Annotated in this window: 44 protein-coding genes and 1 pseudogene (1 of these 45 running past the window's edge); 29 read left to right on the top strand and 16 right to left on the bottom strand. The window is 71.3% G+C overall.

The window, feature by feature from the left end:
* Positions 1-114 precede the first annotated feature (114 nt).
* The 4 genes from ACWD0Y_RS04715 to ACWD0Y_RS04700 form a co-directional block, all read right to left on the bottom strand.
* A complete protein-coding gene (locus ACWD0Y_RS04715; protein ID WP_450259014.1) occupies positions 115-2,544 on the bottom strand; it encodes a transglutaminase TgpA family protein in 2,430 nt (809 codons plus the stop codon).
* A complete protein-coding gene (locus ACWD0Y_RS04710) occupies positions 2,541-4,016 on the bottom strand; it encodes a DUF58 domain-containing protein (protein ID WP_450259013.1) in 1,476 nt (491 codons plus the stop codon). The genes ACWD0Y_RS04715 and ACWD0Y_RS04710 overlap by 4 nt, the downstream gene beginning before the upstream one ends.
* Positions 4,016-5,080, bottom strand: coding sequence for an AAA family ATPase (locus ACWD0Y_RS04705; protein WP_450259012.1), 1,065 nt, complete (start codon positions 5,078-5,080; stop codon positions 4,016-4,018). The genes ACWD0Y_RS04710 and ACWD0Y_RS04705 overlap by 1 nt, the downstream gene beginning before the upstream one ends.
* A gap of 232 nt (positions 5,081-5,312) precedes the next feature.
* Entirely contained in the window at positions 5,313-5,876 is a 564-nt protein-coding gene (locus ACWD0Y_RS04700; protein WP_450259011.1) for a beta-class carbonic anhydrase, read from the bottom strand.
* A gap of 409 nt (positions 5,877-6,285) precedes the next feature.
* Here ACWD0Y_RS04700 and rsmH point away from each other — a divergent pair, with 409 nt between their 5' ends.
* The 16 genes and pseudogenes from rsmH (at position 6,286) to ACWD0Y_RS04620 (ending at position 24,170) form a co-directional block, all read left to right on the top strand.
* Positions 6,286-7,242 carry a 16S rRNA (cytosine(1402)-N(4))-methyltransferase RsmH gene (gene rsmH / locus ACWD0Y_RS04695; protein ID WP_450259022.1) on the top strand — a complete coding sequence of 319 codons (957 nt, stop codon included), beginning with the start codon at positions 6,286-6,288 and terminating at the stop codon, positions 7,240-7,242.
* Positions 7,239-7,763 (top strand): annotated as a pseudogene (locus ACWD0Y_RS04690) (FtsB family cell division protein); the annotation flags it as partial. The gene rsmH and the pseudogene ACWD0Y_RS04690, both read left to right, overlap by 4 nt.
* A 45-nt stretch (positions 7,764-7,808) precedes the next feature.
* Positions 7,809-9,782, top strand: coding sequence for a peptidoglycan D,D-transpeptidase FtsI family protein (locus ACWD0Y_RS04685; protein ID WP_450259010.1), 1,974 nt, complete (start codon positions 7,809-7,811; stop codon positions 9,780-9,782).
* 13 nt (positions 9,783-9,795) lie between these two features.
* Complete coding sequence (locus tag ACWD0Y_RS04680; RefSeq protein WP_450259009.1) at positions 9,796-11,496, top strand: UDP-N-acetylmuramoyl-L-alanyl-D-glutamate--2,6-diaminopimelate ligase; 1,701 nt, start codon at positions 9,796-9,798, stop codon at positions 11,494-11,496.
* A complete protein-coding gene (locus ACWD0Y_RS04675) occupies positions 11,493-12,908 on the top strand; it encodes a UDP-N-acetylmuramoyl-tripeptide--D-alanyl-D-alanine ligase (protein ID WP_450259008.1) in 1,416 nt (471 codons plus the stop codon). Before ACWD0Y_RS04680 ends, ACWD0Y_RS04675 begins: the two co-directional genes overlap by 4 nt.
* Positions 12,905-13,975: a phospho-N-acetylmuramoyl-pentapeptide-transferase gene (mraY, locus tag ACWD0Y_RS04670; RefSeq protein WP_093801273.1), complete on the top strand. Its 1,071-nt coding sequence runs from the start codon at positions 12,905-12,907 to the stop codon at positions 13,973-13,975. Before ACWD0Y_RS04675 ends, mraY begins: the two co-directional genes overlap by 4 nt.
* Positions 13,972-15,390 carry a UDP-N-acetylmuramoyl-L-alanine--D-glutamate ligase gene (murD, locus tag ACWD0Y_RS04665; protein ID WP_450259007.1) on the top strand — a complete coding sequence of 473 codons (1,419 nt, stop codon included), beginning with the start codon at positions 13,972-13,974 and terminating at the stop codon, positions 15,388-15,390. Before mraY ends, murD begins: the two co-directional genes overlap by 4 nt.
* Positions 15,391-15,450: 60 nt before the next feature.
* Positions 15,451-16,860 (top strand): putative lipid II flippase FtsW, encoded by a 1,410-nt coding sequence (gene ftsW, locus ACWD0Y_RS04660; protein ID WP_450259006.1) that lies wholly within the window; start codon positions 15,451-15,453, stop codon positions 16,858-16,860.
* 6 nt (positions 16,861-16,866) lie between these two features.
* Complete coding sequence (gene murG, locus ACWD0Y_RS04655; protein WP_450259005.1) at positions 16,867-17,961, top strand: undecaprenyldiphospho-muramoylpentapeptide beta-N-acetylglucosaminyltransferase; 1,095 nt, start codon at positions 16,867-16,869, stop codon at positions 17,959-17,961.
* A 38-nt stretch (positions 17,962-17,999) separates the two neighbouring features.
* Positions 18,000-18,803 carry a cell division protein FtsQ/DivIB gene (locus ACWD0Y_RS04650; protein WP_450259004.1) on the top strand — a complete coding sequence of 268 codons (804 nt, stop codon included), beginning with the start codon at positions 18,000-18,002 and terminating at the stop codon, positions 18,801-18,803.
* A 272-nt stretch (positions 18,804-19,075) separates the two neighbouring features.
* Positions 19,076-20,308 (top strand): cell division protein FtsZ, encoded by a 1,233-nt coding sequence (gene ftsZ, locus ACWD0Y_RS04645; protein ID WP_450259003.1) that lies wholly within the window; start codon positions 19,076-19,078, stop codon positions 20,306-20,308.
* Between the two features lie 2 nt (positions 20,309-20,310).
* Complete coding sequence (gene pgeF, locus ACWD0Y_RS04640) at positions 20,311-21,066, top strand: peptidoglycan editing factor PgeF (RefSeq protein WP_450259021.1); 756 nt, start codon at positions 20,311-20,313, stop codon at positions 21,064-21,066.
* Positions 21,063-21,782 carry a YggS family pyridoxal phosphate-dependent enzyme gene (locus ACWD0Y_RS04635; RefSeq protein WP_450259002.1) on the top strand — a complete coding sequence of 240 codons (720 nt, stop codon included), beginning with the start codon at positions 21,063-21,065 and terminating at the stop codon, positions 21,780-21,782. The genes pgeF and ACWD0Y_RS04635 overlap by 4 nt, the downstream gene beginning before the upstream one ends.
* A gap of 124 nt (positions 21,783-21,906) precedes the next feature.
* Positions 21,907-22,524, top strand: a complete 618-nt coding sequence (locus ACWD0Y_RS04630; protein WP_450259001.1) for a cell division protein SepF — start codon at positions 21,907-21,909, stop codon at positions 22,522-22,524.
* A 70-nt stretch (positions 22,525-22,594) separates the two neighbouring features.
* Positions 22,595-22,891: a YggT family protein gene (locus ACWD0Y_RS04625; RefSeq protein WP_093801281.1), complete on the top strand. Its 297-nt coding sequence runs from the start codon at positions 22,595-22,597 to the stop codon at positions 22,889-22,891.
* Positions 22,892-22,940: 49 nt separating this feature from the next.
* Positions 22,941-24,170: a DivIVA domain-containing protein gene (locus ACWD0Y_RS04620; RefSeq protein WP_450259000.1), complete on the top strand. Its 1,230-nt coding sequence runs from the start codon at positions 22,941-22,943 to the stop codon at positions 24,168-24,170.
* Between the two features lie 295 nt (positions 24,171-24,465).
* Here ACWD0Y_RS04620 and ileS read toward each other — a convergent pair whose 3' ends face one another.
* Complete coding sequence (ileS, locus tag ACWD0Y_RS04615; RefSeq protein WP_450258999.1) at positions 24,466-27,603, bottom strand: isoleucine--tRNA ligase; 3,138 nt, start codon at positions 27,601-27,603, stop codon at positions 24,466-24,468.
* 564 nt (positions 27,604-28,167) lie between these two features.
* Here ileS and ACWD0Y_RS04610 point away from each other — a divergent pair.
* The 5 genes from ACWD0Y_RS04610 to ACWD0Y_RS04590 all read left to right on the top strand — a co-directional run bounded on the left by ACWD0Y_RS04610 (position 28,168) and on the right by ACWD0Y_RS04590 (position 32,836).
* The gene (locus ACWD0Y_RS04610) at positions 28,168-28,929 is read left to right on the top strand and encodes a TraR/DksA family transcriptional regulator (protein WP_450258998.1); all 762 of its coding nucleotides are present in this window, start codon (positions 28,168-28,170) and stop codon (positions 28,927-28,929) included.
* A 117-nt stretch (positions 28,930-29,046) separates the two neighbouring features.
* Complete coding sequence (gene lspA, locus ACWD0Y_RS04605) at positions 29,047-29,643, top strand: signal peptidase II (RefSeq protein WP_450258997.1); 597 nt, start codon at positions 29,047-29,049, stop codon at positions 29,641-29,643.
* A 17-nt stretch (positions 29,644-29,660) separates the two neighbouring features.
* Complete coding sequence (locus ACWD0Y_RS04600; protein ID WP_093801286.1) at positions 29,661-30,602, top strand: RluA family pseudouridine synthase; 942 nt, start codon at positions 29,661-29,663, stop codon at positions 30,600-30,602.
* An 11-nt stretch (positions 30,603-30,613) separates the two neighbouring features.
* On the top strand, positions 30,614-31,084 hold the full coding sequence (locus ACWD0Y_RS04595) for a GNAT family N-acetyltransferase (RefSeq protein WP_450258996.1): 471 nt from the start codon (positions 30,614-30,616) through the stop codon (positions 31,082-31,084).
* A 165-nt stretch (positions 31,085-31,249) separates the two neighbouring features.
* Entirely contained in the window at positions 31,250-32,836 is a 1,587-nt protein-coding gene (locus tag ACWD0Y_RS04590; RefSeq protein ID WP_450258995.1) for a Na+/H+ antiporter, read from the top strand.
* A gap of 54 nt (positions 32,837-32,890) precedes the next feature.
* Here the strand turns inward: ACWD0Y_RS04590 and ACWD0Y_RS04585 are convergent, their stop codons facing one another.
* Entirely contained in the window at positions 32,891-33,982 is a 1,092-nt protein-coding gene (locus tag ACWD0Y_RS04585) for a mechanosensitive ion channel family protein (RefSeq protein ID WP_450258994.1), read from the bottom strand.
* Between the two features lie 30 nt (positions 33,983-34,012).
* Here ACWD0Y_RS04585 and ACWD0Y_RS04580 point away from each other — a divergent pair, with 30 nt between their 5' ends.
* Positions 34,013-34,582: a dienelactone hydrolase family protein gene (locus tag ACWD0Y_RS04580; RefSeq protein WP_450258993.1), complete on the top strand. Its 570-nt coding sequence runs from the start codon at positions 34,013-34,015 to the stop codon at positions 34,580-34,582.
* Between the two features lie 198 nt (positions 34,583-34,780).
* Here ACWD0Y_RS04580 and ACWD0Y_RS04575 read toward each other — a convergent pair whose 3' ends face one another.
* The 5 genes from ACWD0Y_RS04575 to ACWD0Y_RS04555 all read right to left on the bottom strand — a co-directional run bounded on the left by ACWD0Y_RS04575 (position 34,781) and on the right by ACWD0Y_RS04555 (position 40,755).
* Positions 34,781-35,785: a zinc metalloprotease gene (locus ACWD0Y_RS04575; protein ID WP_450258992.1), complete on the bottom strand. Its 1,005-nt coding sequence runs from the start codon at positions 35,783-35,785 to the stop codon at positions 34,781-34,783.
* Between the two features lie 284 nt (positions 35,786-36,069).
* Positions 36,070-37,725, bottom strand: a complete 1,656-nt coding sequence (locus ACWD0Y_RS04570) for an alkaline phosphatase D family protein (RefSeq protein ID WP_450258991.1) — start codon at positions 37,723-37,725, stop codon at positions 36,070-36,072.
* Between the two features lie 85 nt (positions 37,726-37,810).
* A complete protein-coding gene (locus ACWD0Y_RS04565; protein ID WP_450258990.1) occupies positions 37,811-38,626 on the bottom strand; it encodes a DsbA family protein in 816 nt (271 codons plus the stop codon).
* A 44-nt stretch (positions 38,627-38,670) separates the two neighbouring features.
* Entirely contained in the window at positions 38,671-39,369 is a 699-nt protein-coding gene (locus tag ACWD0Y_RS04560; RefSeq protein WP_450258989.1) for a hypothetical protein, read from the bottom strand.
* Positions 39,370-39,429: 60 nt separating this feature from the next.
* Positions 39,430-40,755: a DUF2252 domain-containing protein gene (locus tag ACWD0Y_RS04555; RefSeq protein WP_450258988.1), complete on the bottom strand. Its 1,326-nt coding sequence runs from the start codon at positions 40,753-40,755 to the stop codon at positions 39,430-39,432.
* 168 nt (positions 40,756-40,923) lie between these two features.
* Here ACWD0Y_RS04555 and dnaE point away from each other — a divergent pair, with 168 nt between their 5' ends.
* On the top strand, positions 40,924-44,463 hold the full coding sequence (gene dnaE / locus ACWD0Y_RS04550; protein WP_450258987.1) for a DNA polymerase III subunit alpha: 3,540 nt from the start codon (positions 40,924-40,926) through the stop codon (positions 44,461-44,463).
* A 135-nt stretch (positions 44,464-44,598) separates the two neighbouring features.
* Here dnaE and ACWD0Y_RS04545 read toward each other — a convergent pair whose 3' ends face one another.
* A complete protein-coding gene (locus ACWD0Y_RS04545) occupies positions 44,599-44,778 on the bottom strand; it encodes a hypothetical protein (protein ID WP_450258986.1) in 180 nt (59 codons plus the stop codon).
* A 236-nt stretch (positions 44,779-45,014) separates the two neighbouring features.
* On the opposite strand from ACWD0Y_RS04545, the gene ACWD0Y_RS04540 reads away from it, so the two are divergent.
* From ACWD0Y_RS04540 to ACWD0Y_RS04525, 4 genes are all read left to right on the top strand, one after another.
* Positions 45,015-46,388 (top strand): NYN domain-containing protein, encoded by a 1,374-nt coding sequence (locus ACWD0Y_RS04540; RefSeq protein WP_450258985.1) that lies wholly within the window; start codon positions 45,015-45,017, stop codon positions 46,386-46,388.
* A 149-nt stretch (positions 46,389-46,537) separates the two neighbouring features.
* Positions 46,538-47,509 carry an ABC transporter ATP-binding protein gene (locus tag ACWD0Y_RS04535; protein WP_450259020.1) on the top strand — a complete coding sequence of 324 codons (972 nt, stop codon included), beginning with the start codon at positions 46,538-46,540 and terminating at the stop codon, positions 47,507-47,509.
* Positions 47,506-48,366 carry an ABC transporter permease gene (locus tag ACWD0Y_RS04530; RefSeq protein ID WP_450258984.1) on the top strand — a complete coding sequence of 287 codons (861 nt, stop codon included), beginning with the start codon at positions 47,506-47,508 and terminating at the stop codon, positions 48,364-48,366. Before ACWD0Y_RS04535 ends, ACWD0Y_RS04530 begins: the two co-directional genes overlap by 4 nt.
* 56 nt (positions 48,367-48,422) lie before the next feature.
* Positions 48,423-49,202, top strand: a complete 780-nt coding sequence (locus ACWD0Y_RS04525) for an ABC transporter permease (protein WP_450258983.1) — start codon at positions 48,423-48,425, stop codon at positions 49,200-49,202.
* A gap of 61 nt (positions 49,203-49,263) precedes the next feature.
* Here ACWD0Y_RS04525 and ybaK read toward each other — a convergent pair whose 3' ends face one another.
* The 4 genes from ybaK to ACWD0Y_RS04505 form a co-directional block, all read right to left on the bottom strand.
* Positions 49,264-49,758, bottom strand: a complete 495-nt coding sequence (gene ybaK / locus ACWD0Y_RS04520) for a Cys-tRNA(Pro) deacylase (protein WP_450258982.1) — start codon at positions 49,756-49,758, stop codon at positions 49,264-49,266.
* Positions 49,759-49,776: 18 nt separating this feature from the next.
* Complete coding sequence (locus ACWD0Y_RS04515) at positions 49,777-50,577, bottom strand: LON peptidase substrate-binding domain-containing protein (RefSeq protein ID WP_450258981.1); 801 nt, start codon at positions 50,575-50,577, stop codon at positions 49,777-49,779.
* A 5-nt stretch (positions 50,578-50,582) separates the two neighbouring features.
* The gene (locus ACWD0Y_RS04510) at positions 50,583-51,635 is read right to left on the bottom strand and encodes a hypothetical protein (RefSeq protein WP_450258980.1); all 1,053 of its coding nucleotides are present in this window, start codon (positions 51,633-51,635) and stop codon (positions 50,583-50,585) included.
* A gap of 179 nt (positions 51,636-51,814) precedes the next feature.
* Positions 51,815-53,422 (bottom strand): oxidoreductase, encoded by a 1,608-nt coding sequence (locus ACWD0Y_RS04505; protein WP_450259019.1) that lies wholly within the window; start codon positions 53,420-53,422, stop codon positions 51,815-51,817.
* A 145-nt stretch (positions 53,423-53,567) separates the two neighbouring features.
* Here ACWD0Y_RS04505 and hisD point away from each other — a divergent pair, with 145 nt between their 5' ends.
* The gene (hisD, locus tag ACWD0Y_RS04500) at positions 53,568-54,890 is read left to right on the top strand and encodes a histidinol dehydrogenase (protein ID WP_450258979.1); all 1,323 of its coding nucleotides are present in this window, start codon (positions 53,568-53,570) and stop codon (positions 54,888-54,890) included.
* Positions 54,887-55,255, top strand: the beginning of a protein-coding gene (locus tag ACWD0Y_RS04495; protein WP_450258978.1) for a histidinol-phosphate transaminase. Its footprint extends 756 nt past the window's final position; 369 of the gene's 1,125 nt are visible here — the first part of the coding sequence; the start codon lies at positions 54,887-54,889; its stop codon lies beyond the right edge, outside the window. The genes hisD and ACWD0Y_RS04495 overlap by 4 nt, the downstream gene beginning before the upstream one ends.

Raw genomic sequence — 55,255 nt, 5'->3', positions numbered from 1 at the left:
GCCCTGGTAGGTGGTGCCGCAGGTGTGGCGGTCGCCTTCCATGGGTTCGACGGTGATGGTGAGCCTCCGGGCGGTCACCCCTCACTCGTATCCGGGCCTGTACGGCCCGTCCCGTCAGCCGCGCTGCCGGGACGGGCGGCGCCGCAGGGCGCCCGCCCACCGCTCCACGGTCCAGCGGCTCGCGCCCCACCGGCTCCTCACGGCGGCCCAGCGCGCCGACACCGCCCAGGCCACCCGGACAGCCGAGCGCGGTGCGAGAACAGCCCGCAGGCGTGCCCCGCGTCCCGCCGCGGCCCGCAGACCCGCCCGCACCTGCCGGGCCTCCTCGGTGAGGTTGCCCGAGACAGCAGGCCGCGGAGCGTAGAGCACCTGCTCCACCGCGCCCGCCGCCCGGTGCACCGCATCGGCCGGCGCACCGTCGAGCCCGCCGAGGCGCACGATCCGCGCGGCGGCCTTGCGCGGCGTCTGCGACTCGTCGGGCGCGACGCCGTAGTCCCACGCCGAATCGGTGATCTCGCGCCAGCCGGACAGCGTACGGGCGGCCACGTCCGCGGGCGCGCGTCCCACGGACCCCAGCCGCCGCGTACGCACCTGGCTCCGCCACAGCAACGGCAGCAGAGGCAGCAGCACCACGAGCACCACGGCCAGCGCCAGCAGGGCCAGCCGGCCGACGGGAATCCCCGTGTCGGTGGGACCGGCCCCGCCCTGCTGCGCGGCCCCGCCGCACTCGCCCAGCTTCCGCATCTGCGGAGGGCAGCTGTCGGTGACGCTGGGTGCCGCCGAAGGCGCGGCCGAGGCGCTCGGCCGTGCCTGCGCGGGGTCGGACGCGGAGCCGGACGGGGTGTCCTGGCGGGTGTACTCCGGCACCGAGCCCCGGGACGGCGTCGGTTCGAACCGCGTCCACCCCACGCCCTCGAAGTACAGTTCCGGCCAGGCGTGCGCGTCACGCAGACCGACCGACATGCTGCCGTCGGACTGCGAGGTGCCGGGCGTGAAGCCCACCGCCACCCGCGCCGGGATGCCGAGCGTCCTGGCCATGGCGGCCATCGAGAACGAGAAGTGGACGCAGAAGCCCTCCTTGTCCCTGAGGAAACGGACGATCGCCGCCGTACCGCTGCCCGACTGCACCTGCGTGTCGTACCTGAAGCCGCCGTCGGAGGCGAACCAGTCCTGGAGCCTGACCGCCCGCTCGTAGTCGTTCGAGGCGCCCTTCGTCACGTCGAGCGCGGTCGACCTCACCACCTGGGGCAGCGCCTCGGGAATCTTGGTGTACTCGCGCAGCAGACCGGCCGGCGGCGTGGTGGCCGCGGCCAGCTGCTCGCGGGTCGGCCGCACTGTCAGGCTGCTGACCGTGTAGCGCACGCCGCGGGTGGTCTGGCCACCGTCGCCCACGAGCGTGCGCCCGGACGGCTCGTAACGCCAGCGGCCGTCGATGCCCACCTGCGTCGCCGGGTAGGGGAGCGGCAGGTAGCTCTGGGAGTACCAGCCGGCCGCCGAGACGGTGGAGTTGATCTCGGTCGTACGGACGTCGGTGCTGAGCCCCTGCGGGCGGGGCAGCCGGTCCGGTACGTCGTCGATCCTGCGTTCCGCCGACTTCCAGGCGGATCCGTCGAACTGGTCCAGCGCGACGATCCGCAGATAGAAGTCCTCGGTGTCCTGCGTGTTCGTGCGGTACCGCAGCACCTCGCGGTCCTCGGGCTGGTTCAGGCTGTTCTGGAGCGAGACCAGCGGGTTGACCGCAGAAATGGTCCCGCCGCCGGAACCGCCACCGCTCCCGCCGCCCGCGCCGCCCAGCAGCCCGCCGTCCAGAGCGGGCAGGGACGCGGGGACGGCCAGGGCGATGCCCAGCGCCACCGCGCCGATGCGCCGGCCCGTACGGACCGGCGCCGGCGCGGAGCCGCCCGCCGTCTCGAATCCGGCGGCTGCCGTGCGTCCCCCGGTGCGCGGCGCACCGCCGAAGACGCGGCCCCACTGGGAGAGCCGGTCCCGTCCCTCGGCCAGCAGGAGCAGCAGGTAGCCGGAGGCCGCCAGCACGAACCACAGCCAGCTCGCGCCACCCGGCGAGAGCCCGGCGGCCACCGAGTAGAGCGCCAGCAACGGCAGCCCGGCCGGGGCCGCGCTGCGGAACGTCACCGCCAGCGCGTCCACGGCCAGAGCGATCAGCAGGACGCCGCCGATCAGCATCAGCCTGATGCCCTCGGTCGCGGGCGCCGGGATGGCGTACCGCCCGACGTCCTCGGCGCCCGTCGTCAGCAGCCGTGCGAACTCCTGGAACGCCTCGGGTCCCGGCAGCACCCCGCCGATCGCCGAGTCCATGGCGAACACCACGGTGAGCATCACCAGCGCCACGAACGCCTGGACGGTCACGGTCAGCGGCCGGGCCAGCGGCACCCGCCGGGCGAGCGCGCCCACCCCCGCCTGGATCACCACCGCGACGACCGCCGTCAGGAACCAGGACGTTTTGTTGATCAACGGCAGCAGCGCGCCCGCCGTCATCAGGGTGGCCGCCGTGGCGCACAGCGCCAGCCGTCCGCGACCGCTCATGACCAGCCCCCACTCGTACCTGCCGCGCCGTCGGCGGGAGAGCCCCCCGTACCGGCGCGCTGTCGTTCCGCCATCCGCCACAGGTCGGCGAGGAGCATGCCGGGCGGCACGGTCAGCACCGTCCACCCCGCCTCGCGCAACGGCCTGACCCGCTCCTCGGCGGCGGCCGGCACGCGTGCCATGAGGCCCGCGGCGGCCGCCGACCGGCCCTGGACCGGATCCTTCCCCGGCGCCCAGGCCCCGCTGTCCAGTACGAAGGCGACGGCGGCCCCGCTGCGCGGGCGCATGCGCGCCGCCACGGCCGCCTGGCCCTCGTCCAGGTCACCGAAGAAGGCGACCAGGAGACCTTCTTTCCCACCGCGCAGCGCGTCGTACGCCGCGGAGAGTCCCGCGCCGTCCGAGTGCTCGACGACGGCGAGCGTGTCCATCATCAGCCCGGCGGAGTCGGCCGTCTCCTGGGTGGCCCCGGCGAAACCGCCGGCACCCTCACCGGGCACCGAATTCCCGGTGTCGGTCAACAGCCTCACCGAATAGCCCCGTTCGAGCATGTGCACCAGGGCGGAAGCCGCCCCCGACACCGCCCACTCGAAGGCCGAGTCCGGCCCGGCCCCCTGGTACGCGGCCCGCCGGGTGTCCAGGAGCACCGTGCACCCGGCGCGCTGCGGCTGCTCCTCGCGGCGCACCATCAACTCGCCGTAGCGCGCGGTGGAGCGCCAGTGCACGCGGCGCAGGTCGTCACCGTGCCGGTAGCCGCGCGGGATGACGTCGTCCTCGCCGGCCAGCGCGAGCGAACGGTTGCGCCCGTCGCCGTATCCCGGCGCCTCGCCGGTCAGCCGCACGGCGGGCAGCGCCTCGACGCGCGGGATCACGGTCAGGGTGTCGTACGCGCTGAACGAGCGGGTCAGCTCGCACATGCCGAAGGGGTCCGTCAGCCGCAGCTGGAGCGGGCCCAGCGGGTAGCGCCCGCGCAGGTCCGAGCGGACCCGGTAGGACACCTCGCGCCGGCCGCCCGCCTCCACCCGGTCGAGGATGAACCGGGGCCGCGGCCCCAGGACGTACGGCACCCGGTCCTGGAGCATCAGCAGACCGGTGGGCAGCCGGGAGACGTTGTCCAGTCGCAGGTGCACGCGCGCCTCCGAGCCCGTCGCCGCACGCGACGGCGTCAGCCGTCTGCTGCCCGCGACCCGGTAGCGCGTGCGGTACAGCACGGCCACGCAGACCAGCGGCAGCACGGCGAGCAGCAGCCCGACCCGCAGCAGGTCCGCCTGGCCCAGGACGTACGCGCACACCGCGGCGGCCACGCCCGCCGCCAGGAACGACCGGCCGCGCGTGGTCAGTCCCGAGAGCGCGGCCCGCAGGCCGCCCTTCCCGCCCTCGTCGCCGCTGCCGCCGACCCCGTCCGCCCCGCCGACCCCGTCCGCCCCGGCGGGCACGGTGGCCGCGGCGGGCGCGGCGGGCCCCCCGGCCGCCATCACAGTCGCCGTACGCCGGGCTGCTGGTGACCGTACAGCGGAGCACCGGAAGGCGGCGTCGCCGTCGCCCGCCCCGTGGCGTAGCCACCGTCGGGCGCCGCGGCCGTCGGTACGGCGGTGCGCTGGAGGATCTCCAGTACGACCTGCTCGGAGGTACGCCGGTTCAGCTGGGCCTGGGCCGTCGGCAGCAGCCGGTGCGAGAGCACCGCCACCGCGAGTGCCTGTACGTCGTCGGGCAGCGCGTAGTCGCGCCCGCTCAGCGCGGCGGACGCCTTGGCGGCGCGCAGCAGGTGCAGTGTGGCGCGGGGCGAGGCGCCGAGCCGCAGGTCGGGGTGGCTGCGGGTGGCCGCGACCAGCTCCACGGCGTACCGCCGCACCGCGTCGGCCACGTGGACCGTGCGGACCGCGTCGATCAGCTTCAGGATCTCGTGGGCGTGCGCCACCGGCTGGAGGTCGTCGAGCGGTGAGGCGGCGCCGTGCACGTCCAGCATCTGGAGCTCGGCCTCCGCGCTCGGGTAGCCGATGGAGACCCGCGCCATGAAGCGGTCGCGCTGGGCCTCGGGCAGCGGGTAGGTGCCCTCCATCTCCACCGGGTTCTGCGTGGCGACCACCATGAAGGGCGTGGGCAGTTCGTACGTCTGCCCGTCGATGGTGACCTGGCGCTCCTCCATCGACTCCAGCAGCGCGGACTGGGTCTTCGGCGAGGCGCGGTTGATCTCGTCACCGATCACGACCTGGGCGAAGATCGCGCCCGGTTTGAATTCGAAGTCGCGCCGCTGCTGGTCGTAGATGCTCACACCGGTGATGTCCGAAGGCAGCAGGTCCGGCGTGAACTGGATCCGCCGTACCGAGCAGTCGACGGATCTGGCGAGCGCCTTGGCGAGCATCGTCTTGCCCACGCCCGGCACGTCTTCGATGAGCAGATGCCCCTCGGCGAGGAGCACGGTCAGAGAAAGCCGTACGACCTCCGGCTTGCCCTCGATCACACCCTCCACCGACCTGCGGATGCGCTCCGCTGTGGTGGTCAGATCTGTGAGGCTCGCTCGATCGTCATAGGTCGTCACCCGGCCCTCCTCGGCCCCTTCCCCGAGCTCTTGACGAGCAGGGGATACACCATTAAGGGCCGGCGCCACGACGACGGAACGGCCCACCCCGGAACACGGACATCACGCGCGGACGGATCCGGCGCGATGTCACACCCGCATTGTTGTTGCCGTTACCGCTTCGTGTCACTCGCCTGTGGATAACTGAGGGTGGTATGTCGAGGGTTGCCGGGTTTTCGTCCGCTCGGCCGCGCTACTTCACCGGGTCGACCTCCCGCAGCAGACCGGTGGACACATCGAAGACGAAGCCGCGCACGTCGTCGGTGTGCGGCAGGAACGGCGAGGTCCGCACGCGCTGCATCGACTGGCGTACGTCCTGGTCGACGTCCCGGAAGGACTCCACGGCCCACGGCGGGCGCTGCCCGACCTCGGCCTCCAGCTCGTGCCTGAAGTCCTCGGTGAGGGTCTCCAGGCCGCAGCTGGTGTGGTGGACGAGTATGACGCTGCGGGTGCCGAGCGCGCGCTGGCTGATGGTCAGGGACCTGATGACGTCGTCGGTGACCACGCCGCCCGCGTTGCGGATGGTGTGGCAGTCGCCCAGTTCGAGGCCGAGCGCGCTGTGCAGGTCCAGGCGTGCGTCCATGCAGGCGACCACGGCGACGTGCAGCACGGGCCGCGCGTCCATCCCCGGGTCGCGGAAGTCCGCTGCGTACTGCCGGTTCGCTTCGACGAGGCGGTCGGTGACCGTGTCTGAGGTACGTGCCGCGGAGGGCGTCGCGACGGCGGGATCGGCGGGAAGGTGCGCAGAAGTCGACATGCCGTAGACGTTAATAGGAACGCGCGGCTCGGGCTCGCTGTGAGAAGGGACAAAGAACGTCAACAAGGATTGTTGTGAGGTAACCCACAAGGATGGCCCGTGGGCGTCGGTGTGCGTCCTCCGTACGGGTGAAAACCAGGCCGTGCGGCGCGCTGGCCCGTTGATTGACCGGGAGAACGAGTGGACTAAAGTGACGCGAAGTGGGTGGCGTGATGTGCCCTTACTGCCTTACCGACACATACCGCACATTCCGAATTTCTCCCGCGTGCGCGGCGTACGTACGGCCCGGCCTCCTCCCGCTCGCCGGTCGGCCGACGCCCCTTCCCCGGCGGCGGCAGGCCGTTTCCCCTTCTGAGCGGGTGGGGACCAGGCCGTACGTACACGACCGCGCCGGTACCTGAGAGGGCGCATGAGCCAGACCCGACACGTCCCGGTGATGCTCCAGCGATGCCTGGACCTGTTGGCCCCGGCCCTCGGCGAGCCGGGAGCGGTGGTCGTCGACTGCACCCTCGGCCTCGGCGGACACAGCGAGGCCCTGCTCACCGCCTTCCCCTCGGCGCGGCTCGTCGCGCTCGACCGGGACAAGGAGGCGCTGCGGCTCTCCGCCGAGCGGCTCGCCCCGTTCGGCGACCGGGCCACCCTGGTGCATGCCGTCTACGACGAGCTGCCCGAGGTCCTGGAACGCCTCTCCGTCCCGCGCGTCCAGGGCGTCCTCTTCGACCTCGGCGTCTCGTCGATGCAGCTCGACGAGCGGGAGCGCGGTTTCGCGTACGCCCACGACGCCCCGCTCGACATGCGCATGGACCAGACGACGGGCGTCAGCGCGGCCGAGGTCCTCAACACCTACCCGCCGGGCGAGCTGGTGCGGATCCTGCGCCAGTACGGCGAGGAGAAGCAGGCCAAGCGGATCGTCTCGGCGATCGTGCGCGAGCGCGAGAAGGAGCCGTTCAGCAACAGCGGCCGGCTCGTCGAACTGATCCGCGACGCCCTGCCGCAGGCGGCCAAGCGCACCGGCGGCAATCCCGCCAAGCGCACCTTCCAGGCGCTGCGCATCGAGGTCAACGGTGAGCTCAGCGTGCTGGAGCGGGCCATCCCGGCGGCGGTGAAGTCGCTCGCCGTGGACGGCCGGATCGCGGTCCTCTCGTACCACTCGCTGGAAGACCGCCTGGTCAAGCAGGTCTTCGCGGCCGGGGCCGCCAACACCGCGCCCCCCGGTCTGCCCGTCGTGCCGGAGCGGTACCAGCCGCGGCTGAAGCTGCTGACGCGCGGCGCGGAACTGCCGACGGACGAAGAGGTCGCGGAGAACCGCCGCGCCGCCCCGGCCCGGCTGCGCGGGGCGCAGCGCATCCGGGAGGACGTGCTGTGACCGAACCGGCCAAGCAGCTGAAGGGGCGGGCCGCGCGGTTGTCGCGGCTGATGCCCTCGGGTCCGGCCCAGGCGGCCAGGACCCCCTTCGTGCTGCTGGTCGTGCTGCTGCTCGGCGGCGGCCTCATCACCCTCCTGCTGCTGAATTCCTCGCTCAACCAGGGTTCGTTCGAGCTGAGTGAACTCAAGAAGCGGACCACCGAGCTGACCGACGAGGAGCAGGCGCTCCAGCAGGACGTGGACGACCGGTCCGCGCCCGGCGCGCTGGAGCGCAGGGCGCGCGAACTCGGCATGGTGCCCGGCGGCAGCCCCGCCTTCCTCGGCCCCGACGGTACGGTCCGGGGCGTACCGTCCAGAGCGACTGCCGAAACCGCCGCCGGTCCCGTGCCGCTGAGCCTGCCCGGTTCCGTGCCGCTGAGCCCGCCCGATCCCGGCCCGCCCCTGGCGGTCTTCTCCCCGCAGGCGCCGGCGCCGCCCGCGCCCTCTGCGGCCGCCGTTCCTCCCGCGGCCGTTCCCGTCCCGTGAGCCCGTCCGCGAAGCCGATCACGACCCCCGGCAGGTGACGCAGTGCCCCCTCAGGAACCACCGCGCCGTCGCGTGCCCGGCCCCGGGCGACCGCACAGCGGCGGGCGCCCGAGGCCCGCAGCGCGGCCCGGGACGCGCCCCCCGGCGGGGCGGCCGCGTCCCGCGCCCAGGGCCGCCCGCTCGTTGCAGCTCGGCAGCCCCAGGCCCCGGCTGCGGCTGGTCGGCGTCGGACTGACCCTGGTCATGCTGGCCTTCGTCGTACGGCTGCTCCAGGTCCAGGCCGTGGACGCGAGCGCGTACGCCGCCAAGGCCGAGAAGAACCGGTACTTCACCTCGACCCTGGCCGCCGAGCGCGGCAAGATCACCGACCGCAGCGGCATCGCCCTGGCCACCAGCGTCGACGCGCACGACATCACGGCCGACCCGTCGATGTTCACCGCCAAGTTCACCAGGGCCCCGGACACGCCCGAGCGGGCCGCGGAGATCCTCGCGCCCATCCTGCGCAAGGACGCGGCCGAACTGGTGCAGAAGCTCAGGACGCCCAAGAGCAGGTACGCCGTCCTGGCCCGCCGCCAGACCCCGCAGATCTGGAAGCAGATCAAGGACCTCAAGAGCGTCTTTGCCAAGAAGGCCAGTGCGGACAAGGCCAGGGGCGGCAAGGGCGTCGACGTGCTCGCCGGTGTCTTCCAGGAGGCCAGCAGCAAGCGCGTCTACCCCAATGGCGACCTCGCCGCCGGGATACTCGGTTACGTCAACGCCGAGGGCAAGGGCGCGGGCGGCCTGGAGACCCAGCTGGACGAGGAGCTCGCGGGCAAGGACGGCGAGATCAAGTACGCCCAGTCCGGCGGCCGCAGGGTTCCCACGGTCGGCGCCCGCGAGGTCCCCGCCGTCCCCGGCTCCGACATCGAGCTGACCATCGACCGCGACATCCAGTGGGCCGCCCAGGACGCCATCGCCGAGCAGGTGGAGAAGTCCGGGGCGGACCGCGGCTACGTGATAGTCCAGGACACCCGCACCGGCGAGGTCCTCGCCATGGCCAACGCCCCCGGCTTCGACCCCAACGACCTCTCGCAGGCCGACGCGGCCGCCATGGGCAACGCCGCCCTCCAGGACGCGTACGAACCGGGCTCCACCGCCAAGGTCATGTCCATGGCCGCGGTGCTGGAGGAGAACGCGGCGGTGCCCGGCACCCATGTCGTCGTACCCAACCGGCTGCACCGCGGCGACCGCCTGTTCAAGGACGACATCGACCACCCCACCTGGTACCTGACGCTCAACGGCGTGCTCGCCAAGTCCAGCAACATCGGCACGATCCTGGCGACCGAACAGCTCGGCAAGACCCGGGCGCAGGCCAACCAGGTCCTCTACTCCTACCTGCGCAAGTTCGGCCTCGGCCGTCCCAGCGGGCTCCACTACCCCGGCGAGACCGCGGGCATCCTCGCGGCCCCCGGCGACTGGAGCACCTCGCAGCAGTACACGATCCCGTTCGGCCAGGGACTCTCGCTCAACGCCATGCAGGCGGCCTCCGTCTACTCGACGATCGCCAACGGCGGCGTACGGATCCAGCCAACCCTGGTCCGCGGCACCAAGGGACCCGACGGCCGCTTCACGCCCGCCCCCGAGCCCGGGAAGAGCCGGGTGGTGAGCGAGAAGACCGCCAGGACCCTGGCCACCATGCTGGAGTCGGTCGTCGACGACGAGGAGGGTACGGGAACCAAGGCCCGCATCCCCGGCTACCGCGTCGGCGGCAAGACCGGAACCTCCAACCGGGTGGATCCGGCCACTGGACGCTACAAGGGCTACACCGCGTCCTTCGCCGGTTTCGCCCCCGCGGACAAGCCGCGGGTCACCGTGTACTGCGCCATCCAGAACCCCACCAGAGGCAGCTACTTCGGCGGCCAGATCTGCGGCCCCGTCTACAAGCAGGTCATGGAGTTCGCACTCAAGACCCTCCAGGTCGCACCGACCGGCAGCGAGCCCGCCCGGCTGCCGGTGTCCTTCACGCCCGGCGAGTGACTCAGGACCACCAGTGACAACGATCACCCCGTACCCCGGGAACCAAGAAGACCCCGCTCCGCGTCGGCACCCCTCGTTTCGCGAGGGGCCGGGTACGCCCGGTACGCTCACCGCCGTGCCACACGCTGATCAGTCCCAAACCACCCAGAAGGACGCCCCGGTGACGTACCCCGGAGCGCCCCGGCCGGTCCAGGTCCGCCCGACACCCCTCGGGGAGCTGGCCGAGCGGCTGGGTATCGAGGCCCGAGCCGCCGAGAGCGCCGTCGAGGTCACCGGTATCACGCACGACTCCCGTGCGGTGAGGCCCGGCGACCTGTACGCCGCCCTCCCGGGGGCGCGCCTGCACGGCGCCGACTTCGCCACGCAGGCGGCGGGTCTCGGCGCGGCCGCGATCCTCACCGACCCGGCGGGCGCCGCACGCGCGGCCGAGGCCGGCCTGCCGGCCCTGGTCGTCGACGACCCGCGCGGCCGGATGGGCGAGCTCGCCACCGAGATCTACGGCCACCCCGGCGACGCCCTGCTCCAGCTCGGCATCACCGGCACGTCCGGCAAGACCACCACGGCGTACCTCGTCGAGGGAGGTCTGCGGGCGGCCGGGAGGCTGACCGGCCTCATCGGCACGGTCGAGATGCGCATCGGCGACGAGCGCATCAAGTCCGAGCGGACCACCCCCGAGGCCACCGACCTCCAGGCCCTGTTCGCCGTCATGCGCGAACGCGGCGTCGAGGCGGTCGCCATGGAGGTCTCCAGCCACGCGCTGGTGCTCGGCCGGGTCGACGGCTGCGTCTTCGACGTCGCGGTCTTCAACAACCTGAGCCCCGAGCACATGGAATTCCACTCCGACATGGAGGACTACTTCCAGGCGAAGGCGCGTCTCTTCACCCCGGAGCGCAGCAGGGTGGGCGTCGTCAACTTCGACGACGAGTACGGGCGCAGGCTCATCACCGAGTCCGGCGTCCCGGTCACCTCCTTCTCCGCCGAGGGCCACCCGGACGCCGACTGGCGCGCCGAGGGCGTCGAAGTCGGCCCGTTCACCAGTACGTTCACGGCGGTCGGTCCCCAGGGCGAGCGCATCGCCGCGAAAGCCCCGCTGGCGGGCCCCTTCAACGTCGCCAACACGCTCGCCGCGATCGTCACGCTCGCCGTGGCCGGCGTGGACCCGCAGACCGCCGCCGACGGCATCGCCGCCGTCCCCGGCGTCCCGGGCCGCCTGGAGCGCGTGGACGAGGGCCAGCCGTACCTCGCCGTCGTCGACTACGCCCACAAGACGGACGCCGTCGAATCGGTCCTGCGCGCGCTGCGCAAGGTCACCGAGGGCGAACTGCACATCGTGCTCGGCTGCGGCGGCGACCGCGACAAGCAGAAGCGGCCCTCGATGGGCGCCGCCGCCGCCCGCCTCGCCGACACCGCCGTACTGACCTCCGACAACCCGCGCTCCGAGGACCCCCTCGCGATCCTCGCCGCGATGCTCGCGGGCGCGGCCGAGGTGCCCGCGCACGAGCGCGGCGACGTCCTGGTCGACGCCGACCGTGCCTCGGCCATCGCCGCGGCGGTCGCCCGCGCCAAGCCCGGCGACACCGTGCTCGTCGCCGGCAAGGGCCACGAGCAGGGCCAGGACATCGCCGGAGTGGTGCGCCCCTTCGACGACCGCCAGGTGCTCCGCACCGCGATCCTGAGCGCCGCACCGGCCCACGACGGCGAGGTGGCCCGGTGATCGCCCTCTCCCTCGCCGAGATCGCCGGGATCGTCGGCGGGCAGTCGCACGACATACCGGACAGCGCCCTGCGGGTGACCGGCCCCGTCGTCATCGACTCCCGCGAGGTCCGGCCCGGCAGCCTCTTCGCCGCCTTCGCGGGCGAGCGCGTCGACGGCCACGACTTCGCCGCGCGCGCCGTCGACGCGGGGGCGGCAGCCGTACTGGCGACCCGCCCCGTCGGCGTACCCGCCATCGTCGTGGACGACGTCACCGAGGCGCTGGGCGCCCTGGCGCGCGCCGTCGTCGAACGGCTCGGCACCAAGGTCGTCGCGCTCACCGGCTCGGCCGGCAAGACCTCCACCAAGGACCTGATCGCCCAGCTGCTGGAGCACAAGGCCCCCACGGTCTGGACGCCCGGATCCCTCAACAACGAGATCGGTCTGCCGCTCACCGCGCTGCGCGCCACCGAGGAGACCGAACACCTGGTCCTCGAAATGGGTGCGCGCGGCATCGGCCACATCCGGTACCTCACCGGCCTGACCCCGCCGCGCATCGGCCTCGTGCTGAACGTCGGGACCGCCCACATCGGCGAGTTCGGCGGACGCGAGCAGATCGCCGAGGCCAAGGGCGAGATGGTCGAGGCGCTGCCGCCGGCCGAGGAGGGCGGCGTGGCCGTCCTCAACGCCGACGACCAGCTCGTACGGGCCATGACGTCCCGTACGAAGGCCCGGGTGGTGCTCTTCGGCGAGGCCGCCGACGCGGACGTACGTGCCGAGAATGTCCGGCTCATGGAGAATGGCCGGCCCTCCTTCATCCTTCGCACACCCACCGGGTGCAGTGACGTGACCATGCGGCTGTACGGTGAGCACCACGTGTCGAACGCGCTCGCCGCGGCCGCCGTCGCCCATGAGCTGGGCATGTCCGTCGACGAGATCGCCACCGCGCTCTCCGAGGCGGGCACGCTGTCCCGCTGGCGCATGGAGGTCACCGAGCGTCCTGACGGCGTGACAGTCGTCAACGACGCCTACAACGCGAACCCCGAATCCATGCGAGCCGCCCTGCGCGCGCTCGCGGCCATGGGCCAGGGGCGTCGTACGTGGGCGGTGCTCGGCCAGATGGCCGAGCTGGGTGACGATTCGCTCGCCGAGCACGACGCGGTCGGACGGCTCGCCGTCCGGCTCAACGTCAGCAAGCTCGTGGCAGTCGGGGGCAGGGAAGCGTCCTGGCTGCAGCTGGGCGCTTACAACGAGGGTTCGTGGGGTGAGGAGTCGGTGCACGTGTCCGACGCGCAAGCGGCGGTCGACCTGTTGCGCAGTGAACTGCGTCCGGGAGACGTCGTGCTGGTGAAGGCTTCCAGGTCGGTCGGTCTCGAGCGGGTCGCCCAGGCGCTCCTCGACCACCGCGCCGAGGGCGAGGTCACCGGCCGATGAGGCAGATCCTCTTCGCGGGAGTCATCGGGCTCTTCCTGACCCTGATCGGCACCCCGCTGCTCATCAAACTGCTGGCCCGCAAGGGGTACGGGCAGTTCATCCGGGACGACGGTCCGCGCGGCCACCACGGCAAGCGCGGCACCCCCACCATGGGCGGCATCGCCTTCATCCTGGCCACGCTCATCGCGTACGCCCTGGCGAAGGTGATCACCGGCGAGAGGCCGAGCGCCTCCGGTCTGCTGGTGCTGTTCCTCATGGCGGGCATGGGCCTGGTCGGCTTCCTCGACGACTACATCAAGATCGTCAAGCAGCGCTCACTGGGTCTGCGGGCCAAGGCCAAAATGGCCGGCCAGCTGATCGTCGGCATCGCCTTCGCCGTCCTGGCCCTGCAGTTCAAGGACGTGCGCGGCAACGCCCCGGCCTCCACCAAGCTCTCCTTCGTCCAGGACTTCGGCTGGTCGATCGGCCCGGTGCTGTTCGTGGTCTGGGCGCTGTTCATGATCCTGGCGATGTCGAACGGTGTGAACCTCACCGACGGCCTCGACGGACTCGCCACCGGCGCCTCCGTGATGGTCTTCGGTGCGTACACCTTCATCGGCCTGTGGCAGTTCCAGGAGTCCTGCGCGGACGCGCCGAGCCTGACCAACCCGGAAGCCTGCTTCGAAGTACGAGATCCACTCGACCTCGCGGTCGTCGCGGCGGCCCTCATGGGCGCCTGCTTCGGCTTCCTGTGGTGGAACACCTCGCCCGCCAAGATCTTCATGGGTGACACCGGTTCGCTCGCCCTCGGCGGCGCGCTCGCGGGTCTGGCGATCTGCTCGCGCACCGAGTTCCTGATGGCGCTCCTCGGCGGCCTGTTCGTCCTGATCACGATGTCCGTCGTGATCCAGGTCGGCTCCTTCAAGATGACCGGCAAGCGCGTCTTCAAGATGGCGCCGCTCCAGCATCACTTCGAACTCAAGGGCTGGTCCGAAGTCCTCGTGGTGGTCCGCTTCTGGATCATCCAGGGCATGTGCGTGATCATCGGCCTCGGACTCTTCTACGCGGGCTGGGCGGCCGACAAGTGACAGACACGACCTGGACCGGCAAGCGGGTGACCGTCGCGGGTCTCGGCGTCTCCGGGATCCCCGCAGCACGCGTGCTGCGGGGCCTCGGGGCCCACGTCACCGTCGTCAACGACGGCGACGACGACCGCTCCCGCGCCCAGGCCGCCGAACTCGAAGCGCTCGGCGTCACCGTCCGCCTCGGCGACGGCGCGACCCTCCCCGAGGGCACCGAGCTGATCGTCACCGCGCCTGGCTGGCAGCCCGGCAAGCCGCTCTTCGCGGCCGCCGCCGAGGCGGGCGTGGAGATCTGGGGCGACGTCGAACTGGCCTGGCGCCTGCGGGGCCCGGACGCCGCTCCCTGGCTCGCGGTCACCGGCACCAACGGCAAGACCACGACCGTACGCATGCTGGCCTCCATCCTGGAGGCCGCCGGCCTGCGGACCGCCGCCGTCGGCAACATCGGCGTCTCGCTGCTCGACACCGTCCTCGGCGACGAGAAGTACGACGTGCTGGCCGTCGAGCTCTCCAGCTACCAGCTGCACTGGGCGCCCTCGCTGCGCGCCCACTCCGCGGCCGTGCTGAACCTCGCCCCCGACCACCTCGACTGGCACGGCTCCATGGAGGCGTACGCCGCCGACAAGGGCCGGATCTACGAGGGCAACCAGGTCGCCTGCGTCTACAACGCCCAGGACCCCGCGACCGAGGCCCTGGTCCGCGAGGCCGACGTCGAGGAGGGCTGCCGCGCGATCGGCTTCACCCTCGGCCCGCCCGCGCCCTCCCAGCTCGGTGTCGTCGACGGCATCCTGGTCGACCGTGCCTTCGTCGCGAACCGCCAGAAGAACGCCCAGGAGCTCGCGGACGTCTCCGACGTCGACCCGCCCGCCCCGCACAACATCGCCAACGCCCTCGCGGCCGCGGCCCTGGCCCGCGCCTACGGCGTCGAACCCGCCGCCGTACGCGACGGACTGCGCGCCTTCCGCCCCGACGCCCACCGCATCGAGCACGTCGCGGACGTCGCCGGTGTCGCGTACGTCGACGACTCCAAGGCCACCAACACCCACGCCGCCGAGGCATCCCTCGCGGCGTACGACCCCATCGTGTGGATCGCGGGCGGCCTCGCCAAGGGCGCCACCTTCGACGAACTCGTCCAGAGGTCGGCGAAGCGGCTGCGTGGCGCCGTCCTCATCGGCGCCGACCGCGCGCTGATCCGCGAAGCCCTCGCGCGACACGCGCCCGAGGTGCCGGTGGTCGACCTCGACCGGACCGACACTGGGGCGATGTCGGCGGCGGTCCGCGAAGCGGCGCGGCTCGCGCGGCCCGGGGACACGGTCCTGATGGCCCCGGCCTGCGCCTCCATGGACATGTTCACCAACTACAACAAGCGTGGCGAGGCATTCGCCGACGCCGTACGCGAGTTGGCTCCGGAGCGCGACTAGCGGGCCGGTCCCCGCGCCACGGACCGGCCGGCGCAGCTCACGAGTGGAGGGGACACCGAGATGTTGGCCGACGACAGCGCCCCGCGCGGCCGCACCGCCTTGCGCGGGCACACGGGCACCGCGGCGGCGCGGACGCCGGGCAAGGCGGGGAAACGGACGGCCCGCCGTCCGGCCGCCGTACGCCGCCGCGTCACCCTCCGGTCCGGGCCGCCCCGCGGGAGCGGCCTGCGGCGCCTGTACGAGCGGGCACGCCGCACCTGGGACCGGCCGCTCACGGCGTACTACCTCATCCTGGGCAGCGCCCTGCTGATCACCGTGCTCGGCCTCGTGATGGTCTACTCCGCGTCGATGATCAAGGCGCTGGAACTGTCGCTGCCCGCCTCGTACTTCTTCCGCAAGCAGTTCCTCGCCGCGGTCATCGGCACGGCGCTCCTGCTCGTCGCGTCCCGGATGCCCGCCAAACTGCACCGCGCGCTCTCCTACCCCCTGCTGGCCCTGACCGTCTTCCTGATGGTGCTGGTCCAGATCCCCGGGATAGGAGTCTCGATCGGCGGCAACCAGAACTGGATCTCGCTCGGCGGCCCGTTCATGCTCCAGCCCAGCGAGTTCGGGAAACTGGCCCTCGTCCTGTGGGGGGCCGACCTGCTCGCCCGCAAGCAGGAGAAGCGGCTGCTGAACCAGTGGAAGCACATGCTGGTGCCGCTCGTGCCCGTCGCCTTCCTGCTGCTCGGCCTGATCATGCTCGGCGGCGACATGGGCACGGCGATCCTCCTCACCGCGATCCTCTTCGGCCTGCTCTGGCTCGCGGGAGCGCCCACCAGGCTCTTCGCCGGCGTGCTCGCCTTCGCCGCCTGCGTCGGGGCCATCCTCATCAGCAACAACGCCAACCGGATGTCGCGGCTCGCCTGCACCGGTGCGACCGACCTCGGTCCCAAGGGTGAATGCTGGCAGGCGGTGCACGGAATCTATGCTCTCGCCTCGGGCGGATGGTTCGGTTCCGGACTGGGTGCGAGTGTGGAGAAATGGGGGCAACTCCCGGAGCCGCACACCGACTTCATCTTCGCCATCACCGGTGAGGAACTGGGTCTGGCGGGGACGCTGTCGGTACTCGCCCTCTTCGCGGCTCTAGGCTATGCGGGTATCCGCGTGGCCGGACGCACGGAGGACCCCTTCGTGAGGTACGCCGCGGGAGGTGTGACCACGTGGATCACGGCCCAGGCCGTGGTCAACATCGGTGCGGTGCTCGGCCTGCTGCCGATCGCCGGTGTCCCGCTCCCGCTGTTCTCCTACGGGGGCTCTTCTCTGCTGCCGACCATGTTCGCCGTAGGGTTGCTGATCGCCTTCGCGCGAGAGGATCCCGCTGCGAAGGCCGCCCTCGCCATGCGAAGGACCGTCCTTGGCAAAGGGGCCGGGGTGAGATGGAAGACGATGAGACGGCGCGTCAAGAAGCGTCCGTCCGGAGAGCGGTGAATTTCGGTGCATGTCGTACTCGCCGGTGGGGGGACCGCCGGCCACATCGAGCCCGCGCTTGCCCTCGCGGACGCACTGCGGAGGCAGGACCCGGCCGTGGGCATCACAGCCCTCGGCACGGAGCGCGGACTTGAGACCAGGCTCGTACCCGAGCGGGGTTACGAACTCGGGCTCATCCCCGCGGTGCCACTGCCCCGCAAACCCACCCCGGAGCTGATCACCGTCCCCGGGCGGCTGCGCGGCACCATCAAGGCCGCCGAGCAGATCCTGGAGCGTACGAAGGCGGACTGCGTCGTCGGGTTCGGCGGTTACGTCGCCCTGCCCGGCTACCTCGCGGCCAAGCGCCTGGGTGTGCCGATCATCGTCCACGAGGCCAACGCCAGGCCGGGACTGGCCAACAAGATCGGCTCCCGCTACGCGCACGCCGTGGCCGTCTCCACCCCCGACAGCAAGCTGCGCGGCGCCCGCTACATCGGCATCCCGCTGCGCCGCACCATCGCCACCCTCGACCGGGCCCGGGTCCGCCCGGAGGCGCGCGCCGCCTTCGGTCTCGACCCCAACCTGCCGACGCTGCTGGTCTCCGGCGGCTCGCAGGGCGCCCGCCGCCTCAACGAGGTCATCCAGCAGGTCGCGCCGGTGCTCCAGCGTTCCGGCATCCAGATCCTGCACGCGGTCGGTCCCAAGAACGAACTGCCGCGTGTGGACAACATGCCCGGTATGCCGCCCTATATCCCGGTACCGTACGTGGACCGGATGGACCTCGCGTACGCCGCGGCCGACATGATGCTCTGCCGCGCGGGCGCGATGACCGTCGCCGAACTCTCCGCCGTCGGGCTCCCGGCCGCCTACGTCCCGCTGCCCATCGGCAACGGCGAGCAGCGCCTCAACGCCCAGCCGGTGGTCAACGCCGGGGGCGGTCTACTGGTCGACGACGCGCAGCTGACGCCGGAGTGGGTGCAGGCCCAGGTGCTCCCGGTCCTCGCGGACCCGCACCGGCTCTTCGAGATGTCCCGCGCCGCCGCCGAGTTCGGCCGCCGGGACGCCGACGAACTGCTCGTCGGCATGGTGTACGAGGCGATCGCCGCACGCAGGGCCGGCTGAACGGCCCACCGACGCAGGAGTCCAGGAGGCGACAGGGAGTGGCCGGACCGACGACCGCCCAGCGCGGTGCACGACAGGCGCAGGGGTCGTCGGCGGCCCGCCCGCCGCACGGTGGCCCGTCGGGCGGCCGGTTCCGGCTGCCCGGCCGGGGTGTTCTGATCCTGTCGCTGGTCCTGGCGGTGGTGCTCACCGCGGGTGGGATCTGGGTGCTTTACGGCTCTTCCTGGCTGCGCGTGGAGCGGGTGGAGCCGTCGGGCACACAGGTTCTGACGCCTGATGAGGTGCTCGCGGCGGCGGCCGTCCCGGTCGGAGCGCCACTGATTTCGGTCGACACGGACGCCATTGAGGACCGGCTGCGCCGGAAATTGCCCCGTATTGACTCGGTAGAAGTCATTCGTTCCTGGCCGCACGGAATCGGTCTGAAAGTGACCGAGAGAAAGCCGGTGCTGCTCATCGAAAAGGGCGCGAAGTTCGTCGAAGTGGACGATGAGAGTGTGCGGTTCGCCACGGTCGCCAAGGCGCCCGAAGGCGTGCCGCTGCTGGAACTGGCGTCCGGTCGGTCCCCGAGCCTGCGCCGCTTCGGCGCGGACCGGCTGCTGAGCGAGGCGGTCCGGGTCATGGGGGACCTGCCGGAGTCCGTCGCCCGTGACACGCTGGCCGTCCAGGCCGGCTCGTACGACTCCATCACCCTGAAGCTGACCGGGGACCGTACTGTCGTCTGGGGCAGCGCCGAACAGGGCGCGGCGAAGGCGCGCACGCTGAAGGCCCTCATGAAAGCAGCGCCGGAGGCCGGGCGCTTCAATGTGAGTGCGCCCACGGCCCCGGCCGCGTCGGGCAGTTGACGGTCATACGCCCTGGCCAGCACCCTGGTTGGCCAGCGATATGGGTGATCACATAGGGTGAAAAGAAAAACGGGAGGTTCGGCGTGTTCGTTGAACGTGCGCCACTTGTCGACTTAGTGTCCTGTTCGGAGAGTCCAAGGAACAGACACACTGGTAACCCTAAACTTCAAGGTTAGGGTTCGGGTCGGCGTTCGGACCGTCCCAATCGGCATCAGTCGTCGCGGCGCTGCAACTCCGCGGCGGCACGTAACTCGAGGCGAGAGGCCTTCGACGTGGCAGCACCGCAGAACTACCTCGCAGTCATCAAGGTCATCGGTGTCGGCGGCGGTGGTGTCAATGCCATCAACCGAATGATCGAGGTCGGTCTCAAGGGCGTCGAGTTCATCGCGATCAACACTGACGCGCAAGCCCTGTTGATGAGCGACGCCGACGTCAAGCTCGACGTCGGACGCGAACTGACCCGCGGCCTCGGCGCCGGAGCCAACCCGGCAGTCGGCCGTAAGGCGGCAGAGGACCACCGTGAGGAGATCGAGGAGGTCCTCAAGGGGGCCGACATGGTCTTCGTCACCGCAGGCGAAGGCGGTGGCACCGGAACCGGTGGCGCCCCTGTCGTCGCCAACATCGCGCGCTCGCTCGGCGCCCTCACGATCGGTGTGGTCACCCGCCCGTTCACCTTCGAGGGCCGGCGTCGCGCGAACCAGGCGGAGGACGGCATCGCCGAGCTCCGCGAAGAGGTCGACACCCTCATCGTCATTCCCAACGACCGGCTGCTGTCCATCTCGGACCGCCAGGTCAGCGTGCTGGACGCGTTCAAGTCCGCCGACCAGGTACTGCTCTCCGGCGTCCAGGGCATCACCGACCTCATCACCACACCCGGTCTGATCAACCTCGACTTCGCCGACGTCAAGTCGGTCATGTCCGAGGCCGGTTCGGCGCTCATGGGCATCGGTTCGGCGCGCGGCGACGACCGTGCGGTGGCCGCCGCGGAGATGGCGATCTCCTCGCCGCTCCTGGAGGCGTCCATCGACGGTGCCCGCGGCGTGCTGCTCTCCATCTCCGGCGGCAGCGACCTCGGTCTCTTCGAGATCAACGAGGCCGCGCAGCTGGTGAGCGAGGCCGCCCACCCCGAGGCCAACATCATCTTCGGCGCGGTCATCGACGACGCGCTGGGCGACGAGGTACGGGTCACCGTCATCGCCGCGGGCTTCGACGGCGGACAGCCGCCGGCCCGCCGCGAGAACGTGCTCGGCGTCGGCACCGGCTCGGGCGCCAAGCGCGAGGAGTCCGCGCCGTCCCGGCCCGCCGAGCCCTCGCGGCCCGTCGGCGGCATCGGCACCGTTCCTCCGCGCGAGCGCGACGAGCCGGCTCCGGCCCAGTCCCAGGCCGAGGCCGCCCCGGCGGCCGAGCTCCCGAGCACGCCGGCCTCGCCGGCGCACGTACCGCCGGCCCGTCCCTACCAGGACAGCCAGGCGGAAGAGCTGGATGTTCCGGACTTCTTGAAGTGACAGTGCAGCCCGACGCGATACACGAGAACGGCGCGCACTTCGCCTTCACCGACAGGTGGGGCGGCGTGAGCGCCGTTCCGTACGACCAGCTCAATCTCGGCGGTGCGGTCGGCGACGACCCCGCCGCCGTGCGCGGCAACCGGGAGCTCGTCGCCACGTCGCTCGGCCTCGACCCGGACCTGGTCGTCTGGATGAACCAGGTGCACGGACGCGATGTGGCCGTGGTCGAGGGACCGTGGGGCGCCGCGAGCGCCGGGAAGGACCGGGCCGTTCCGGCGGTCGACGCGATCGTGACCGCCCGTCGCGGCCTCGCCCTCGCCGTACTCACCGCGGACTGCACGCCCGTCCTGCTGGCCGACCCCGTCGCCGGTGTCGCGGCCGCCGCTCACGCCGGACGCCCCGGCATGGTCGCGGGGGTCGTCCCGGCCGCGGTCGAGGCGATGATCGCACTGGGCGCCGATCCTTCCCGTATCACCGCGCGTACGGGGCCCGCCGTCTGCGGGCGCTGCTACGAAGTCCCGGAGGAGATGCGGGCCGAGGTGGCGCAGGCCGTGCCCGAGGCATGGTCGCAGACCAGCTGGGGAACACCGGCCGTCGACGTGAGCGCCGGAGTGCACGCCCAGCTCGAAGCGCTCGGCGTACGCGACCGGTGGCGGTCGCCGGTCTGCACGCTGGAGTCGGGCGACCACTTCTCCTACCGCCGCGACCGCACCACGGGGCGGCTCGCCGGATATGTCTGGCTGGACGGATGGGCATGACGGACCGCAAGGAACAACTCGCCGCGAACCTGGCGCAGGTGGAGGAGCGGATCGCCGCCGCCTGCGCGACCGCGGGGCGGGAGCGCGAAGAGGTGACCCTGATCGTGGTCACCAAGACGTACCCGGCCGGCGATGTGCGCCTGCTCGCCGAACTCGGCGTGCGCCATGTCGCGGAGAACAAGGACCAGGACGCGGCGCCCAAGGCGGCCGCGTGCGCAGACCTGTCGCTCAACTGGCACTTTGTTGGGCAACTTCAGACAAACAAGGCCCGTTCTGTGGCCAGTTATGCCGATGTGGTGCAGTCCGTCGACCGGGCGAAGCTCGTCACGGCGCTCTCGGCCGGAGCGGTACGGGCCGGGCGCGAGCTGGACTGCCTCATTCAGGTCGCCCTCGACGCGGAGTCGGGCGAACGGGGGGAGCGCGGCGGCGTCGCGCCCGACGGCATCGAGGAGTTGGCCGCGAAGGTGGCCGGCGCGCCGGGTCTCAGACTCAAGGGGCTGATGACCGTCGCGCCGCTCGCCGGACCGTACGCGGGGCGCCAACGGGCGGCGTTCGAGCAGCTGATGGAATTCTCATCCAGCCTGCGCGTGGCCCATCCTGCTGCGAACATGGTCTCGGCAGGGATGAGTGCGGACCTTGAGCACGCGGTGGCCGCCGGAGCGACACATGTACGCGTCGGTACTGCGGTGCTCGGAGTCCGACCCGGGCTCGGGTAACGTCGCGAAGCAGGTCGGACCACAGCAGAAAATATGGTCATTCCCACTGTGAGGTGGGCAGACCGAGTGGATCGCGGGCACTTGGTAACGATGCCGATCCACCACAGAGCGGAGGACTCAGAGAATGGCCGGCGCGATGCGCAAGATGGCGGTCTACCTCGGCCTCGTGGAGGACGATGGGTACGACGGCCGGGGTTTCGATCCCGATGACGATTTCGAGCCCGAGCCGGAGCCGGAGCGGGAGCACCGTCGGCACCAGCCCCCGCATCAGGAGCGGCACGAAGAGCCCGTGCGTGCGGTGCAGCCGCCCGCCCAGCGTGAGCCGGTGCCCCACGTCACTCCGCTTCCCGCAGAAATCGGGCGACCGGCACGTATCGCCCCCGTGGCATCCATCACACCTGAACGTCCGAACCTGGAGAAGAACGCACCGGTGATCATGCCCAAGGTCGTGTCCGAGCGGGAGCCCTACCGCATCACCACGCTGCACCCGCGGACCTACAACGAGGCCCGTACCATCGGGGAACACTTCCGTGAGGGCACTCCGGTGATCATGAACCTGACCGAGATGGACGACACGGACGCGAAGCGACTTGTCGACTTTGCGGCGGGACTCGTCTTCGGCCTGCATGGCAGCATTGAACGAGTGACGCAGAAGGTGTTCCTGTTGTCGCCTGCTAACGTCGATGTCACGGCGGAGGACAAGGCCCGTATCGCAGAGGGCGGTTTCTTCAACCAGAGCTGAGACAAGGCACCGGGAACGACCCCGGCCGGCAGGCCGGAGCCACGAGAGCACGGGGAGAGGGAAGCGCGAGATGGGTATCGCACTGGACGTGATCTACATCGCGCTGATGTGTTTCCTCATCGTGCTGATCTTCCGGTTGGTCATGGATTACGTCTTCCAGTTCGCACGCTCATGGGAACCCGGCAAGGCGATGGTGGTCGTCCTGGAGGCCACCTACACTGTCACCGATCCACCGCTCAAGCTTTTGCGGCGGTTCATTCCGCCGCTGCGTCTCGGGGGCGTGGCACTCGACCTGTCCTTCTTCGTTCTGATGATCATCGTCTACATCCTGATCAGCCTCGTGAACAACTTTGCGAGCCGGATGTGAGCGATACGGTCTTGCCGACTGCCGACGACTACGTAGAGGTGAAGAAGAGATGCCGTTGACCCCCGAGGACGTGCGGAACAAGCAGTTCACGACCGTCCGTCTCCGAGAAGGCTATGACGAGGACGAGGTCGATGCCTTCCTCGACGAGGTCGAAGCTGAACTGACACGCCTGCTCCGCGAGAACGAGGACCTGCGCGCGAAGCTGGCCGCCGCGACGCGTGCCGCCGCGCAGAACCAGCAGCAGCAGGGTATGCGCAAGCCGCCGGAGCAGCAGGATCGTCCCGGCGCGCCCGTGCCCGCCGCCATATCTGGTCCGCCGGTCCAGCAGCAGCCGCCGCAGATGGGCCCGCCCCAGCTGCCGGGTGGCGCTCCGCAGCTGCCCGCGGGCCCCAGTGGCCACGGACAGCAGGGCCAGCACGGACAGGGCCAGCTCGGCCAGGGCCAGCAGCACGGCCAGGGTCCGCAGGGCCAGCACGGTCCCGGCCCGATGGGGCAGGGTCCCATGGGTCAGGGTCAGATGGGCCAGGGTCAGATGGGCCAGGGTCAGATGGGCCAGGGCCAGATGGGTCAGGGTCAGATGGGTCAGGGTCAGATGGGCGGCCCGATGGGCGGTCCCATGGGCGGCCACGGCCCGCAGCTTCCGCAGCCCGGTCAGGGCCCCGGCGGCGACAGCGCCGCGCGTGTGCTCTCGCTGGCGCAGCAGACCGCCGACCAGGCGATCGCGGAGGCCCGTTCCGAGGCCAACAAGATCGTCGGCGAGGCGCGCAGCCGTGCCGAGGGTCTGGAGCGGGACGCCCGTGCGAAGGCCGACGCGCTGGAGCGGGACGCGCAGGAGAAGCACCGCGTGGCGATGGGCTCGCTGGAGTCCGCCCGCGCCACGCTGGAGCGCAAGGTCGAGGACCTGCGTGGCTTCGAGCGCGAGTACCGCACCAGGCTGAAGTCCTACCTGGAGAGCCAGCTGCGTCAGCTGGAGACCCAGGCCGACGACTCGCTGGCCCCGCCGCGGACCCCGGCGACCGCTTCGCTGCCGCCGGCTCCGCAGATGAGCGGTTCGATGGCATCGGCCGGTTCGGGTGGCATGGGACACGGCATGGGAGGCAACCCGTCGATGGGTGGCCACGGTGGCCCGTCCTCCAACGGTCCGTCGTACGGCGGCCAGCAGCAGATGTCGCCGGCGATGACCCAGCCGATGGCGCCGGTGCGGCCGCAGGCGCCGCAGCCGATGCAGCAGGCTCCGTCGCCGATGCGCGGATTCCTCATCGACGAGGACGACAACTGACGGCCGTGCGCGCGCTGAGCGCGTAGCCGTCGGCAGGCTGAGGGCCGGGCCCCGGGGATTTCTCCCCGGGGCCCGGCCCTTTTTTGCGTACGCGCGGTGCGGGTGCGGGTGCGGGTGCGGGCCGGGCGCCTGCGGCGGACTTGTCCCCCGCCCCGGCCTCTCCCGTAACCGGGGCTCCGCGCCGGACCCCGGCCCTCGAACACCGGGCGGGCTGGAAGATCCAGCCCGCCCGGGGACCGGGGAAACACGAAGGCCCGGCCGACGAGGGTCGGCCGGGCCCTGGTGCCGGGCGGCGTTACACCTCGGTCTTGCGGAGGCGGAAGGTCAGGGACAGCCCCTCGTCGGTGAACGGGGCGCCGTACGTCTCGTCCGCTTCCGCCGCGGCGAAGTCCAGCGCCAGAACCTCGTCCGCGATGAGCGCGGCGTGCTCGGTGAGCGCCTCCTCCGTCTCCGGGGAGGCGGCGGTCCAGCGCACGGCGATACGGTCCGCCACGTCCAGACCGCTGTTCTTGCGGGCCTCCTGGATCAGGCGGATCGCGTCACGGGCCAGGCCCGCGCGGCGCAGTCCGGGGGTGATCTCCAGGTCCAGGGCGACCGTGGCGCCCGAGTCGGAGGCCACCGACCAGCCCTCGCGCGGGGTCTCGGTGATGATCACCTCGTCGGGGGAGAGGGACACCTCTTCGCCGTCCACCGCGACCGTTGCCGTGCCCTCGCGCAGGGCCAGGGACAGAGCTGCCGCGTCCGCCTCCGCCACGGCCTTGGCCACCGCCTGCACGCCCTTGCCGAAGCGCTTGCCGAGGGCGCGGAAGTTCGCCTTGGCGGTCGTGTCGACGAGCGAGCCGCCCACCTCGGAGAGCGAGGCGAGGGAGGAGACGTTCAGCTCCTCGGTGATCTGGGCCTGGAGCTCGGGGGTGAGGGAGTCGAAGCCGGAGGCCGCGACCAGGGCGCGGGACAGGGGCTGCCGGGTCTTGACCCCCGACTCGGCCCGCGTCGCGCGCCCCAGCTCGACCAGGCGGCGCACCAGCGCCATCTGCTGGGACAGCGTCGGGTCGATCGAGGCCAGGTCGGGCTCGGGCCAGGTGGAGAGGTGCACCGACTCCGGGGCGTCCGGGGTGACCGGGACGATCATGTCCTGCCAGACCCGCTCGGTGATGAAGGGGGTCAGGGGGGCCATGAGGCGGGTGATCGTCTCGACCACGTCGTGCAGGGTGCGCAGCGCCGCCTTGTCGCCCTGCCAGAAGCGGCGGCGCGAGCGGCGTACGTACCAGTTCGAGAGGTCGTCGACGAAGGCGGACAGGAGCTTGCCGGCCCGCTGGGTGTCGTACGACTCCAGGGCCTGCGTGACCTGGTCGGTCAGCGCGTGGAGCTCGGACAGGAGCCAGCGGTCCAGCACCGGGCGGTCCGCGGGAGCCGGGTCGGCCGCGGAGGGGGCCCAGTTCGACGTACGGGCGTACAGGGCCTGGAAGGCGACCGTGTTCCAGTACGTGAGGAGGGTCTTGCGGACGACCTCCTGGATCGTGCTGTGGCCGACCCGGCGGGCCGCCCAGGGGGAGCCGCCGGCCGCCATGAACCAGCGGACCGCGTCGGCGCCGTGCTGGTCCATGAGCGGGATGGGCTGGAGGATGTTGCCCAGGTGCTTGGACATCTTCCGGCCGTCCTCGGCGAGGATGTGGCCCAGGCAGACCACGTTCTCGTACGACGACTTGTCGAAGACCAGCGTACCGACGGCCATCAGCGTGTAGAACCAGCCGCGGGTCTGGTCGATGGCCTCCGAGATGAACTGCGCCGGGTAGCGCTTCTCGAAGAGCTCCTTGTTCTGGTACGGGTAGCCCCACTGCGCGAACGGCATCGAGCCCGAGTCGTACCAGGCGTCGATGACCTCGGGGACGCGCGTCGCGGTCCGGTCGCAGGCCGGGCAGGGGAAGGTCACCGCGTCGATGTACGGGCGGTGCGGGTCCAGGGACGACTGGTCGGTGCCGGTGAGGTCGGAGAGCTCGGCGAGCGAGCCGACGCACGTGAGGTGGTCGTCCTCGCAGCGCCAGATGGGCAGCGGGGTGCCCCAGTAGCGGTTGCGGGACAGGGCCCAGTCGATGTTGTTGTTCAGCCAGTCGCCGAAGCGGCCCTGCTTCACCGACTCCGGGAACCAGTTGGTCTGCTCGTTCTCGCGCAGCAGCGCGTCCTTGACCGCGGTGGTCCTGATGTACCAGGACGGCTGCGCGTAGTAGAGGAGCGCGGTGTGGCAGCGCCAGCAGTGCGGGTAGCTGTGCTCGTACGGGGTGTGGCGGAAGAGCAGGCCGCGGCGGTCCAGGTCCTCGGTGAGGGCCTCGTCGGCCTTCTTGAAGAACTGACCGCCGACGAGGCCGAGTTCCGGCTCGAAGGTGCCGTCGGGCAGGACCGGGTTCACGACCGGGAGGCCGTACCCGCGGCAGGTCTTGAGGTCGTCCTCACCGAAGGCGGGGGCCTGGTGGACCAGACCCGTGCCGTCCTCGGTGGTGACGTAGTCGGCGTTGACGACGTAGTGCGCTTCGGAGGGGAACTCGACCAGCGCGAAGGGGCGCTCGTACGTCCAGCGCTCCATCTCGGCGCCGGTGAAGCTCCGGCCGGTCGCCTCCCAGCCCTCGCCGAGGGACTTCTCCAGGAGGGGCTGGGCCACGACCAGCTTCTCCTCGCCGTTCGTCGCCACGACGTAGGTGACGTCGGGGTGCGCGGCGACCGCCGTGTTGGAGACGAGGGTCCAGGGGGTCGTCGTCCAGACCACCAGCGACGCCTCGCCCGCGAGCGGGCCAGAGGTCAGCGGGAAGCGGACGAAGACCGAGGGGTCGACGACCGTCTCGTACCCCTGCGCCAGCTCGTGGTCGGACAGGCCGGTGCCGCAGCGGGGGCACCAGGGGGCGACGCGGTGGTCCTGGACCAGCAGGCCCTTGTTGAAGATCTCCTTCAGCGACCACCAGACGGACTGGACGTATGCCGGGTCCATGGTCCGGTACGCGTCGTCGAGGTCGACCCAGTAGCCCATGCGGTTCGTGAGCTCGGTGAAGGCGTCGGTGTGGCGGGTCACCGACTCGCGGCACTTCGCGTTGAACTCCGCGATGCCGTACGCCTCGATGTCCTTCTTGCCGTTGAAGCCCAGTTCCTTCTCGACGGCGAGCTCGACCGGCAGGCCGTGGCAGTCCCAGCCGGCCTTGCGGGCGACGTGGTAGCCGCGCATGGTGCGGAAGCGCGGGAAGACGTCCTTGAAGACGCGGGCCTCGATGTGGTGCGCGCCCGGCATGCCGTTGGCGGTGGGCGGGCCCTCGTAGAACACCCACTCGGGGCGCCCCTCGGACTGTTCGAGACTCTTCGAGAAGACCTTGTTCTCGCGCCAGAAATCGAGCACGGCGTGCTCGAGCGCGGGCAGGTCGACCTGGGCGGGCACCTGGCGGTACAGCGACATCGATTCCTCCGGCGGACTGTGACTTCCGTCGGAGGGACGAGAGCGCTGGGCTCCCGCGGTACCACCCTCCTTGGCCACGGGCGGCGCCCGTGACCCCCTCATTGGGGCAGCGATGCCGGTTCTACTGGCCCTGCGCCCGTGGGCGGAGCCCACTGCTCAGAGCTTTCTTCCGACGGCTCAGGGGTGATGCTTCACGTCGCGCTCGCCGCCGGGCTCACACCGTCCCCGGATCGCTCTTGGCTGCGTACGACGCTACTCGTCCCCGTCGTGGCCTTTCGCTGCGCCCAGTGTACGGGCCACGCGGCCGGGCGGCCTCCCCGTTTCGCGCGGCGGCGCAGCGCGCGCCGCTCACCCGGATGGCCAGACGCGGTCCGGCGGACTCCGTCCGCGTCCCCGGGGGCGGATTACCGGGCGGAGAGCTGGGCACAACCGATGCAGGCTCGCCGCGCCCGACGCGCGGCCGGGCCGAACCGGCGGCGTGCCCCGTTGCCGCGGGGCTGGAGTCGACTTATCGTCCCAGAACGATTCGCGTGCAAAATCACAATATGTGAAGGGGCCGCGGCCATGGTGGCTAAGAAGACCGCCGCACAGGGCGCAGACGGGACCGGCACGGCGGAGAAGGACCCCGTCGTGCAGAAGACGGCTGTCAAGAAGGCTGCTGCCAAGAAGACCGACGCCAAGAAGACCGACGCCAAGAAGACCGACGCCAAGAAGACCGCCGCGAAGAAGGCGGCACCGGCCAAGAAGGCACCTGCCGAGAAGGCGGCTGCGAAGAGGGCCGCTCCTGCGGCCAAGGGGGCGGCTCAGGCCGCGGAAGAGACAGGAGCCAAGACGGTGGTTGCGAAAAAGGCTACGAGCAGGGCCACGGCCGCCAAGAAGACGGCCGCGGCCACGGCGACGACGCTCCCCAAGTCCCGTACGGCGGCCCCCGACGAGCTCGCGGTCAGGCCGGGGGAGGACCCGTGGACCCCGGACGAGGTCGCCGAGGCGCGGGCCCAGCTGGAGAAGGAGGTCTCCGACCTCAGGGCGGAGATCACCGCCTCGGAGGAGGCGGTGTCCGGACTGATGCGGGACTCCGGGGACGGCGCCGGCGACGACCAGGCCGACACCGGCACCAAGAACATCTCCCGGGAGTACGAGCTGGCACTGGCGGCCAGCGCCCGCGAGCGCCTGGAACAGACCGAGCGGGCCCTGGACCGGCTGGACGCCGGGACGTACGGGCTCTGCGAGGTCTGCGGCAAACCGATCGGCAAGGCGCGCATGCAGGCGTTCCCGCGCGCCACGCTGTGCGTGGAGGACAAGCAGAAGCAGGAGCGCCGCTACTGAGTCCGGGCCGGAGCCGGGGCCGGAACCCGGGCTCACCGGCGAGTCCGTCCCCGAGGCCGTCCGTACGTGTGTGCCGTACCCTCGTGCTCAGTCAGGCACCTAGGTTGAGGGACTCACGTGGCAGAGGCGGAGCGCATCATCGGTATGCCGGATACCCCTGAGACCGGGGGAGCCGAGCCGGAGCGGCCCTCGGACGAGGCGGCACCGGCCGGGCAGCCGGTGGGCAGGGGCAAGCGGAAGATCGCCGTGCTGTTCACGGTGGCACTCGTGGCCTACCTGCTCGATCTGACCAGCAAGATGATCGTGGTGGCCAAGCTGGAGCACCACGAGCCGATCGAGGTCGTCGGCGACCTGCTGAGGTTCGAGGCGATCAGGAACGCGGGCGCCGCCTTCGGCATCGGCGAGGCCTTCACCGTCATCTTCACGATCATCGCGGCCTCCGTGATCGTGGTGATCGCCCGGCTCGCGCGCAAGCTCTACAGCCTGCCCTGGGCCATCGCGCTGGGCCTGCTGCTCGGTGGCGCGCTCGGCAATCTCACCGACCGGATCTTCCGCTCGCCCGGCGTCTTCAAGGGCGCCGTGGTCGACTTCATCGCCCCGGCGAATTTCGCGGTCTTCAACCTCGCGGACTCCGCGATCGTGTGCGGCGGCATCCTCATTGTGATCCTGTCGTTCCGGGGGCTGGACCCCGACGGGACCGTTCACAAGGACTGACAAGGCATACTCGACGGGTGAGTACCATTCCCGAGTTCCGCACCCTGCCCGTTCCCGATGGCCTTGAGGGCGAGCGCGTCGACGCCGCCATCTCCCGGATGTTCGGGTTCTCCCGCACGAAGGCGGCCGAGCTTGCCGCCGCCGGGAAGGTCCAGGTCGACGGGTCGGTGGTCGGGAAGTCCGAGCGGGTCCGCGGCGGGGCCTGGCTCGAGGTGGAGATGCCGCAGGCCGCAGCCCCCGTGCAGATCGTCGCCGAGCCCGTCGAGGGCATGGAGATCGTGCACGACGACGACGACATCGTCGTGATCGCCAAGCCGGTCGGCGTCGCCGCCCACCCCAGCCCCGGCTGGACCGGCACCACCGTGATCGGCGGCCTCGCCGCCGCCGGGTACCGGATCTCGACGTCGGGCGCGGCCGAGCGGCAGGGCATCGTGCACCGCCTCGACGTGGGCACCTCGGGCCTCATGGTCGTGGCCAAGTCGGAGCGGGCGTACACGCTGCTCAAGGCGCAGTTCCGGGACCGGGTCGTCGAGAAGAAGTACCACGCGCTGGTCCAGGGCCACCCGGACCCGATGAGCGGCACCATCGACGCCCCGATCGGCCGCCACCCGAACCACGACTACAAGTGGGCCGTGACGGCCGAGGGCAAGCCCTCGGTCACGCACTACGACCTGATCGAGGCCTTCAGGGCCGCGTCGCTCCTCGACATCAAGCTGGAGACGGGCCGCACCCACCAGATCCGCGTGCACATGTCCGCGCACCGCCACCCGTGCGTGGGCGACCTGACCTACGGCGCCGACCCGACCATGGGCAAGCGGCTCGGCCTGACGCGGCAGTGGCTGCACGCGGTGCGGCTCGGCTTCGAGCACCCGTCGGACGGGCAGTGGGTCGAGTTCCGGAGCGAGTACCCCGCCGACCTGCAGAAGGCGCTGGACGTGATCCGGGCCGAGAGCGAGTGAGCGGACAGCCGGTGAGCGTGCCTGCGTACGACGTCCGGATCGCGGAGGGGCCCGCCGACATGGAGGCCTGTTTCGCCGTGCGCAAGCAGGTCTTCGTCGTCGAGCAGGAGGTGCCCGCCGACATCGAGTACGACGCGTACGACGCCGACGCGGTGCACGTCCTGGCGGTGACCGGCGACGGGCTGCCGCTGGGCACCGGGCGGCTGCTGTACGGCGCCGCCGCGGCCGGCAGGACCGGCGGGGACGCGACGGTCGGCTCCCTCGGCCGGCTGGCCGTCAGCAGGGAGGCGCGCGGGCTCGGCGTCGGGGCGGCGCTGGTGCGGGCGATCGAGCACGCGGCCGGGGAGCGCGGCCTGAGCGCGGTGGACCTGCACGCGCAGACGCACGCGCTCGGCTTCTACGAGCGGCTCGGGTACGTCGCGTACGGACCCGGGTTTTTGGACGCGGGAATCGCGCACCGGGCGATGAGGCGCGCGCTGTAGACCGCGCGCCGCGGCCCGGGCCGTGGCCCCGGACGGCACGCGCGCGTCGCCGTGGCGCCCGGTGGATCCGGCGGGCACGGCATGGGGGGCAGCCCGGCCGGGACGTGTCGCATGGCACGCTTGAGTCCTTGATCGCCGAGGTTTCGAGCCGCCGGATGGTGCACCGTGGATCAATTGGCCCTGTTGTTCGTGCTGTTGCTGGGGGCCGTCGTCACGGTGCCGCTGGGGGAGCGTCTGGGGCTGCCGGCGCCGGTACTGATGACGCTCGCCGGGATCGTCCTGGCGCTGCTGCCGGTCGTACCGAACGTCGAGGTCCCGCCCGAGTACATCCTGCCGCTGGTCCTGCCGCCCCTGCTGTACGCCGCCGTGCAGCGCACCTCCTGGCGGCAGTTCGCCGCGAACATCCGGCCCATCCTGCTGCTGGCGGTGGCGCTCGTCTTCGTCACGACCGCCGCGGTGGCCGCGGTCGCCCACGCCGTCGTCCCGGGGCTGCCGATCGCCGCGGCCATCGCGCTGGGCGCGCTCGTCGCCCCGCCCGACCCGGTCGCGGCGACCGCCGTCGCCGGGTCGCTCGGACTGCCGCGCCGGCTCGTGTCGATCCTGGAGGGCGAGGGGCTGTTCAACGACGTGACGGCCATCGTGCTCTACCACGTGGCGGTCGCGGCGGCGGTGAGCGGGACGTTCTCCTGGCCGACGGCGGTCGGGGAGCTCTTCCTGTCCGCGCTCGTCGCCGTCGTCGTCGGATTCGGGCTGGGCTGGGTCACCGACAAGCTGATGGACTTCCTCGGCGACACGACCCTCCAGATCAGCCTCACGCTGCTGGCGCCCTTCGTCGCCTACGTGCTGGCGGAGGAGTTCAAGGGCTCCGGCGTGCTCGCCGTGCTCGTCATCGCGCTGTACCTCGCGGAGCACGCCGTCGACGCCGACGACGTACTCGGCCGCCTCGCCGGACAGACCTTCTGGGAGATCGTCGACACCCTGGTCACGGGTGTCGCCTTCGGGCTGATCGGTCTTGAGCTGCACAACGTCTTCGGTACGGCCGACGGCCGCCTGGGCGAGATGCTCGGCTGGGGCGCCGCGGTCGTCGGCGTCGTCGTCGGCGTACGCCTGGTGTGGCTGCTCCCCGCGACCTGGCTGGCCAAGCGGCTGCACACGCTGCGGGACTACGACGAGGACATCCCGGTCAGCTGGCGCGAGACCGTCGTCATGTGGTGGTCGGGAATGCGGGGGGTGGCGTCGGTCGCGCTGGCGCTGGCCATTCCGATCACGACGGACGACGGCTCGCCGTTCCCGGCCCGGGACGAGATCGTGTTCGTCGCGTTCTCCGTCATCATGGCCACCCTCCTCGTCCAGGGGCTCACCCTGCCGTGGCTGGTGCGCAGGCTCGGCGTACGCGCGGACACGGGAGCGGAGCGCGAGCTCGAACACGACCTGGCGGTACGGGCGGCGAAGGCGGCCAAGCACAGGCTCCGGGAGATCCAGGAGGTCGAGGACCTGCCGGACGACGTCCTGGACCGGCTGCAGCGGGGCGCGTTCGACATCGCGGCCAGGATCAGCCCCGAGATCGTGGACGACGAGCGGCGCGAGGCGTCCGCGCAGCGCGTCGAGCGGATCAAGTCGGTGCACCGGATCCAGCGGGAGATGATGTCGGCCGCCCGCCACGAGGTGCTCTCCGCGCGCAACGAGCCCGGGGCGGATCCGGAGGTCGTCGACCGGGTGCTGCACCACTTGGACGTGCGCGGCCTCAAGTAGGGCAGGGGCCGTGTCCCCGGCCGCCGCGATCGCCGGGCGGACCCGGCCGGCGGTCTACCCCCGCCCGGTGCGCGGCTTTTCGTCCGTGATCGACGGCTTGCCGTTCGGGGGCTGGGCGGCCGGTGCGGTGGCGATGCGGGGGAGGGCGTACGGATGCTTCTCGCTCAGCCAGCCGATCAGCTGCTCGCGCACGGTGCACCGCACCGTCCAGATGTCGTCCGCGTCCTTGGCGGTGACCACCGCCCGCACCACCACGGTGTTCGGTGTCGTGTCGGTGACGGCCAGGCTCCAGTCGCGGCCGTCCCACTCCTTGCAGGTGTCGAGGATCTCCCGGAGCTTCTCCCGCATCAGGTCCACCGGCGCGCTGTGGTCCAGGTGGAGGAAGACCGTGCCGGTCATCTGGGCCCCGCCGCGCGACCAGTTCTCGAACGGCTTGCTGGTGAAGTACGACACCGGCATGGTGATCCGCCGCTCGTCCCAGGTCCGTACGGCGAGGAAGGTGAGCGTGACCTCCTCCACCACGCCCCACTCGCCGTCCACGACCACCGTGTCCCCTATGCGCACCATGTCGCCGAAGGCGATCTGGAAGCCGGCGAAGAGGTTGCCGAGGGTCGACTGGGCCGCGACACCGGCGACGATGCCGATGATTCCGGCCGAGGCGAGCATCGACGTGCCGACCGCCTTCATGCCGGGGAAGGTCATCAGCATCGCGCCGACCGCCACCACGACCACGACCGCGGTCACGATCCGCATGATCAGCGTCACCTGCGTACGGACGCGCCGTACGCGGGCCGGATCGCGCGTGGTGGACGCGTAGCGGGCGTACGACGACTCCACGACGGCGGAGGCGATCCGGATCACGAGCCAGGCACTGGCGCCGATCAGCACGAGGGAGAGCACCTGGCCGATGCCGGCCCTGTGGTCCTGGACGATGCCCAGGCGGGTCTTCTCGTACGCCCCTCTCAGGACGGCGGCCAGGATGAGGACCTGCAGCGGCACACGGCAGCGGCGCAGCAGGCCCCACAGCGGGGTCTCGTGGTGACGGGCGTCGGTGCGGCGCAGCAGCAGGTCGGCGGCCCAGCCGACGACCAGTGTGAGCACGACCGAGCCACCGATGACGATCAGCGGGCGCAGTACGGTCTCCATGACTCCGAAGCTCAGTGGGAGGATGGCGGGATGGACATCATGCTTTTCCACTCCGTCTACGGTCTGCGCCCGGCGGTGCACGCCGCAGCAGAGCGACTTCGTGCCGCCGGGCACCAGGTGCACGTGCCCGACCTCTTCGAGGGCCAAACCGCCGAGACCGTGGAGGAGGGGATGGCGGTCAAGGACGGCATCGGCCGGGACGAGCTGCTGCGGCGCGCCGTCCTCGCCGCTGCCCCGCACTCCGAGAAGGGTCTGGTCTACGCCGGTTTCTCCTTCGGCGGATCCGTCGCGCAGAACCTGGCGCTCGGCGACGAGAAGGCCCGTGGCCTGCTGCTTCTGCACGGAACCTCGGACATCGCGGACGACGCTTCGGCGCCCGACCTGCCCGTGCAGCTGCATGTCGCGGACCCGGACCCGTTCGAGTCGGACGACTGGCTGAACGCCTGGTACCTGCGGATGCGGCGGACCGGCGCGGATGTGGAGATCTACCGCTATCCCGGGGCCGGGCACCTCTACACCGACCCGGATCTGCCGGACTACGACGCGGGGGCCGCCCAGCAGACGTGGAAGGTCGCGGCCGGGTTCCTGGCGACGCTCTAGCGGTCCGGTGGTCCGGTGGTCCGGCGGTCTCGGGCGGGTGCGGCGTCCTGTCGGGGCACCCACCGGCGGACGGCACAGGTGCGTCCGGCCGCGTGGGCGGCGCGCGGGCCGGGAGCACTTCGTGCCCGGTGCGCGCCGCCTGAGAGGTTCCCGGCGGCCCCCGGCCCGCTCGCGGCGTCAGGGCAGGGGGCCGGGTGGTCAGCCGGCGCGGTAGGCGGTCCAGTTGTCGGTCATCCGCGCGGTCTGGCCCGCGGTGAACTGGTACATGCAGTTGTCGTACGTGTAGTCCATGAAGTTGTGGACCGGGTCGACGCCGGTCTTGCTGGCGCAGGAGTCACGGCCGGTCGGGCACTGGTACGCGGCGCTCTTCTCGGCCGGGGTGTCGGTGACGTAGTCGCCGTTGCCGTTGCAGCCGCCCTGGAAGGTGTGGTACAGCCCCATCCAGTGGCCGACCTCGTGGGTGGCGGTGTCGCCCTCGTTGTAGTTGGCGGCGCTGCCGCCCGGGAGCGAGCTGTCGAGGACGACGACGCCGTCCATCGTCGGGTTGGACCTGTACGAGCTCGGGAAGGTCGCCCAGCCGAGCAGGCCGTCGCTGAGGTTGGCGGTGTAGAAGTTGAGCGCGCCCGCGCCGCCCTGGCGCAGGGCGGCCTTCATCTCCTTCTCGGCGGTCGAGCCGGACGCCAGGTTGTACCAGGAGGCGTTGTCCGTGTAGTCCGTACCGGCCAGCGTGAACTGGAAGTTGGAGTTGACGTTGCCGGTGCCCTGGCCGCCGAAGGCCGAGTTGAGGACCGCCATCTGGTTGTTGATGTCGGTCGCCGTGAGCTTGCCGGCGGCTCCGCTGTGCACGACGTGGAAGTACACCGGGATGGTGGTCACGGCGGTGGCGGAGAAGCCCCTGCCGGTGGTGCCCGACGTGCGCAGCTTGTCGAGTCTCTTGCGCAGGTCCGCGTCCATGGCCTTGGCCTTGGACGCGGTCACCTCGTTGGGCTCGTGGGCGTGCGGGTCGCCGGAGGGGCGCGCCTTGCGGGCGGCGCTCGTGTGGGGCTCATCGACGCACTTCTCGGCGGCGGTCTCGGCGGGGGCCTTGGCGACGGCGGTCCCGGCGGGCGCGGAAAGGGTGGACAGGGCCAGGGTTCCGGCCATCAACGCCGTACCGATGAACCGCTTGCGCAGAAGGGGGGATATACGAGCAAGAGCACGCATGTTGACTCCTCGCGGGGGTGGGCGGGGGTGGGTTCCCCGCCGCTGCCCGGAGGTTATGTGTGCATGTCAGATCTTGATGAGGATCGATCAAGCCCAATCGATCCTCAGGTCAATTGGGGCAACAGGACGAAAGCTTTCGGTCTGGTCCAGACTTTGAGATGCGCAGGTAAGTCCTGGCGCTACCAAGGCGGGTGGTGTGTCCGCATTCGGACGGCGGATTTACGCCACCCGCCTCCTGGTGTGATCTGCCCGTAACGGGCCGCGCGATGGCTGGAATTCGACGGTCAGCGGACCGGCTGGTTCACCCGCTCGACCTTCTGCGTTCCGCTGAGGGTGCGGTACGAGCGCGCCCACCGCGCTGTCGCGTCCTGCCGCCTCTTGTCGGAGACGATGTAGTAGTCCATCTGCGAGCGCTCGTCCGTGACGTCGAGGACGCCGTAGCCGTGGGAGTCCATGTCCAGCCACTTCACATGGCGGTTGGCGGCCCTCACCGCCGAGGCCGCGACCAGCGAGACGGTCTGCGGCGCGACGTGCAGGATGTCGTCGAGGTTGTCGGAGGAGACCGAGGTGACCACGAACTCGGTCGCCGCCGACCGCGACAGCGGGTACGTCGCCGCCTTGACCGGCACGTCATTGGCCCACGCCATGTGGATGTCGCCGGTCAGGAAGACCGTGTTCCCGATCGCCCGGTCCCGGAGGTGGGCGATCAGCTCCTTGCGGTCGTCGGTGTAGCCGTCCCACTGGTCGACGTTGACCGCGAGCCCCTCCTCGGGCAGACCGAGGAGGCCGGCCAGCGGCGCGAGCAGATGGGCCGGTACGGAGCCGAAGGCCACCGGCGAGATCATCACCGACGTACCGACCAGCTTCCAGACGGCGTCGGAGGAGGCGAGCCCCGCCTTGAGCCAGTCCAGCTGGGCGCGGCCCGTCACCGTCCGCTCCGGGGCGTCCACCGCGCCGCTGCCGGTCTTCGCCTGCTGGGAGCGGAACGACCTCAGGTCGAGCAGGTGCAGATCGGCCAGCTTGCCGAAGCGCAGCCGGCGGTAGACGGTGCCCTCGGTGGAGGCGCGGACCGGCATCCACTCGAAGTACGCCTGCTTGGCGGCCGCCACGCGCGCGGCCCACTCGCCCTCCGCGCCCGGCGTGTGGTTCTCCGCACCGCCCGACCAGGCGTCGTTGGCGAACTCGTGGTCGTCCCAGATGGCTATGACCGGGTGCGCGGCGTGCAGGGCCTGGAGGTCGGCGTCGGTCTTGTAGTGGCCGTGGCGGGCGCGGTAGTCGGCGAGCGTGAGGATCTCGTGGGCCGGCTGGTGCTGTCGCACGGTGTACGGGGGCGCCGGGTAGCCGCCCGAGGCGTACTCGTAGAGGTAGTCGCCGAGATGGAGGACCGCGTCCAGGTCGGCGCGGGCGGCGAGATGCCGGTACGCCGCGAAGTAACCCGACTCCCAGTTGGCGCAGGAGACCACGCCGAAGCGCACGCCGGGCGTGGCGGTGTCGGCGGCGGGAGCGGTCCTGGTGCGGGCGGCGGGGGACACCGCGTCGCCCGCGGTGAAGCGGAAGTAATAGGCGGTGGCCGGGCGCAGGCCCCTTACGTCGACCTTGACGGTGTGGTCGGTCGCCGCCCCGGCGGTCGTCGTACCCCGGGCGACGGTCGCCGAGAACCCCTTGTCCTCGGCCACTTCCCAACGCACCACCACGTCGGGGCCCTTGCCGGAGCCCGGCGTGGCCTCAGGGGCGGGGGTCACCCGGGTCCACAGCAGTACGCCGTCGGGCAGCGGGTCACCGGAGGCGACTCCGTGGAGGAACGCGGGGCTCTGTACGTCGGTGGCGTCGGCGGCGGCCGAGGCACTCGTACCGGCGGCGACGGGGACGGCGACGGCGGTGGCGGCGGCGGCCCTGACGACCGTACGGCGGCTGGGAGATGAAACGAATCGGCTGGTCACAGCCGTACATTACTGATCAGTACGACTCAAGGGCGGGCAAACGCAAGAACGTTCGCCCACCCTTGGGTGAAATACCGTGCGGCGGCTACGCCTTGAGGGCCTTGTCGATCGCGGACTTGAACTCCTCCGGCGCCATGGGCGTGCTCTGGCCGTCCGACCCGGTGAGCTTCTTGCCGTCCATCTTGAGCGTCGGGGTGCCCTGCACACCGCTCTTGTCGAAGACGGCCGACATCTTCAGCGCCCAGGCGTCGAAGGTGCCGTCCTGCACGTTCCGCTGGAACTCCTTGTTGCCCTTGAGCGCGTCCACCCCGTCGGCCACCTTGATCAGGTAGTCGTCCTCGGCGAACTTGTCGTCCTGCTCCGCCGGGTGGTTCTTCTGGGAGTAGAGCGCGCCCTTGTACTCCAGGAACGCCTCGGGGCTGACGTCGAGCGCGGCGCCCAGCGCGCTCAGCGCGTTCTTCGAGCCCTCGCCGTTGTCGCTGTTGTCGAGGAAGGTGGCGCCGACGTACTTGAGCTTGTACTTGCCGGCGGCGACGTCCTTCTCGATCGTCTCGCCGTTCGCCTGCTCGAAGGTCGCGCAGATCGGGCAGCGCGCGTCCTCGTACAGCTCCAGGGTCTTCTCGGCGTCCTTCTTGCCGACGACGACGCTCGTGCCGTCCTTGCCCTCGGTGTTCGCGGGCGCGGTGACCTGCGTCTCGTTCTTGGCGGCCTCCCACTGGGAGGGCTTGTTCGCCTGCATGACGGCGTAGCTGATGCCGCCGGCCACCGCGAGGACGCCGACGATCGAAAGGGCGACGATCGCCTGACGGCGCGTCCTGTCCTTCTTGGCCTGGCGCTCGCGCTCGGCGCGCAGTCGCTCGCGGGCCGCCGCCTTGTTGGCCTGGTGGTTGCGTGCACTCATGGTCGTGTTCTCCGTAGGTGAAGAGGGGGGAGGGGCTGCTGGGCTCAGGCGAAGACGCGTGCCGAGCGCGGCGGTCCCCTCCGTCCCACGGAGTGCGCGAACAGACGGCCGTGGAAGGCGGTACGGACCCGGTGGGCGGGCCGCACCGTGCGCCGTACGGACCGGTGGGCCGCGACGGTCACGGCGGCGGCGATCAGCAGCGGCCGGAAGGTGAACGCGGCCAGGGTCCCCACCAGACCGGCGAGCGCCGCCTCGCCGCGCCGCAGCCAGGCCGCGGCGAGCAGCCCCACCGTGACGTGGGCGGCGAGCAGCAGCCAGGGGAGGGCCGGGCCGGGGGAGCCGAGGAGGGCGGCGGCGCTCTCGCGGGAGCCCGAGGCCGGTACGAGCGGGGCACCCAGGCCGGTGCCGGCGCCCCCGCCGCACAGCACGTCGAATCCGACGGAGCGCAGGGAGCCCGTCACCGGGCCGCCCGCGGGTCCGTAACAGAGGTGCTGTCCGGTGGTGAAGACGGTGTCGGCGGCCAGCTCCAGCGGGACGAGCAGGCCGGCGATGGCGCCGAAGCCGCGCTCCCGGCCCGCCAGCGCGTACGCGACGGCGAACACACCGGCCGCGATCCCGGCCACCGCGGTCAGGGGCAGCGGGACCCGGGAGAGCAGCACATGGGACGCGACGGAGAGCGTGACGACGAGCGCGGTGAAAAGCGCCGCGCGCGCCGCTCTCAGCTGCGTCCCGGATACGTCCATGGAACGTGAGTTTGCCACGGCTTCCCGTAAGAGGTCCCTAAAGCCCGGCCGGCCTGCCGGTCAGAGGCCGGGGATCCGGCCGTTGCGGAACAGGTCGACGAAGATCTGGTGGTCGGCCCGGGCCCGCGCCCCGTAGGAGTGCGCGAAGTCCACCAGCAGGTCTGCGAAGTTCTCCTCGTCGCCCGCGATCGCCGCGTCGATCGCCCGCTCCGTGGAGAACGGCACCAGCGAGTGGCCGCTCTCGTCGTCCGCCGCCGCGTGCATCGTGGCGGTGGCCCTGCCGAGGTCGGCGACGACCGCGGCGATCTCGTCCAGGTCGTCGATGTCCGACCAGTCGAGGTCCACGGCGTACGGCGACACCTCCGCGACCAGCTGCCCCGTCCCGTCCAGCTCCGTCCAGCCCAGCCACGGGTCCGCGTGCGCCTGGAGGGCGCGCTGCGAGATCACCGTGCGGTGGCCCTCGTGCTGGAAGTAGTCGCGGACGGCGCCGTCGGTGATGTGCCGGGAGACCGCCGGGGTCTGCGCCTGCTTCATGTAGATCACGACGTCGTTCTCCAGCGCGTCGCTGTTGCCTTCGAGCAGGATGTTGTACGAGGGCAGGCCCGCCGACCCGATGCCGATGCCGCGCCGCCCGACGACGTCCTTCACGCGGTAGGAGTCGGGGCGGGTCAGGCTGGACTCGGGCAGCGTCTCCAGGTAGCCGTCGAAGGCCGCCAGGACCTTGTAGCGGGTGGCGGCGTCGAGGTCGATGGAGCCGCCGTCCGACGAGAAGCGGCGTTCGAAGTCGCGGATCTCGGTCATCGAGTCGAGCAGCCCGAAGCGGGTCAGCGAGCGGGCGGAGCGCAGCGCGCCGAGCAGCGGGCCCTCGGCCGTGTCCAGCGTGAAGGGCGGCACCTCGTCGTTCTTGGCGCCGGTGGCCAGGGCGCGGATGCGCTCGCGGTAGGCGGCGGCGTACGTCCGCACCAGCTCGGTGATCTGCTCGTCGCCGAGGGCCTTGGTGTAGCCGATGAGCGCGACGGAGGCGACGAAGCGCTTGAGGTCCCAGGTGAAGGGGCCGACGTACGCCTCGTCGAAGTCGTTGACGTTGAAGATCAGGCGGCCCTGGGAGTCCATGTACGTGCCGAAGTTCTCGGCGTGCAGATCGCCGTGGATCCACACCCGCCCGGTGCGCTCGTCCAGGTACGGCCCGCCGTGCTGCTCGCGCTCCAGGTCGGCGTAGAACAGGGACGCCGCGCCCCGGTAGAAGGCGAAGGCGGAGGCGGCCATCTTGCGGAACTTGACCCGGAAGGCGGCCGGGTCGGCGGCCAGAAGTCTGCCGAACGCGGTGTCGAAGACGGCGAGGATCTGCTCGCCGCGCTGAGCGGCGTCTGTCTGCTGGACCGACATCGCCGGTTGCCTCCTGGTGCATGACGTTCTTGACAAATGGGACAGGGCTTTCCCTGTTTTCAACGCCCGACCGTACTCGTGAGTGCCCGCTCGTTGTCAGTGGGCCGACGTAGACTTCCAAGCTGTCCCCCCGACCTGTCACCGACCGTTTTGCCGGAGGCCTCCGCCGTGACCAAGCCGCCCTTTACGCACCTCCACGTCCACACCCAGTACTCCCTGCTGGACGGTGCCGCGCGGCTCAAGGACATGTTCGAGGCGTGCAACGAGATGGGCATGTCGCACATCGCGATGACCGACCACGGCAACCTGCACGGGGCGTACGACTTCTTCCATTCGGCGAAGAAGGCGGGGGTGACGCCGATCATCGGCATCGAGGCGTACGTCGCCCCCGAGTCGCGGCGCAACAAACGGCGCATCCAGTGGGGCCAGCCGCACCAGAAGCGCGACGACGTGTCCGGTTCCGGTGGTTACACGCACAAGACGATCTGGGCGGCGAACAAGACCGGCCTGCACAACCTCTTCCGGCTGTCCTCCGACGCGTACGCCGAGGGCTGGCTGACGAAGTGGCCCCGGATGGACAAGGAGACCATCTCCCAGTGGTCGGAGGGCCTCATCGCCTCCACCGGGTGTCCCTCGGGCGAGGTGCAGACGCGGCTGCGGCTCGGTCAGTTCGACGAGGCGGTCCAGGCCGCCTCGGACTACAAGGACATCTTCGGCGAGGGCAAGTACTTCCTGGAGCTGATGGACCACGGCATCGAGATCGAGCGCCGGGTCCGGGACGGGCTGCTGGAGATCGGCAAGAAGCTGAACATCCCGCCGCTGGTCACCAACGACTCGCACTACACCTACGCCCACGAGGCGGGCGCGCACGACGCGCTGCTGTGCATCCAGACCGGCAAGAACCTCTCCGACCCGGACCGCTTCCGCTTCGACGGCACCGGCTACTACCTGAAGTCGACCGACGAGATGTACGCCGTCGACTCCTCCGACGCCTGGCAGGAAGGCTGCGCCAACACCCTCCTGGTCGCCCAGCAGATCGACACCGAGGGCTGGTTCCAGGAGCGGAACCTGATGCCCAAGTTCGACGTGCCCGAGGGCTACACCGAGGTGACGTGGTTCCGCGAGGAGACCATGCGCGGCATGGCCCGGCGGTACCCGAACGGCATCCCGGACGACCGGCTCAAGCAGGTCGAGTACGAGATGAAGATCATCATCGACATGGGCTTCCCGGCGTACTTCCTCGTGGTCGCCGACTTCATCATGTGGGCCAAGAACAACGGCATCGCGGTCGGCCCCGGCCGGGGCTCCGCGGCCGGTTCGATCGTCGCGTACGCCATGGGCATCACCGACCTCGACCCGATCGAGCACGGCCTGATCTTCGAGCGGTTCCTCAACCCCGAGCGCATCTCCATGCCCGACGTCGACATCGACTTCGACGAGCGCAGGCGCGGCGAGGTGATCAGGTACGTCACCGAGAAGTACGGCGCCGACAAGGTCGCCATGATCGGCACGTACGGAAAGATCAAGGCCAAGAACGCGATCAAGGACTCCGCGCGCGTCCTCGGCTACCCGTACGCGATGGGCGACCGGCTCACCAAGGCCATGCCCGCCGACGTCCTCGGCAAGGGCATCGACCTCAACGGCATCACCGACCCCAAGCACCCGCGCTACAGCGAGGCGGGCGAGATCCGGTCGATGTACGAGAACGAGCCGGACGTCAAGAAGGTCATCGACACCGCCAAGGGCGTCGAGGGCCTGGTCCGGCAGATGGGTGTGCACGCGGCCGGCGTGATCATGTCCAGCGAGACGATCACCGACCACGTGCCCGTCTGGGTGCGCCACACGGACGGCGTGACGATCACGCAGTGGGACTACCCGAGCTGCGAGTCGCTCGGCCTGCTGAAGATGGACTTCCTCGGCCTGCGCAACCTCACGATCATGGACGACGCCGTCAAGATGGTGAAGTCCAACAAGGGCATCGACCTGGAGCTGCTCTCCCTCCCGCTGGACGACCCCACGACGTACGAACTGCTCTGCCGCGGTGACACGCTCGGCGTCTTCCAGTTCGACGGCGGCCCCATGCGGTCCCTGCTGCGGCTGATGAAGCCCGACAACTTCGAGGACATTTCCGCCGTCTCGGCCCTGTACCGGCCGGGCCCGATGGGCATGAACTCGCACACGAACTACGCGCTGCGCAAGAACGGCCAGCAGGAGATCACGCCGATCCACCCGGAGCTGGAGGAGCCCCTCAAGGAGGTCCTCGGCGTCACCTACGGCCTGATCGTCTACCAGGAGCAGGTGCAGAAGGCCGCGCAGATCATCGCCGGCTACTCGCTCGGCGAAGCCGACATCCTGCGCCGCGTGATGGGCAAGAAGAAGCCCGACGAGCTCCAGAAGAACTTCGTGCTCTTCCAGGCGGGCGCGAAGAAGAAGGGGTACTCCGACGCGGCGATCCAGGCGCTGTGGGACGTGCTGGTCCCCTTCGCCGGATACGCGTTCAACAAGGCGCACTCCTCGGCGTACGGCCTGGTCACCTACTGGACGGCGTACCTCAAGGCGAACTACCCCGCCGAGTACATGGCGGCGCTGCTGACCTCGGTCAAGGACGACAAGGACAAGTCGGCCGTCTATCTGAACGAGTGCCGGCGCATGGGCATCAAGGTGCTGCCGCCCAATGTGAACGAGTCCCAGTCGAACTTCGCCGCGCAGGGCGACGACGTGATCCTCTTCGGCCTGACCGCGATCCGCAACGTCGGGCAGAACGTCGTGGACTCGATCATCAGGTGCCGCAAGGCGAAGGGGAAGTACTCCTCCTTCCCGGACTTCCTCGACAAGGTCGAGGCGGTCGTCTGCAACAAGCGGACCGTCGAATCGCTCATCAAGGCCGGCGCCTTCGACGAGATGGGCCACACCCGCAAGGGCCTCGTCGCGCACCACGAGCCGATGATCGACAACGTGGTGCAGGTCAAGCGCAAGGAGGCCGAGGGCCAGTTCGACCTCTTCGGCGGCATGGGCGAGGAGGACAGCGACGAGCCGGGCTTCGGGCTCGACGTGGAGTTCTCCGACGTGGAGTGGGAGAAGTCGTACCTGCTGGCGCAGGAGCGCGAAATGCTCGGCCTGTACGTCTCCGACCACCCGCTCTTCGGACTTGAGCACGTCCTGTCGGACAAGGCCGACGCCTCGATCTCCCAGCTCACCGGCGGCGAGCACTCCGACGGCGCGATCGTCACCGTCGGCGGCATCATCTCCGGCCTCCAGCGCAAGATGACCAAGCAGGGCAACGCCTGGGCGATCGCGACCGTCGAGGACCTGGCCGGCTCCATCGAGTGCATGTTCTTCCCGGCGACGTACCAGCTCGTCTCGACCCAGCTCGTCGAGGACACCGTGGTCTTCGTCAAGGGCCGCCTCGACAAGCGCGAGGACGTCCCCCGGCTCGTCGCCATGGAGCTGATGGTCCCGGACGTGTCCTCGGCGGGGACGAACGCTCCCGTGGTCCTCACCATCCCGACGGTGAAGGTCACGCCGCCGATGGTGACCAAGCTCGGCGAGATCCTCAAGCACCACCGGGGCAACACGGAGGTCCGGATCAAGCTCCAGGGGGCCCGCAAGACGACGGTGCTGCGGCTCGACCGGCACCGGGTCCAGCCGGACCCGGCGCTCTTCGGCGATCTGAAGGTGCTGCTCGGGCCGTCCTGTCTGGCGGGATGACCGGCCGGAGCGGCCGAGGACCAAGAGCACGCGCCGGCAGAAGCACACGCAGAAAGCGCGCGCCGGCAGAAGCACACGCAGAAGGGGCGCCCCCGTCGTCACGGGGGCGCCCCTTCTGTCTCCGCGTGGCGTGCGTCAGTTGTGGCCGAAACGCCGCTGGTGCTTACGGGCAACATCGGCAGGGCTGCCCTGGGCGTGCGAATGCTGCTGGATGTGGGATTCGAAGGCGCTGTCCTTCGCCTGGTCGGTTCCACGTATCACGGCGGACGCACGGTCCTGCGGGGAACCCTGCTTGCGGTTCTTGTTCTTGGCCATGGTGCTGCCTCCTGCGGGGGTTCTGGGGGCCAGGGCCGGGACCAGATTCACACAGGCCGACAAAGCCCGCATTTTGGATCATTACTGTGCGTAATTGAGATCGGCGCGGAACAACTTCGTTATCCGCCACGCCGATGATCGAGTTCCCGCCGTTAACCCTCACGTAGTCGGGCAGACTCGAAGGAAGCCCGAAGCACTCCCGAAGCACCTTCCGATCCCGAGGTTCCCGAAAGAGGGTGGAACGCGTGGACCGCTGCGTCGTCCTGGTGGACGCCGGCTACCTGCTGGGCGCCGCCGCGAGCCTGCTCGCCGGAGAACCGGCCCGATCCCGCATCACGGTGGATCACACGGCCCTCATCCAGGGCCTGCGAGAACGTGCCGAAGCGGACACCCAGCAGCCGCTGCTCCGCATCTACTGGTTCGACGGCGCCCCCGACCGCGTACCGCAGCCCGAGCACCGGCGGCTGCGGGTCATGCCGCGCGTGACGGTCAGGCTCGGGGCGCTGACCCGCAGCGACGGGCGCTGGGCGCAGAAGGGCGTCGACGCGGCGATGCACGCGGAGCTGACCGAACTGGCCAGAAACCGCGCCTGCTCGGACATCGTGCTGGTGACCGGGGACGGTGATCTGCTACCGGGACTGATGTCCGCCAAGGAACACGGTGTAGCGGTCCACCTGTGGGCGGTGCAGGCCGCCGACGGGGACTACAACCAGTCCGAGGACCTGGTCGCCGAGGCCGACGAACGGCGCGTGCTGGACCGGGTGTGGATCACCAAGGCCGTACGGGCCAAGGACCTCACCGGGATCTGCGCGCCGCCGCCGGTGCCGCGGCCGGAGATCGCCGCGATCCTGTCGGCCCCGCTGCCGGAGTCGGCGCTCGCCGCCTCGGCGGAGCGGGCGGCGCAGGCCCAGGCGCAGGCGCGGACCGAAGCACCGGACGGAGAAGCAGGGCCGGGTACGGGCACGGCCGTACGCAACGGGTCCCCGGCCGCGAGTCCCGCCTCCTCGTCGGCCCCCGCGTGCACTTCCGCCGCGAACGGGTCCGGCGAGGCGCATCCGCCGCACGGCGCCAGGGTCGTGCCGACCCCGAAGGACCTCGCGAGCCTGCGCGGTCCCGGCGCGCAGGCGGCGCAGCATTCGGCCGGGACCGGGACGGCGAACGGGACGACGGCCGGCACCGCCGGGGCGACCCTGCGCTGGTCGTCCGACAAGGGCTGGGCGGAGCGCCCCGGCGGCAGCCCTCTCGGTGAGCCGGCCGAGACCGCCTCACTGCCGACGCTGGCCCAGCTGACCAGCGCGGAGCAGCGCTGGGCGGACCGCGAGGAGGACATCACCACGGTCGGCGGCGACCCCTTCGAGGTCGGGCAGGTCTTCGCCCGGCGGTGGATGGAGCGGCTGCCGGATCCGGGCCACACCCAGAAGCTCTCGACGATGTACCCGAGGATCCCGCACCGCATCGACGGTGAGCTGCTGCGGTACGCGGCGCGGTTCGGGCTGCTGGCACACAAGGACGACCAGATCGACGAGCACGACCGGTACGCGATCAGGGCGGGCTTCTGGCGCGAGATCGACGTACGGGCTGCGGCCGAGCACGCGACGGCGGGGGAGTAGCGCGGCGGCGGGCAGGGGGAAGGAGGGCCGTTCCCCGCGCCCGCTCCGCCGCGCCTCCGCCGCCCCGGCGCCGGTGCCGGACCGGGAACCCCGTAGGCTCGTCCCTCGTGAGTACGGGCACAGCGCAGGCGGGACGCGGCACGGGAGTCGTGTGTGCCGTGCGGGATCTGGTCAAGACGTATCCCGCCGCCCGGGGCCGGCGCGGGACTCCCGCGACACCGGCCGTACGGGCCACGGACGGGATCTCCCTCGACGTACGGCGCGGCGAGATCTTCGGGCTGCTCGGGCCCAACGGCGCCGGTAAATCCACTCTCGTACGCCAGCTGACCGGTCTCATGCGACCGGACTCCGGAAGCGTCGAGCTGCTGGGGCACGACCTCGTGCGCCACCCCGAGCGGGCCTCGCGGCTCGTCGGGTACCTCGGCCAGGAATCCACCGCGCTGGACGAACTGACCGTGTCCCTCGCCGCCGAGACGACCGGACGCCTGCGCGGGCTCACGGCGCGGGCCGCGCGGGCCGAGCGGGACGACGTGCTCGAAGAGCTCGGACTGGACGAGATCGCCGGGCGTCCGCTCAAGAAGCTGTCCGGCGGACAGCGGCGGCTCGCCTGCTTCGCCGCCGCGCTGGTGGGCGAGCGGCCCGTGCTCGTACTGGACGAACCGACCACCGGCATGGACCCCGTCGCGCGGCGCGCGGTGTGGGCGGCGGTCGACCGGCGGCGGGAGCAGAACGGCGCGACCGTCCTGCTCGTCACCCACAACGTGATCGAGGCCGAGACCGTCCTGGACCGGGTCGCGGTGCTGGAGAGCGGCCGGGTGATCGCGTGCGACACCCCCGCCGGGCTCAAGGCGCGCGTCGCCGGTGAGGTGCGCCTCGACCTCGTGTGGCGGGAGCGGGCGCCGCTGGACGTGCCCGAGGTCGCGGCGCTGCGCGAATCCGCGCAGGAGTCCGGGCGGCGCTGGGTGCTGCGGCTGGCTCCCGACGAGGCCCGGGCGGCTGTGGCCGCCGTGACCGGTGGCGCGGCCTTCGCCGCGCTCGACGACTTCACGCTGGCGACGCCGAGCCTCGAAGACGTGTACCTGGCACTCGGCGGACGTACGAAAGGGCTGGTCAAGGCGTGAGTGTCGTGCCCGCGGAGACCCGTTCCGCGCAGACGCGGATCAAAGTGGCGAAAGAAGCGGGGGAAGCGGGAGGAGCGGCCGCCGGCATGACCGGCCGGGGGCCCGCGCCGCTCGCGCCCCGCGCCCGGCTGCTGCCGTCGCTCGCCGCCGTCTACCGTGCGCAGCTGTCCCGGGCGCGGGTGGCGCGCATCCCGCTGCTGTTCGTGGCGACGTTCCAGTCCGTCGGGATCATGGTCCTGATGCGCGGGGTCGTCGACGGGGGCGGCGAGGCACGGGCGGTCGTCGCCGGGTCGAGCGTGCTCGTGGTCGCCTTTGTCGCACTGAACCTGCTCGCCCAGTACTTCGGGCAGCTGCGGGCGAGCGGCGGCCTCGACCACTACGCCACGCTGCCGGTGCCGCCCGCCGCGGTGGTGCTGGGTACGGCTGCCGCGTACGCCTCCTTCACCGTGCCCGGCACGTTCGTCACGGCCGTCGTCGGCTGCACGCTCTTCCAGCTGCCGCTCACGCATCTGTGGGTCCTGGCCGCGGTGATTCCGCTGGCGGGGGCCGCGCTCGCCGGGCTGGGCGCGGCGCTGGGGCTGCTCGCGCCGCGGCAGGAACTCGCGACGCTGCTCGGACAGCTGGGCATGTCCGCGGCCCTGCTGCTGGGCGTGCTGCCCGCGGACCGGCTGCCCGCGCCGATTTCGTACGCCCGGGACCTGCTGCCCTCGACGTACGGCGTCGAGGCTTTCGCGCGGACCTTCGACGCGCACCCCGACTGGCCCGCCGTGGCGCTCGATCTGGCGGTGTGCGCGGCCGTCGGGGTCGTCTCGCTGGCGGTCGCCACCTGGGCGTACCGGCGGGCAGCGGTCCGTTAGACGGCCGGCAGCGGTCCGATGAGGCGTGGGCCCGGGGCGCCTGGCACGATGGCAGGGTGACCGCTCCTCTGACGCCGCCTCACCGGCAGCCGCCGAACGATCCCTGGCAGAAGTCCGACGCCAAGGCCGCCGCTCAACTTCCGTCCTGGCCCCGCCACGGCCACGGCCCCGACGCCGTGACCGCCACGGAGGCGGACGGGGACGGCGGCGGGGGCGGCGAGCAGGACACCAGTCTGTCCGCGGAGGTGGTCAGGGCCTTCGCGGTGGTCCTGGCGCTGACGGTCCTGGGCGTCGCGCTGGGGCTGCTGTGGCTGTGGCTGGCGCCGCGCGTGCCGCTCGTCTCCACCGACAAGGCCGTCTTCCTCAAGGACACCGAGAGCGAGGAAGCGGTGGCCGCGGACGGCACGTTCGTGCTGCTGGCGCTCGCGTTCGGCGCGGTCAGCGCGGCCCTGGTCTTCTGGTTCAACCGGCGCGGCGGCATCCCGCTGGTGGTGGGGCTGGCGCTGGGCGGGCTGCTCGGCTCCCTGCTGGCGTGGGGCGTCGGCGTCTGGTTCGGGCCGACGGACGACGTGGTCGCGCGGGCGCGGGAGGTCGGGCAGGGCGTCGCGTTCGACGCGCCGCTCAAGCTCGGGGCGAAGGGGGCGCTGCTGGCGTGGCCCATGGCCGCGATGCTCGTCCACCTGGCGCTGACGGCGCTCTTCGGGCCGCGGGACCCGGAACCGGAGTGGGGGACGGCGTACGGGGATCCGGGGCCCGTACCGGATCCGGGCCCGGACGTACCGGGTCCGGACGTACCGGGTCCGGGACCGGACGCCGGGGACGGCACGCGCACCTGAAGCCGCCGCCGGCGCCGGTGCGCAACCGGCGGGCCCGCCACGAGTCCGCAGGCCGGCCGGGTTACGCGCGGCCGATCGGGGCGATCACCGCGTCCGTCAGCGCCGCCAGGTCCGCCGGGGACAGCTCGACCTCCAGGCCGCGGCGGCCCGCCGAGACGCACACCGTCTCGTACGACGAGGCCGAGGCGTCCAGGACCGTGCGGAGCCTCTTGCGCTGCCCCAGCGGGGAGATGCCGCCGCGGACGTACCCCGTGGTGCGTTCCGCGGCCGCCGGGTCCGCCATCGCCGCGCGCTTTCCGCCGACCGCCGCCGCCAGTGCCTTGAGGTCGAGGGAGCCCGCCACCGGGACGACCGCCACCGTCAAGGTGCCGTCGATGTCGGCCACCAGGGTCTTGAAGACGCGGTCCGGAGAAACACCCATCGCCTGCGCCGCCTCCTCGCCGTACGAGGGGGCCGCGGGGTCGTGCTCGTACGCGTGGAGGGTGTACGCCGTGCCCGCAGTCACCAGGGCGACCGTCGCGGGCGTGCCTGCGGACTGCTGCTTCTTCTTGGCCACTGCGGCTCTGCCTCCGGATCAGTTGGGGCTGGTGGGTTTCCTGGTCAGTTCGGTGGCCGGCAGCGAGGGCAGGTGCCGGATCACCGCCGTCTCGGCGCGCAGGAGCTTCAGTTCCTCACGCAGCCGGGTCGCGGTGTCGGGAGCCTGCAGCAGGCGCTGCCTCGCCGGGACGTCCAGCACCGTCGCGGCGGCGACCAGGTACGAGACGACGGACGGCTCGTCCGGCAGCTCCGCGCCGGTGGTCAGTGAGCGCTCGCGCGCGCCCGCCAGCCGCTTCTGGTAGCTGCGGAACGCCCGCAGCACACCCTCGGCCAGCGCGCCCGCGTCGTCGCCCTGCTCCTCGGGCAGTTCCTCCACCTCGGCGGTGAGGTACGGGCCGCTCGCGTCGACGGAGAGGAGCCGGACGCGGGTCGTCCCGGTGGCCAGCACCTCGTAACCGCCGTCTTCGAGCTCGCGGATCGTCGCCGCGTCCGCGATGCAGCCCACCTGGTGGAACGCCTGGATCGGGTCCGGGCCGAAGCCCGCGGCGGGGCCCCGCTCGGCCATGGCCGTGGCGTCCGGCATGCCGGGGGCGGTGGCGGCGACCTCACGGCCGTCGCGGATGGCCACGACCACGAAGCGGCGCGGCTCCTCCTCGGAGGGGGAGGAGTAGGACGAGGCGGACGCGTCGGAGGGGTCCGCCGGGCCGCCGGAGCCCGCGCCCTTCGACAGGTCGCGCATCATGGCGCGATAACGCTCCTCGAAGACGTTCAGCGGCAGTACGAGGCCGGGGAAGAGTACCGAGTTCAGCGGGAAGAGGGGCAGGCGAGCGGTGGTCACAGCGGCTAAGCGTAATGGCCGTCGGGCCTGATCCGGCGGGCCGTCCTGCGCAGAGGCCGCAAAGGCATCGCCGAGGCCACCCGGATCCTCGCGGCGTCGCGCAGTTCCAGGAACTCGCCCAGCACGTCGTCGCTCAGGTGCGCCCAGGGGAACGAGGTCACGTACGGCCCGATCAGCCGGAACTGTTCGAGAGCCTCGGCCCACCGCCCCCGGGCGGCCAGGACGTACACCAGCAGGTTGCGGACCTCGGCCGGCCACGGGTCGCCCGCCGCGTACTCAGCGGACAGGGCGATCGCCAGGTCGGCGGCCGCGTCGACGCGCTCGTACGGGATCACCGCGGCCGGGCGGGCCGAGCCGGCACCGCTCAGCAGGTGCGCGAAGGCCGCGCGTACGGGCAGCGCCTGCACCAGCGATCCCGGCAGGGCGTCTTCGGCGGCCTGCTCGGCGAAGTCGAAGCACTCGCGGTGCGAGCCGTACCACTGCGCGGAGAGGTACTGGAGCGCGGAGACGTGGCACCCGTAGTGGTGCGCGGAGCGGTTCACCGCCTGGGCCCACAGTTCCTCGAAGGCGGTGTGCGCGGCGCGGGTGCCGCGCGCGTGGTCGAGGGCGATACGCCACGGCACCGGATCGCGCGGAGCGGCGTCGGCCGCCGCCTCGATCAGCGGGGCCGCGTCGCGCAGCCGCTCGGCGCGGGCCGGCGAATCCCAGAGCCTGCGCACCGACAGCTCGGCCTTGACGAGCAGGGCGTCGGGGTGGTGCGGAGCGGCGGCCAGCCAGCTGTCGAGCCAGTCCTGGCGGCTGTGCGCGAAAGTGGCGAGGCGGACCGTGTACCGGTCGCGGTCCTCCCACTCGGCGCCCTCGCGGGTGGCGGCGAGGAGAGCGGCAGCGGGGCCGTGGTCGCCGAGGGCCGCGGCGACCAGGGCCGGGCCCAGTCGCTCGTCGGGAACGTCGAGCAGCACCTGGTCGTCGCCCGGCAGGCCGGCGCCGGGCTCCGGGGCGTGACGGATCATGCGCGCGGTGCTGGTCAGAGCGCGAAGGAATGACATGGTGAGAACCATTGAAAACCGCAGGTCGGAGCCGCGCCAGAGGGTTCTGTGAAGCTTTCGCATCGACCGGAAAGGTTGTGCGGCTACAGGTCAAGGGACGGCAAAGAAGCGGGGCCGGGGGCGGGGCTCCGCCCCCGCCCCCGGCCCGGAAGCCGCCCCCGCCCTCGTGCGCCGGGCGGGTTCCGGTCCGGTCAGCCGCGCCGCAGCAGCCGTGACGCCCCCGCCGCGACCGTCGTCGCCAGGATCCAGCCGAGCAGGATCAGTCCGGTCGCCGCCCACTGCCAGCCGCCCCGCAGCAGCCAGTGCCCGTCCTGCCCCAGATCGATCACCGGCAGCAGCAGGTCGAGCGAGAAGAGGGAGGGGTTCCACTGCGGATGCTCCCCGGGCTTGATCGGATCCGGGTCGAGCCGGGTGAACGCCACCGTGCCCGCCGCCCACAGCACGGCCATCCACACGGCCGCCCGGCCCGGACGGTAGCCGTACGCCACCGTCCAGTCCTGGAGGAAGCCCCACAGTTTCCCGGCGAGCGGCAGCGTCTCGCGCCGCCGGCGCTGCTTGGCCAGGAGCACCTCGCGGGCGTCGGCGTCCTCCCCGCTGCCGCGCAGGACGGCGGCGAGCCGCTCGTACGGTTCGGGGGCGTACTCCGGAGTCGCCGCCGTCACCCACTCCAGCCGCTGCGAGAGCGGGAACAGCCCGCGCGGTACGAGGCAGTCGTACGTGAAACCGCCCATGGTGAGCCCGCCCGGCCGCGGCCAGCTGTCCGCCTTGTCCACCAGGTTGCCGACCTTCGCCCCGGACAGCACCACCTTCCCCTCCTCCGGCCGCTCGCACAGGAACCGCAGCTCGGGCGTCTGGACCCGGCGCATCGACAGTTCCTGCCCGAGCGACATGACGAACCGCGCGCCGTCGAAGTCCACGGCGTCCCCGAACCGCCCGTCGTCCAGCCGCAGCCCGCCCTCGCACTCGAACCGCTGCACGCGGGTGCCGCGTACCGGCGTGTTCCCGATGCCGTACGGCGGAGTGGTCCCCGGCGCCGCGCCCCGGGGCCCGATCCCCGCCGGCGTCATGTAGAGCGTGCGCTCCACCGTCATCTGCGGAGCGTTCAGCGCCCGCCGCCCCTCCACGCCGTACGGCCTGCGCAGCCGGCTGCCGCGCAGGCTCAGCGAGACCCCGACCTTCGCGCCGCGCAGGCTGAACTCGCCGTGCGACTCGATCATCTCCGCCTGGAGGTCCTGGGCGACGGACAGACCGTCCGCGGCGATCGAGCGGCCGTTGCGGTCCTGGCGTACGACGATCTGGTTGATCAGCAGGTCCGTGCCGATCTGGGCGTCGGTGAGCCGGATGCCGCCGGGGACGCTGCAGCGCGGCAGGTGCAGATCGCCCTCCGTGTGCAGCCGGGCCGCCTCCAGCCGGGGGATGGCGCACCCCACCATGCGCAGCGTGGTGAAGTGGCACTCGGGCAGCAGCACCTCCTTCTCGAAGCGGCAGCTGCTCATTTCGACGTACGGCTCGACCCGCCCGCCCGCGAGCTGGAGGGTCCCTGTGATCTGTACGCCGACGAGCTTGAGCGCGGCGACCCGCCCGGGCAGCGCGGGCGGTCCGCTGAGCAGCAGCAGCGCGACGACACGGGCGCGGACGCTGCGCTCCGGGGGCCATGGCCGGGTGGACAGGGGGTCGTCGAGGACGGGATTGCGGGTGCGGAGGTCGTACGTACTGCCGTTGCGGAACGCCTGCCACATGCCCATTTCGGAGACACTGAGCCAGTCGGGCGCTTCGACGTCTTGCTGCGGCTCGGTCAAGGCCGCCCCTTTCGTCGACTCGTACAGCCGTTCTTCCCTCTGGGTGACGGACTGAACGCGAGTAGTCATGAATGACGCATGAGACGTGTATCAGCCAGTGATACGGAGGCTCGGCTGCCGGATGGGGTCTGAGAGAATTGGCAGCGTGATCTCTCGAATCGATCTGCGCGGTGACGCCCTCCCCGAGGGTGCCGACCTGCGCGACCTGCTGCCCCGTGCCGAATTCGACGTACAGGCCGCCCTCGACAAGGTGCGGCCCATCTGCGAGGACGTGCATCATCGGGGCACGGCGGCGCTGATCGAGTACGCGGAGAAGTTCGACGGCGTGAAGCTGGAGCGCGTACGGGTTCCGGCCGAAGCGCTGAGCACCGCCCTGGAGCAGCTCGACCCCAAGGTCAGGGCCGCGCTGGAGGAGTCGATCCGGCGCGCCAGGATCGTCCACCGCGAGCAGCGCCGCGACGAGCACACTACCCAGGTCGTGCCCGGCGGCACGGTCACCGAGCGGTGGGTGCCGGTCGGGCGGGTGGGCCTCTACGCGCCCGGCGGCCGCTCCGTCTACCCCTCCTCCGTGATCATGAACGTGGTCCCCGCGCAGGAGGCGGGCGTCGAGTCCATCGCCCTCGCCTCCCCCGCGCAGAAGGAGTTCGGCGGCCTGCCGCACCCGACGATCCTGGCGGCCTGCGCGCTGCTCGGCGTCGACGAGGTGTACGCCGCGGGCGGCGCCACGGCCGTCGCGATGTTCGCGTACGGCACCGACGAGTGCGCGCCGGTCAACATGGTCACGGGCCCCGGCAACATCTGGGTCGCCGCCGCCAAGCGCTACTTCACGGGTCTGATCGGCATCGACACCGAGGCCGGCCCGACCGAGATCGCGGTCCTCGCCGACGCCACCGCCGACCCGGCGCACGTCGCCGCCGACCTGATCAGCCAGGCCGAGCACGACCCGCTGGCCGCCGCCGTGCTGGTGACGGACTCCGAGGAGCTCGCCGACGCGGTCGTCAAGGAGCTGGAGCCGCAGGTCGCGGCCACCAAGCACAGCGACGACCGGATCATTCCGGCGCTGGGCGGCAAGCAGTCCTCGATCGTCCTGGTCGACTCCATGGAGGAGGGCCTCAAGGTCGTCGACGCGTACGGCGCCGAGCACCTGGAGATCCAGACCGCCGACGCCGCCGCGCTCGCCCGGCGCGTACGCAACGCCGGCGCGATCTTCGTCGGCCCGTACGCCCCGGTCTCGCTCGGCGACTACTGCGCCGGCTCCAACCACGTCCTGCCGACCGGCGGCTGCGCCTGCCACTCGTCGGGCCTGTCGGTCCAGTCGTTCCTGCGCGGCATCCACATCGTGGACTACACGCGCGAGGCGCTCGCCGAGGTCACGCACCACGTGGTGACGCTGGCCGAGGCGGAGGACCTGCCGGCGCACGGCGCGGCCCTCAAGGCGCGGTTCGGATGGAAGGTGCCGACGGAATGACCCGCAGCGTCCGCATCGACGATCTGCCCATCCGCGACGAGCTGCGCGGCAAGTCCCCGTACGGCGCGCCGCAGCTGGACGTGCCCGTACGCCTCAACACCAACGAGAACCCGTACCCGCTGCCCGAGGCGCTCGTCGAACGCATCGCCGAGCGCGTGCGCGACGCGGCCCGCGAGCTCAACCGCTACCCGGACCGGGACGCGGTCGAGCTCCGCACCGAACTGGCCCGCTACCTCACCCGCACCGCCGGGTACGAGGTCGCCATGGCCCATGTCTGGGCGGCCAACGGATCCAACGAGGTCATCCAGCAGCTGCTCCAGACCTTCGGCGGCCCGGGGCGTACCGCGATCGGCTTCGAGCCGTCG

The organism is Streptomyces altiplanensis (genome assembly GCF_053591575.1).
Note: the sequence above shows the minus strand (reverse complement) of the source record. Positions and strands in the feature narration are given on the sequence as shown.

What these genes read in the sequence shown, in the direction of transcription:
- ACWD0Y_RS04700 (WP_450259011.1), bottom strand. Translation starts at nt 5,876, where the DNA reads ATGTCGACTTCTGCGCACCTTCCCGCCGATCCCGCCGTCGCGACGCCC.
- ACWD0Y_RS04610 (WP_450258998.1), top strand. Translation starts at nt 28,168, where the DNA reads ATGGTGGCTAAGAAGACCGCCGCACAGGGCGCAGACGGGACCGGCACG.
- ACWD0Y_RS04715 (WP_450259014.1), bottom strand. Translation starts at nt 2,544, where the DNA reads ATGAGCGGTCGCGGACGGCTGGCGCTGTGCGCCACGGCGGCCACCCTG.
- ACWD0Y_RS04510 (WP_450258980.1), bottom strand. Translation starts at nt 51,635, where the DNA reads ATGGTTCTCACCATGTCATTCCTTCGCGCTCTGACCAGCACCGCGCGC.
- ftsW (WP_450259006.1), top strand. Translation starts at nt 15,451, where the DNA reads ATGTTGGCCGACGACAGCGCCCCGCGCGGCCGCACCGCCTTGCGCGGG.
- ACWD0Y_RS04560 (WP_450258989.1), bottom strand. Translation starts at nt 39,369, where the DNA reads ATGGACGTATCCGGGACGCAGCTGAGAGCGGCGCGCGCGGCGCTTTTC.
- ACWD0Y_RS04625 (WP_093801281.1), top strand. Translation starts at nt 22,595, where the DNA reads ATGGGTATCGCACTGGACGTGATCTACATCGCGCTGATGTGTTTCCTC.
- ACWD0Y_RS04630 (WP_450259001.1), top strand. Translation starts at nt 21,907, where the DNA reads ATGGCCGGCGCGATGCGCAAGATGGCGGTCTACCTCGGCCTCGTGGAG.
- ileS (WP_450258999.1), bottom strand. Translation starts at nt 27,603, where the DNA reads ATGTCGCTGTACCGCCAGGTGCCCGCCCAGGTCGACCTGCCCGCGCTC.
- ACWD0Y_RS04555 (WP_450258988.1), bottom strand. Translation starts at nt 40,755, where the DNA reads ATGTCGGTCCAGCAGACAGACGCCGCTCAGCGCGGCGAGCAGATCCTC.
- ACWD0Y_RS04580 (WP_450258993.1), top strand. Translation starts at nt 34,013, where the DNA reads ATGGACATCATGCTTTTCCACTCCGTCTACGGTCTGCGCCCGGCGGTG.
- mraY (WP_093801273.1), top strand. Translation starts at nt 12,905, where the DNA reads ATGAGGCAGATCCTCTTCGCGGGAGTCATCGGGCTCTTCCTGACCCTG.
- ACWD0Y_RS04620 (WP_450259000.1), top strand. Translation starts at nt 22,941, where the DNA reads ATGCCGTTGACCCCCGAGGACGTGCGGAACAAGCAGTTCACGACCGTC.
- ACWD0Y_RS04565 (WP_450258990.1), bottom strand. Translation starts at nt 38,626, where the DNA reads ATGAGTGCACGCAACCACCAGGCCAACAAGGCGGCGGCCCGCGAGCGA.
- rsmH (WP_450259022.1), top strand. Translation starts at nt 6,286, where the DNA reads ATGAGCCAGACCCGACACGTCCCGGTGATGCTCCAGCGATGCCTGGAC.
- ACWD0Y_RS04635 (WP_450259002.1), top strand. Translation starts at nt 21,063, where the DNA reads ATGACGGACCGCAAGGAACAACTCGCCGCGAACCTGGCGCAGGTGGAG.
- ACWD0Y_RS04585 (WP_450258994.1), bottom strand. Translation starts at nt 33,982, where the DNA reads ATGGAGACCGTACTGCGCCCGCTGATCGTCATCGGTGGCTCGGTCGTG.
- ACWD0Y_RS04710 (WP_450259013.1), bottom strand. Translation starts at nt 4,016, where the DNA reads ATGGCGGCCGGGGGGCCCGCCGCGCCCGCCGCGGCCACCGTGCCCGCC.
- ACWD0Y_RS04575 (WP_450258992.1), bottom strand. Translation starts at nt 35,785, where the DNA reads ATGCGTGCTCTTGCTCGTATATCCCCCCTTCTGCGCAAGCGGTTCATC.
- ACWD0Y_RS04545 (WP_450258986.1), bottom strand. Translation starts at nt 44,778, where the DNA reads ATGGCCAAGAACAAGAACCGCAAGCAGGGTTCCCCGCAGGACCGTGCG.